The sequence below is a fragment of the Pseudoalteromonas phenolica genome (genome assembly GCF_005876835.1).
Taxonomy (GTDB): Bacteria; Pseudomonadota; Gammaproteobacteria; order Enterobacterales; family Alteromonadaceae; genus Pseudoalteromonas; species Pseudoalteromonas phenolica_B.
The window spans coordinates 115,344-156,502 of sequence record NZ_PPSW01000027.1; the positions used below are offsets into that span (position 1 = coordinate 115,344).

Genomic DNA, 41,159 nt, shown 5'->3' on the forward strand with positions numbered 1-41,159 from the left:
GAATATCATCTGCGCGCTCATGCAAAGAAGGGTTTTCGATTGGGAAAACATTTAAACGGTAAAACAAGTCTTCACGAAACTTACCGTCTTCTATCATGGTTTCTAAATTTCTGTGAGTCGCAGCAATGATTCGAACATCAGCCTGAATTGCTTTTGTACCGCCCACACGCTCATAACTGCGCTCTTGCAACACTCGAAGCAATTTTACCTGCATTTGCAATGGCATATCACCAATTTCGTCTAGAAATAAGGTACCACCTTGAGCGAGTTCAAAGCGACCTTTTCGTGCTGAAATTGCGCCAGTAAAAGCGCCTTTCTCATGACCAAATAATTCGCTCTCTAATAAGTCACCAGGAATCGCACCACAGTTAACTGGCACAAATGGCCCTGAGCTTCTTTTAGATAAAAGATGAACATTTCGTGCAACGACTTCTTTACCTGTGCCTGATTCACCTAAAATCAATACATTGGCATCAGTTTTCGCAACTTGTGAAATTAAAAAACGAACTTGTTTAACCGCTTCAGTTTCACCCACTAAACCATCGAAACTCTTACCTGCTGTGGCATCAGCTTTGTTAGGTAGCATTCGAAGGTATTGCTGAGCATCATGCAATAATTGCATGGTCACATCATGAATAAACGGCTCTGAGATTAAGCCAATAACGTTAGCGAGGTCTAAAAGTGGTTTGAGCGTTTCGCCTATTAACAAAAATGGAGTCGCAGGAGAGGCTTTAATGACTTGTTCGTGATCAAGCTCTGCAAGCGCACCAAGGACGACTATGGCATCTTTAGTCTTAGACATCTCTTTCTGAAAATCACTTTCAGAAACCATTTGCGCAGGTTGCCCTACAAAGTTAAGAGCAGCTGATAAACCATTCGCGCGATTATTATTGTTATCTAAGATTAAAACCATTTAAGGAGTCCAATGCTTCTATCAATGTGACTTAATAAAAGATTGTAAGGGAGTATGTCAGGGATGCAATACCTAAGTGGCAAGTTTTTGACTCTATCGCCAAAAAAATGCCACTGAGTATGAGGTATATCAATACTTTGTTATTACACACTTTATCAATTCAGCAATTGTTCAATGCCACTTGGTAATGCATTTGATTGCACTCTAAGTGCAACGCTAATATCTTGCTGTAATTGAGATGAGACATTTTTCGCAGTTTCTAAAGCATAGTCTGTACTTTCGATCCGCTCTTGAGTCGCAGTAGAAGCGATTTGTGTTTCTTGATTAGCATTTATTGATCTGTAAATCGAATTAGAAAAACTAGCCACTTCACTTTGTTGTTCACTTACCTGTTCTCGTAAGTTCTGCGCTAGATCTAAAGATTGTCCCGCTTTTAGCTGTGTTGATACATCAAAATTTGCTAGCTGCTCAACCACATCTGAGACATTGATATTCAGAGACTGTGGACCAGCTTGACTTGCAGAAACCTTAAATTCAACAGATTCTCCAGAAAATATAGGTTTACCTGCGAAGTTTGTTGATTCTATTGTTTGCTCTATTTCTGATTGTAATTGTAGAACTTCTGATTGAATAGCTTTTCTATCGTTGGATGATAAAGCCCCATTATTTGCTTGAATAGCAAACTCTTCTACTCGAATTAAATTGTCTGAAACACTCTGTAATGCATTCTCTGCAACTTGAGAGTATGACACGCCATCGTTGGCATTTCTTATTGCAACCACACTTCCTCCTTGTTCCGATAACACCCGAGAGAGAATTTGTATTGCCGCAGCGTTGTCTTTAGCTGAATTGATCTTTTTGCCTGAAGATAACTTTTCAAAACTGAGTTCTGACTTATTACTTTCAGCAGTGTTAGAAATATTTGCAGAATTAATTTTCATATTGGCACCAAAACAACGCTAAAAACTAATCTTGAGTATAGTTCAGCCGCTTAAACTATCATCAAACCCAGCTTAGTAACCTAAAACCTTCTATAAAATATGCGATTTAGTTTTCATATAAGCTAAAGTGTTGTTTAATTGTAAGGTTATTTAAAATCAACTGAGCACAACGACTTGTACATATCGTATTTTGTAAAGTTTTAAGTGCAATGGGTAAAAACTAATGTTCAATAATTCAACCATCTTAATCACTGGCGGTACAGGGTCATTCGGCAAAAAATATGTGAAGACCTTGCTTGAACGTTATAAACCTAAAAAGATCATCATTTTCTCCAGAGACGAATTAAAACAATTCGAGATGCAGCAAGAATACAATGAACCATGTATGCGCTATTTTATTGGTGATGTGAGAGATAAAGATAGATTACGCAGAGCCATGCAAGGCGTTGATTATGTGATCCACGCAGCAGCGTTAAAACAAGTCCCAGCCGCTGAATACAATCCTATGGAATGTATAAAAACGAATATTAATGGTGCTGAAAATGTCATTGAAGCGGCTTTAGATGCAAATGTTCAAAAAGTAATAGCATTGTCAACGGACAAAGCAGCCAATCCAATTAATTTGTATGGTGCTACCAAGCTGGCCTCCGATAAACTATTTGTCGCAGCCAATAATATTGCCGGCGGACATAAAACAACATTTTCAGTTGTGAGGTACGGTAACGTTGTTTGCTCTAGAGGCTCTGTTGTGCCTATTTTCCAAAAGTTTATCAATGAGAAAAAAGATCATATTCCTATTACTCATGCTGAAATGACGCGTTTTTGGATAACACTCCAACAAGGGGTTGATTTTGTTTTAAAAAACTTTGAGCGTATGCTTGGCGGTGAAATCTTTGTTCCCAAAATACCTTCTATCCGGATTACTGATTTAGCCAAGGCTATGGCCCCAAACATTCCTCAGAAAATAATCGGTATTCGTCCAGGAGAGAAGCTCCATGAAGTCATGTGCCCTGCAGACCTTTGCTTTGATACATTTGAGTTCAGTGATCACTTTGTAATTGCACCAGGTATTAAATTTAGCAGTAGGACAAACGATTTCGATACCAATGCCTTAAGTGAGAAAGGCATTAAAGTAGATCCTGGCTACGAATACAACTCTTTACACAACCCCCATTATTTGACTATTGAAGAAATCAAAGATTTTAATCAGAAGGCGCTTCAATGATACCTTATGGCAAACAGCATATTGACCAAGCAGATCTCGATGCTGTTTTAGAAGTATTAAACTCTGATTTCCTCACCCAGGGACCTAAAGTTCCTGAATTTGAGAAAAGGTTGGCCGATTACTGTAATGTCGATTTCGCTGTTGCGGTTAATAGTGCTACTTCTGCACTCCATATAGCTTGCTTATCTCTAGGTCTTGGCAGTGGCGATATTGTCTGGACGTCACCGAACTCCTTTGTTGCATCTTCAAACTGCGCACTCTATTGTGATGCTCAAATTGACTTCGTAGACATTAACCCTTTCACCGGCAACATGTGTGTCGAAGCATTAGAAAAAAAACTCGCTACAGCAGAGACTAACCATCGCCTTCCAAAAGTTATTATTCCTGTCCATTTTTCTGGTCAATCGTGCGATATGAAAGCTATTTCAGCCCTCGCCAAACGATATAATATAAAAATAATTGAGGATGCTTCTCACGCTGTAGGTGCTGAATATCAAAACGATAAAGTTGGTAGTTGCAAATACTCAGACATTAGCATTTTTAGCTTTCATCCAGTAAAAATTATTACATCAGCAGAAGGTGGTGCTGCTCTAACTAAATGCTCTAAACTTGCGAAAACAATGCAAATGTTTAGAAGTCATGGCGTCACGGGAGCAACTCAAGAGTTTTCTGAGCAAAGTCATGGACCTTGGTATTATGAACAACAATTACTTGGGTTTAATTATAGAATGACAGACTTGCATGCAGCACTTGGTATTACCCAACTTAATAAACTTGATTATTTTGTTAATAAACGAAATTTACAAGCTAAGCGCTACATTGACAAACTTAGTGCTCTGCCTGTTACTCCTCTCGATGTAAAGAACGATAACTTATCTTCATATCATCTTTTTGTCGTTCTTCTTAATGAGAAAAGTGCGCGCTCAAAAAGGTTTATAGTCGAGAAGTTACGTGAAGAAGGGGTTTTCGCACATGTGCATTATATTCCTATATACAAACAACCCTATTATCAGCGTTTAGGTTTTAGTCAATTTTATTGCGAGCAAGCAGAAGAATATTATAAACGCGCTATTACTTTGCCACTTTTTCCACTCATGACCGAAGAACAACAGGATAAGGTTATTGCCTCCTTAAAGAAAGTACTACTCATGGCCGATAGTATTGAGTGAAAAACAGCTACAAATATTATTCGTATCGAGGCACAAAATCCAATGAAGGTAAATGCATTTGTCCAAGCAAGAATGAGCTCACGGAGGTTACCCGGAAAAGTTTTGAAACCGATCCTTAATCGCCCTATGCTCAGCTTTTTAATTGAAAGACTTCGAAAGTGCGAACTCATCAACAATATTATTGTTGTTACTAGTGATGAACCTAGTGACCAAGACATAGTTAATTTTTGTCATCAACAAAATATAGCTGTTTTTAGAGGTAGCCTGAACAATGTGCTTAACCGGTTTACATCTGCATTAACAAACTACCCATGTGATCATATCGTTCGTATAACTGCTGATTGTCCCCTTATTGACCCTGAAGTTATTGATCAAGTTATTCAATTACACATTAATGGAAACTATGATTATACAAATAATTGCGACACCCCTTCTTTTCCTCACGGTTTAGACACTGAAGTCATTCGGGCTGATTTATTGAAATCACTCGAGCATCATGAGTTAAAACCCTCTGATAGAGAACATGTCACTTTATATGTGAGAAACCGCAGAGAGCAATTTAAACTAGGGATACTAAAAAACAGCTCTGACCTTTCTGATTACAGACTAACTGTAGACGAAATCGAAGACTTGACCGTCATCACCACTATTTTAGAGTCTCTTTACATCAGCAAGCCTGACTTCAGTTACTTAGATGTCGTGCAATTCTTAGAAGAAAATAAAGAACTTAAATTCTTAAATGCTAAATATAAACGCAATGAGGGTTTGATGTTCTCGCTCGAGCAAGAAAAACAATCTTAACATCAGATTCTGAACAGAGTTGCTATGAAAGTTTTATTTAGATTGGATGCAAATCAACAAATTGGTGCTGGTCACTTTGAAAGGTGTTTCTCTATAGCAAAAGGAATTTTAAGCACCGAGCAGGAAACACACTTAACCATTACTTTTGCTTGTATTTCGCTTCCTAGCAAATATCAGCAGCGGCTTGCAAATGCAGGCTTTCACTACATAAATTTACCAGCACTCATAAATCAAAGTATTGATGCTGAAAATTTAATTAGTCAGGTAAGTCACCAGATAGATATTCTCTTTGTTGATCATTACAAGTTAGCAAAAGAATGGGAAACTATCATGCGGCCTAAATGTAAGAGAATGGTTGCTATTGACGACTTAGCCAACAGAGAGCATGGCGAAGTAGACTTTTTACTAGATCAAACTTTTAATAGACTTGAAGACGATTACAAAGAATACGTATCGGCGAAAACAACTGTCTTATCAGGCTCTCACTACGCCTTATTACGCGATGAGTTTTACTCCAAAAGAAAAACACAGGCAGTACTACCAGGTAACTTCCCACAACAGATTGTTTTAGCCTTAGGCGCTATGAATAATGAAGGCTGTACTAATTTACTTGTAAAATTATTATTACAAGTTAGGAAGCTCCATAGTTTATCATTTTCTTTAACCATCTTACTTAGCTCTCAGGCCTACCAATTAGATGAATTAAAAAGAGACATTGCCCAATATCCATTTATAAACTTATTGGAAGATTGTGACAATGTCGGTTTGATTTACTCAACATCAGACTTAGCTATTGGCGCATGCGGTACATCAACTTGGGAGAGGTGTACGCTAGGTATACCTTCACTAGCAATCACTTTAGCCGAAAATCAAATAGAAATAGCCGAACAACTAGATAGATATGGGGCGCATAAATATTTGGGTGATATAAAAAACATAGACTTATTTAAGCTTGAACGTACTTTTATGAGCTTTGTGGAAAATAAACATTTAGTCGATGAAATGGCAAATAGAGCATTACAAGTGTGCGATGGGCTAGGTGTAGCAAGACTTCTTAGAAAGCTTGGCCTCGCTAAGGTTCACTTAAAAAAAGCAACTGAGCAAGACATTAGAACTCTATATAAATGGCAATCTAATCCTGAAATTAGGAAATTTTCCAGAAATCCTAAACCTGTTTCATGGCTTGAGCACTTAAACTGGATGAAAAAAGCGCTCTGTGATCCAAGCAGACACCTATTTATTATTAAAAGCAATACGCATCTTAATAGTCTTCCAGTAGGGATGTTGAGACTTGATGAATTTTTAGATGGGCATGAAATTTCTATCCTAGTTGATACCGAATTTCAAAATCAAGGCATTGCTTTAAAAGCAATAAGTAATATTCCGGATCATTTTTTGCTAGAAAATATATATGCATCGGTCTCAACTGTAAACAAAGCCTCACAAAAGCTCTTTAGCAATGCCGGATTCAAAAAAGTTGAGGATGAATTATTCGTATTGACGAACAAAAAAGAACTTATCCATGAAGAATAAAGTAATTATTGACAATAAAATAATTAGCGACTCTACTGAGCCTTACATTATTGCTGAAGTTTCAGCAAATCATAATGGTTCACTACAAACAGCCCTTGATACTTTACTTGCTGCAAAACAAGCCGGTGCGAGTGCTGTCAAAATCCAGTCGTATACACCTGACACCATGACCATTGATTGCGACAAAAAAGATTTTATGATTGAAGGCGGTTTATGGGATGGGGAAAACTTATATAGCTTATACGAAAAAGCACATACACCTTTTGCATGGCATCAAACGCTTTTTAATTACGCTAAAGAAATAGATATCACCTTATTTAGTACCCCATTTGATAATACTGCTGTCGATTTGCTCGAATCACTTGGCTGCCCCGCTTATAAAATAGCGTCATTCGAGATTACAGATATTCCCCTCATTAAGCGCATTGCCCAAACTGGTAAACCTATTATTATATCGACCGGTTTAGCTAATTTAGATGAAGTCGAAGAAGCTGTAGAGGCTATCAAGGAGCAAAATAACCACCAAATCATCATACTACATTGTATAAGTGCATACCCCACTCCTGTCGAAAAAATGAACTTAAAGTCGATCATCACTTTACAAAATCATTTCAACCTTTTAACTGGTTTATCTGATCACTCAATTGGCTCAGCCGCAGCAAATACTGCGGTAGCATTAGGTGCGCGAGTTATTGAAAAACACTTTATTTTAGATCGCAATCAAGGTGGACCAGATAGTACTTTTTCGATTGAACCGAGTGAGTTAACAGAGTTAATTAACACTTGTAATCAAACTTGGTTATCACTTGGCTCGGGTAATATAACAACATCGAACGAAGAGTCTCCGAATAAAAAGTTTAGGCGTTCAATTTATGCGATAAATAATATTCCAAAAGGGCACATAATTTCTGAAGAAGACGTTAGAGTAATTCGTCCTGGGTTTGGGCTTGCTCCGAAATACATAGATAAGATTATTGGAAGTAAGGCCACCATAGCGATTGAAAAAGGTACCCCAATTTCACTTAACTTTTTAAACAATTCTGCATTAAAGGATAATTAAAATGGATTTAAATAATATCGGGAAAGTGATGTACGAAAGGGCTACTGAGTTATTTCCAATAAATAGAAGCCTCTCTGGTCCTGGAGTGAGACAAACTTTAACTTATCTAAAGGACATTATCCCCGAATTGAACATTCACAGCGTCAGCTCTGGTACTCAAGCTTTTGATTGGACCGTCCCTAAAGAATGGCATATAGACGATGCTTATATCATTGCACCAAATGGCGAAAAGATATGCAACTTCAAAGAGTGCAACTTGCATTTAATGGGGTATTCAATTCCACAGAATCGAACCCTATCGCTAGAAGCGCTTCAAAAACATTTATACAGTATTCCATCAATGCCTGACGCCATACCGTATGTAACGTCTTATTACAAAGAAAATTGGGGCTTTTGCTTAACCCATAACCAAAGAACTAAGTTACGGGAAGGTGATTACAAGGTCGTCATTAAATCTAAGTTGTTTGATGGAGAGCTAAATTATGGTGAAATTGTTTTGCCAGGCAAGAGTGCTAAAGAAATTCTGCTCTCTACTTATGTATGCCACCCTTCAATGGCAAACAACGAATTATCAGGTCCAGTTGTAACTATCGCATTAGCCGAAGCGATAAAAAAAATGAAAGATAGAGAATACACATATCGCATTCTATTCTTGCCTGAGACAATTGGATCAATCGTCTATATATCAAAACACCTTGACCACCTAAAACAAAACTTAAAGGCAGGGTTTATTGTTACTTGTGTCGGTGATGAACGCGATTATTCCTACTTAAACTCTCGACAAGAAAATAGCCTTGCTGACAAAGTTGCTATACATACATTGAAGCATCATACAGAAAAGTATACCCATTATAGCTTCTTAGAAAGAGGTAGTGATGAAAGGCAGTTTTGCTCACCGGGTGTCGATTTACCAGTTTGCTCTATTATGCGCTCTAAATACGGTACTTTTCCTGAATACCACACATCGCTAGATGATTTATCATTCATTACTGAAAAAGGCTTATCAGGGTCATATAGGGCCTTGCTGTCTGCAATTCAAATTCTAGAACACAATTGGATATATAAAGTTACAACCCCATGCGAACCTCAATTAGGTAAACGAGGGCTCTACCCTAATACAAGTGATATGCAACAAGACTATTCACAAGTAAGAAGAATGACTAACTTACTTGCTTATGCAGATGGAACGAAAGATTTAATTGATTTGGCAGATAAAATTAATGAAAGTGCTTTGAGCTTGATACCACTAATTCGCACATTAGCGCATTCAGGTTTATTAACAAAACAAGAGTAACTAACAATCTCAGAGCTCTCGTTAAATAAAAACTAGAGCTCAAAGAATTTAACATTTTTTCCCTACCAGTACATACCAGTCATATGAAAGTCCAAACCAATTCATGGTAATTTCAGCACAAGAGATTTCAGAGCAAAATTGTGCAAAATATCCAGTAAAGTCTTCTTTATTTTCAAATTGCTTCATAATTTGCCCATTTCTCACATTAAAGTAGTCATTTCTAATTTCTACATAACCATCTTCAAGAGTTTTACATGAATCATATATGAAAGATGAAGGCATTGGGACTGAAGCAATAATATAGCCACCACTTTTAACTACCCTCATAAGTTCCGTAATATGATTTAGGTAACTATAGTTTTTTGGTTTCATGTAATAACTACTATTCCATGTTACTAAGTAATCAAACTCTCCGTTGTTGTAAGGTAAACTGTCACATGAGCCCACCTTTAAATCTAAGTTTAAATTTGAGAAAGCAGGTTGATTAAGTGTGTTTGAAACGATGTCTTTAGTAATTTCTACACCATGACAAAGCAAGCCCAAACGATCAAATAAAGGGAAGTTTCTACCATCTCCGTAACCAACATCTAGTACCTTTTTCCCTTTAAAATTCTTATCAAGAAAACTTAGCTCTGGAAATGTACCTAACAAAATTCTAATCAAAGCCTCTGGTGGGTAAGCTATTTGCGAGTTAGAGGCGTATACCTCGTTCCAAGAACTTTCTTTGCTATAAGCCATCTTTTTTACCTAATAAAAAACACGGTTTTAAATTAACACTCTAACCTCTTATATTTCAACACATAAACGTCTGTTCAACATTTATGCGTTCACAACCTACACCTTCTAAATTATTTAACTCAGCTTTGGTTTTGACTTACACTGGTACAGAATATGCTTTAAAGTTAACTGTGTAGAAATATAAATATTAGGCTTTCTGATGCAAAAACCAACAATACTAGAGTGCACTTTAAGAGATGGAAGTTACGAAATCGATTTCCAGTTTACTAAAAAAGATACACAAGTAATTTCTAATGCTCTAGATAACTCAGGGTTTGAACTTATAGAAGTTGGTCATGGTGTTGGCCTGGGTGCAACAGACAAAAAGATTGGTATTGCAGCAGAAAGTGATGAAGTTTATATGCAAGCTGCGTCTAAGGCAGTTAACACCGGAAAGTGGGGAATGTTTGCCATACCAGGCATTGCTGAACTACAACATCTGGATCTTGCTAAAAATTACGATATGGACTTTGTTAGGATTGGTTGCACGATTGAAGGTCTATCAAACTGTAAATCTTTTATAGAAAAGGCTTTAGAGTATGGAATAACACCTTACGTTAACTTTATGAAATCATATGCAGTACACCCTGAAGCATTAGCAAAATCAGCAAGTGTGGCGTTTGATATGGGTGCTGAAGCAGTTTATGTTGTTGACTCTGCAGGAGGTATGCTCCCCAAAGAGGTGCAAGAGTATATTCAAGCTATAATTTCAGAAAACAGTCAGGCAAAGGTCGGGTTTCATGGCCATAATAATCTAGGCTTAGGAATAGGAAATGCACTAGCAGCTATGGAAGCTGGCGCAATGATCATTGATACTTCTCTACAAGGTTTTGGTAGAAGCGCAGGAAATACTTCTACTGAGCAATTCCTAGGTTGCTTAGCGCGTATGGGGCTAGAAGGCAATATTGATCCTCTAAAAGTCATGGATGTTGGCGAAGATTTAATCAAACCTCTAATTGAAAAACAGGGGATCACTTCCATTGATACGATATCCGGTATGTCCCTATTTCACTCTAGTTATATGCCCCTAATATATGAAGCCGCAAAGAGATATAATGTAGACCCTAGGCTACTCATCGTCTCTGTTTGTTCAGAAGACTTAATAAACGCAAGTGCAGAGATGGTTCAAAAACACGCTCAGAAACTAACAAGCAGCAAAGAAGGGAAACCTTGGAAGCCTGTTTATAAGAATTATTTCATAAATGAGCAGGCTAACTTATGATCCTAAATTACTTTTCACAACCTGATAAAACAGCCATTTACACAGATGGACAAACTATTTCGTATAGTGAGCTAAATCATAAAATCCTTGACTATACAAACACCCTCAGATTTTACCAACTAGATGAAGGAAGTGTAGTTGCCATTCAACTGAGTTCTCCTTTAGAGTTTTATTTCTACTTGCTTGCCTGCTTAGAGCTAGGCCTAACATCTTGTCCAATTCAAGCTGATTCTAATAAAGACTACTTAGATACATTACTAAATATTACTCAACCTGAACTTTTAATTACTGACAGTGAAATTATCAATAATAAAACCTCGTCACAAAATAATCACTTCAGAAACTCAGCGGCACTAATAACTTTTACTTCAGGAACAACAGGTGAGCCAAAAGCAGTATGCCACTCGCTAAACAACTTAGTAAATTGCAGTAAATCCTTTATTAAGCATCACAATTTAAATTCAGATATCAATATGTTAAGTGTAATGCCTCACCATTACATGGCTGGTATTTTAAATACTTTCTTGTGTCCACTAATAGCAGGAGGAAGTGTTACAATAAAAGATAGTTTTTCTGCCAAGAATGCAACCGATGTATTTAACTCCTTAATCAGCACTAAAGCCAATTGTCTATGGCTTAGCCCTTCTATGCTTATTCTTGCAACTAAGCTATTAAGAAATAAAGAAACTATAAATGCCTTGGAAGAAAAACAGCCAATTATTTTTATTGGTACAGCCCCACTTCCTGAGGCAGCCAAAGATGCTTTTCTAAAAAAGTGTAAAACATATGTTTTAGAAAGCTATGGTACAAGCGAACAACTATTCATAAGTAGTCAAACAATTGAAGAATGTGAGGGCAATAACGTAGGGTCATTACTCCCTGAAGTTACAGTTGAATTTTCTAATGACAAAGAGATTCTCGCCAATGTTCCTTGGGAGGCTATTGGATATCTAAATACACAATTTCTCAGTAAATCGACTGGTGACCTAGGTGTTTTTAATTCAGATAAACTCAATATTATTGGAAGAAAGAAAGATATCATTATCAAGGGAGGGGTGAATATAAGCCCTAGATTTCTTGAAGAAGCAGTCATGAAACAAAATAAAGTAATTGATTGCGCTGTAATTAAGTCTAAGCACGATTTTTGGGGCGAAGTACCTGTCGTATTTATGATTACTGAAGAAGGTTTTTGTCTCGATAAATTGATAAGTAATATTGAAAAAACAATTCCTAAAGAAATAGCACCTGAAAAATTTATATTAACGGAAAACTTTCCTCGAACGATTACTGGCAAGGTAATTAAAGGTGAGCTGGAGAAGTTGTTAGCATGATTTTTGGCTTTTCACATTTAACTGTAAACTCAAATAACATTCAATCTGATTTGATGGAGTATTTAAAACTAGGTTATGAATTAGAGTTTTCGGCTTTAAAAATACACAACTCTGAACATAAAAAGCCCTTACTTAAAACCCATAGCCCTACCCACAATATTTACTATCTTAAGCATAAGCAGCTAAGTCCTATTGAGCTAATAAATCACTTTAGTGATAATGAAGATCAAGCTGATAAAATTAACTTGGAAGAGGGACATATAAATATCAGCATTCCAAGTAACTTATTTAGTGACGAACAGAACTTTTGGAAAAGACTGGGCTTTAATCAGAATAACGATGAATTAATTTTAAAAAGATTATGTAAAACTTGGTCTGTTACTTTAAAAATTCAAGAGTCAAATGTACATAAATCAGACTTGTATCTAGATTCAATAGGAGCAACTTCCCTTGCCTTTATTGTGAAAAAACTAAGTCACTATATAGATAACCCTGAACTTACTGACTACATTGAAACTGAAGCCTTTGAGCTCTTAATTAATGAAAAGTTACTAAATATTATTTTTTTAAAAAGCCCTGCTGGTATACCTGTAGAATTAATAGAGATAAAAAAATGAAGATTATAGATTTATCGATGCTTTTAGAAGAAGGGATGCAAACATTTGCTGCTCATTGGCATCCTTTTTATGAGTCAACTCAACTAGGCCGTCACGGTATTGAGAATAGGGAAACTAGAAAAATAATACTTGGTACCCATACCGGAACTCATATTGACGCACCAAGGCACTTTATAAAGGGAGGCTCTACTGTAGAACAAATCTCTTTGGAGCAGTTAAATGGTAAAGCGACTCTTTTAAATCTAACCCATCTACCCAAAAAACATGAAATTACTCGAAACGAATTAGTTCAAGCATTGAATAACCAATGCCCTGAAAGGCTCGTCTGCAGGTTTGACTGGGATTTACAGTTAAACACAAATGAATATTATACCGACCATGCTTTTTTTTCAGAGTCAGCTTGTCAATGGCTTGTAGATAATGGTTGTAAATTAATCGCTCTTGATACCCCCCAACCTGATAATCCATTGAATGGCAGAGGAGCAGAAAAGGATGCTCCAAATCACAAGATATTACTTGGTGCTGGAGTTGTCATAGTGGAATATCTTGTTAACCTTAGCGCAATTAAAACGAATGAATTTACGCTAATCGTCGCCCCCTTAAAGCTTAAAGACGGTGACGGTGCGCCTGCTCGCTGTTTTGCTATCGAGGAGGTTTAATTTTGGAAATACAAAATCAAATTGCAAACTGGATCTCTCAAAACAAGAATATAGAAAAGGTTGAGCATTCAGTTAATTTTTTTGACAGTGGGTACCTAGACTCTTTTGATATGATTTTATTAATTGAGTTTTGTGAAGAGCGCTTCTCTATATCTTTCCAAGAGTTTCATTTTGAAGATAGAAGGTTCCCGTCTGTTGATGGTTTAACAACGATCATTCTAGAAATCCAAGCTGAGAATTCATGAAGTACCACTATACAAAGCAAGAGTTAAAAAAGGCTTTATTAGACTTAGGTGTCAATAGTGGAGATACCCTCTTTTGCCACAGTAATATAGGATTTCTGGGAGTGCCTAAAGGCGCTGCTTCTAAAAATGACATAATGCAATTGATTGTAGAAACAATCATGGAAATTTTAGGTCCAGAAGGAACGTTTGTTGTACCTACTTTTACTTACTCATTCGGTAGTAACGAGTATTTTGATTTACATTCTACTCGTTCTAATTGTGGCGCTTTGTCAGAGTATATTCGTGAACTAGAAGAGTCTCAAAGAAGTAATGACCCTTCAGTATCTATTGCTGCGATAGGTAAATATAAAAATGCTTTGACACAGAACTTACCAGAAAACGCTTATTCAGAAGAAAGTGCTTTTGCAAAACTGATAAAACTTGAGTCTAAAGTCTTAAATATAAATTTCGATGCTGGTAGCACGCTTCTACACTATATTGAAAAACAATTTGATGTACCTTATCGTTATGAAAAAACATTTCATGGTAAAAAGCGAGTTGCTGGAGAATACATATCGTCTAAGTCTATTTTATATGTTAGAGACCTTGATATTAAGGGCAGTGAAGCCTGCTTCGACATATTCAATGAATATACAACACAGCATAACCTCTATAAGAGAGCGCCTGTAGGAAGAGGCTCTGTTGGGCTTATAACAACAAGTGATATGCATTCTGCATTCGCTTTTCTTTATGAAAAAAACAAGTTTTTCCTTACCAAAAAGGGAAAATAAAGTTCTAACTTATTAAAATTACATATAACTCAATTTAAATCATCGCTTTTTTGGAGAGCAGAATGTCATATAAGACTGAACAAGAATCTTTTTGGGCTGGTGAGTTCGGTAAAGAATATATCAATAGAAATAATGCAGAAGAAGCGATAGCAACAAACATTGCTTTATTTTCAAATATCTTTAAATCAACAAACTCGATCTCATCCGTAATAGAGTTTGGTGCAAATATAGGAATTAATTTACAAGCAATAAAACAATTATTGCCAAGTGTTGATGTATCTGCAGTTGAGATAAACCCAGAAGCGGTTAAGCTTCTTAAAAGCAAGATCTCTCCTAAAAAAATAAGTCACTGCTCAATTCTAGATTATAACGCTGATAAACTTTTTGATTTGGTACTAATCAAAGGTGTACTTATCCACTTAGAGCCGGAAGAATTACCTAATGTTTACAGCAAACTTTATGAGTCAGCTGACAGGTATATATGCATTGCTGAGTATTACAATCCAACACCTATCGAAGTCCCTTATCGAGGTTTCTCAAAAAAGTTATTTAAGCGAGATTTTGCGGGTGAAATATTAGATATGTATCCAGACCTAGAACTTGTTGACTATGGCTTTGTTTATCATAGAGATAATAATTTTAAGCAAGATGACTTAACTTGGTTCTTACTTGAGAAGAAACAGTCTAGTTAGATTTAGCCTGTTTTTTCTCAAGTAAAGTTGCCAGGGAGTTACTTATTCAGTAAATATTTTTGTATACCTTTCTGGCCCTTCCTAAGATTTGATACTTCTGAAGCAACTTCTTTACGAGCATCTAGACTGAAGAGCTTTAACTTTTCGATGGTAGCACTCCAGTATTGAATTTTTTCTTTGTCTTCAGCAGTAAGCTTTGCAGGTAAAGAAAACAAAGTATCCAACTCATTTCGGAGTTGCTCATTTAATTGAACCATTAAATCAAAATCTTCAGGAGAGACATTTTCTTTGCCTGAAATTAGTAACATGTGCTCGAGTAAATCGTCAACTTTCTGACTTTCTGGCATGTCTAACTTCTTTGTTCTGGAGGAATACTTTCCCAACCTGACTTAATTTCTGTCATTATCGAAAGAACTTCATCAATTTTTTGAATATCATTATGCAAATTGGCATCTAATAGCAATTTCTGACAATAATCATAAAGAGAGTCTAAGTTCGTAGAAATTTCTTTGCCTTGTTCAAAATCTAAAATTTGCTGCAATGCACCTAAGAGTGTAATGCAGTCAGAAATCAACAAGCCCTTATTCTCAAAATCTCTTCTTTCTATTAATAATTTAGCGGCTGATAATTTACCTGTAATGTTACTGAATACTAACTTAACTTGCTCATAAGGTGTCATTTCAGAAACACTACTTACCTTTACTTGTTTAAACTTTTTGATAGATGAATGTTGCATACTATTACTCTCAATACTTTACTAAGTTTATGCATAAAAAGTGCCAGAAAATTATTATAAGTGTGATGGCTTATTATAGAACTCCATATACTCTAAATAGACATCATTAACATGCTGATGGAATGCGCTAATACATGCGTTTATAAACTCAGCCCGCTTCTCAATGCAATCATAATAGTAGCTATTAGTCATTATATACGCCTGGAAATATCTAAAAGTTCCTTGCACTGTCCAATAAATTAACTCTCCAGCCTTAGATTCTTTTAGTTGATGCAATAGGCGATTTTGTATTGTAAATGCGTCAGCAAGCTGCTCTCTGGTACTAAATTCACATGCTGTAAAAGACAAAATTTCTTCTAAGATTTGTTTTAAAGAGTTGTTTATTACGCCTAGATTGGTATTCAATCTATTAGGTTCTAATTGCTTATTACTTGTTGAAAGGCGTAACTGCTTTTCAAGTATCTTATCTTTGTCCTCAATTTTATTTTTAATTTTAATACTTTCAATAGAGCAAGGAGTTGCACTCTTGATAAACGCACCATCAGCAGTGTTTTTTGCGTTCACAAAAAGCTCTTGCGATAAAAGTAATTCAATATTACCTTTTGATGAGTCAAAAATGCTGGTTGAAAAAACGGTATCTCTAAAGTTACCCTTTACCTCAATATCACTTCGCATAATTTTCTTTACAAGTTCTTTGTGCTTGAAGTCATCATCATAATAGATACTATGCTTAGAATGATGGTGGGCTTCATCTATATAACCAAAATCCATCCCAACTAAGTAAACATCTTCAAACCCTAGCTCAACAGTAACAGATAAAGCCGTGTTGGAAGCTGTTGGATTACTGAATTCAGGGTATGCATATAGCCCCTTTTCATCAAACAAGCGAATTAAACGACCACCAGCATCATTATTCTTAGCTAAAAGATAAGCCGACTTAAACTCAGATAAAACACCATTGAAGACAGTATTTAGAGCAAATATGCGTAAATCTTTTAGACCATATTTCAACTCTTCCGTTCGTGTAACAACACTAACCCAGTCTAATACATTTGCAGCCCTTTCCATTTCAACATGAATATCAGGCTTAATATCATTAGCAAGCAGAGCCTTTAGGGCTGTACCGGCAGAAACAATGAAAATATTGCTTTGGTTTTCTTTTAAGAATTCTATTGCTGAATCTAATGATGGCCCATTAGCACAAACAAATACAGGAAAGTCTTTTAAGTCACTTTTGAAGTGCTTTCTTGATTTTAAAACTGGAAAGCCTTGATCAATATTTGTTAAGGTATGGGTCATCCCTATGATTTCATCTTCCATGAATCCCCAACCTGCACTCAGCCTATGCCCAATATCCTTTACTCTTTGGATGGTCTCATTAATTGTCTTACTCTCATAATGAGTGAAAAATAACATTCGGCTTAAGTTAAAATGACCCTGCTGAAATAAGAAGTGAGATATATTATTAAGTGCAGCATCTGAGCTACCCCCAACGAATATTGAAAAGCGTCCGCCTTGTTTAGAACAATGATCAAAAAGAGGCTTTAACTCAACACAATGCAGCAACGCGAAAAAAGTGTCTTTACAAGGTTCAAATAGAAAAAAGTTTAAAACTGGCTTTGCCTCAAATAAGGTTTTAATTTGATAGCCTAGGCCTCCTCCCAGCATACAAACAAAATCTAATCTAGGCTCGTTTGCAGGATTAAGCAGCTCGTTTTTTGTCTCTTCTTTACGAACATTATAAATAGATTTGAGTAATGCAGCATGTTTAAAAACGATATTTTTATCATCCTGATGACCAATATGATATCGAAAAACATCTGGCTTATTTAAGAACTGTGCAACTTGCTCATCTGCAAATTTTTCAGGAGAGAATGGGTAGACACTTTTTTGATTGTTATACAGATTTATATTGCCATCATTATCAACAATAACCCCTGTTTCACTGGGAGTATAACTTTTGAATTCATTATAAATATCAGGCATTACACCTTGTAATAGTTTTAAATTCTCAAGTAAGGTAGCTTGTAAAGATAACTTTTTAAGCTGTATCAATTCTGAATTCAAAAGAATAGCCTCTTAATTTTTTATTTTGATTGTTTAACTACACCTGGTAAGTTAGAAAGCTGCTGTTGTAAATATGCACCTGTGGAATTTAGCCCTGATACTAAAAGATCCATTGAGTTGTATTGCTCTAAAAGCCTTGCTTCATAAGAACTCATTTTTAAGTTAAAGCTTTCTACTTCTTTTTCAAGACGATCTAATTGTGATTCACGGCCATCAATACGTGTTTGCATGATCCCATCACTTTCAGTGTAAACTTCTGTTACGCTGGTTAAGTTTGCCACAAAACCATCGTCTCCATTTTCCCCAAGAAAAAAGGTTTGCACTGCGTTTGGATCAGCATCTATGGCTTCTTGCAGTTGGTCTTTATCTAAACTTAACTTACCATCTCTTTCTGTTCTAACACCTAAATTGGCAAGAAACTCTGTATTACCATTACCTGTGCTAAACTCTCTAGTAACTAGATTTCTAAGTTGGCTTACTGTGCCTCTTAAAAGTGAGTCACCAGCCATTGCACCAGCGCCATCTTCACCTGAACGACCTAACTGGGCTGCCAAATCAATATAAGCATTAAACTTTTCGATAAATGAGCTGATCCCCGCTTCTACATTTTTATTATTTTCTGTAACCTTGAGCTCACTTAAGTCGTCATTGGTATCATGCTTTTTCTTCACGTTGATAGTGATTCCATCGATTACATCTTTAAACTCATTGGTACTGCTACTCACTACAACTGTACCATCAATGGTAATTGATGCATCTGTAGCAGCAGTCGTTTCAGTCATGTTAGTTGCAAAAGTCGATGAAGCTGCATCAGAATCAAATGCTAATTTTGACAAACCATTTGTATCAGTATCAGTACCGTCGATGTCATCTACAACAACCTTTATCTCATTATCTGCACCTGAGGATTTACTTGAAAGCACTAAACGCTGACCAGCATCATCAGTTACTATGGTTGCATTGATTGAAGTGTTATCTTCGGAATCATTGATGGCATCTCTCACTTCTTCAAGAGTGGCTGTATCTGACACATTTATTTCAAATGAATTAGTACCTGAAGATAAGGTCAGCGTACCCTCGCCTACAGGCGTATCAGCAACGAAGCCATCGGAGAGAATTTTGTGATTTTGAGCAAGTTCATTAACTTTAACAGAATAGGTATTTAACTGAGCTGTTTTCTCAGAAGAGACTGACACAAAGTCATCAGAACCACTGATACTTCTTTTTTGATATTCATCAATATCACCTAACCCCTCAAGAGATTTAGCAATATCTTCTAGGGCACCTTTCATTGCACCCACCGCTGAAATGTCCGTTGTATATTGCGCTTGCTGTCTTGTCACTCGAGCTTGATAAGGAGCTTTCTCAGCATTGACTAACGCAGTTACGATCTCATTTACCTGAAGACCTGAACCTATACCAGTAAAAGAAATTGACATATCAAACTCCTGACAAATTAATTTAGGTTATACTTTATAATCGACTAAAGTGCCAGTAGCTTTAGCAAGCTTTGAAACTATATCCAACACCTCTTCAGAAGGGTATTGTTTAACTAGATCTCCGCTATCTTTATCTATGACTTTAATCACATTTCGACCTGAGTCTTCATGAACACTGAACTCCAGGCTTTTATTCATGCCACTTACAAAGTCCTGCAACTGCTGTGCCACTTTCGTTAGCTCATCCATAGAAAGAAGTTCTTTATTAGAATCAATTGCTTCTAAATTAGCTGCTTTATCTCGTTCTTGTAAGCTTTCACCCTTTGTACCTTTCTCAACACTTTCTACTCCTGCTGGGTTAGATACATTTTTGCTGTCGAGTGAGGTCGTTTTTCCACTTATGTCATAAGAACTTTGTGGTATTACTTGAGATTCCATTTCACACCTCTTAATAATTATTACCAAAAAAGCTGACTTCTACAAACGCAAAAGGAAGGGTCACCCCTTCCTTATAAAAACATCCTAGTTTGTTGTTAAGCCTTATCCTAGAAGACTTAATGCAGCCTGTGGTAACTGGTTAGACTGTGCAAGGATAGAAGTACCAGCCTGTTGCATAATCTGACTCTTAGTTAACTTAGCTGTTTCAGAAGCGTAATCAGTATCTTGAATACGGCTTCTTGCAGCTGATACATTCTCTTCTACGTTTGAAAGGTTACTGATAGTGTTACCAAAACGGTTTTGAACCGCACCTAAATCAGCACGTTGCGCATCAATTTGAGCCAATGCTGCATCGATGGTTTTGAGCGCATCCTGTGCACCAGCTGAAGTAGCACCTGAAATGTCAATTGACTCAACAGTCGTTAGTGCACTTGTACCACCCGTTGATGCAATTGCTGCAGAGCCTGTACCTAAGATTTCATCAACATTTGTGCCTGAGATACCAATTTTATCTGCAGAAGAGAGATTAAGCTCTGATGAGATACTTAATGAGCCTGCAGTTGAAGCCACAGCTTGACCACCGATTGTAAACGCACTCGTATCACCAGCACCTGTAACATCTATACCATCAACATCAGTTGCTTTGAAAGCAATAGAGTTTGAAGAACTGTCATAAACAGCATCATAGCCATCTTCTTGCATATCTTTAGCAAGACGCTCCATATCTCCACCATAAGTTGACAGGTCATAACTATCTACAGCTGCACCACCTTTGCTCACTGCTAGTGTTGATGTACTAGCTGCAGTGATACCAGCAATCGTTGTATCTAATTTAGCTTCAGCAACTACACCATTACCTGTCGCATTAATTGTATCTGCAATTGATGCTGCACCCGCACCAGCTGCTACCGACACTGAAGTACCGTTTAGACTAAGAGTTTGGTTAGTAGTATTCATATTGTTAGCTAGCGATACTGTTTCAACATCACCTAACGCTGAAACTGTTGAAGTAGCTGGACCTGAAATTTCGTTTGCGCCAATCGCATCTGCCGACATATCACGAAGACTTACGTTAATTGTTTCATTTGCGTTTGAACCGACTTGGAACTGCTTAGTACCAAACTCACCATCTAATAAACTTGTACCACCAAATTTAGTTGTCTCTGCGATACGAGTTAACTCTTGTTGCAATGCACTCACTTCTTTTTGAAGTGCAGCTCTATCATCAGAACTGTTCGAACCATTTGCTGATTGAAGTGATAAGTCACGCATACGTTGAAGAATATTTGCAGATTCTTGCATTGCACCTTCAGCGGTTTGCGCCATTGAGATACCGTCGTTCGCATTTCGTTGTGCTACATTTAGACCGTTAATTTGAGAAGTTAAACGGTTAGAAATTTGTAGACCAGCCGCGTCATCTTTAGCACTGTTGATACGCATACCTGAAGATAAACGTTGCATAGATGTTTGAAGGTTATCGCTTGAACCTGAAAGGTTTCTTTGTGCGTTCAAAGAAGTTGTATTCGTGTTTACTGTTAAAGCCATGATAATACTCCTGATTACATTTCGTAATGGAAAGTTAGTTACTTAACCAGGAGCTAAAGCGCTGTTGCTGTGCAATTTTGCTTAATTAAGCTCCTTACTGATTAACTTAACGGCAGGGTTTAAAACTTCTTTAGGAAAAAAATCAATTTTTTTGTTTTTTTCTATAAACGTCTAATTATTCTTGTTTTTTCCTTAAGTTCTATAAGCTTTATCGGCTCAAAAAAACAAATAATTATCTTATTTAGCTATTTTAAGAAATTTATTTAATCACTCAAGATGGTTTCAAATAGTAATAATGACTTACTAAAATTGGACGTTTGGAATTTAAAAATAAAAAAGCCACCGAGATGGTGGCTTAATGGAGATGATAAAACTTGATTAACCACCCAATAGACTAATTGCCGCTTGAGGAAGCTGGTTTGCCTGCGATAAGATCGATGTACCTGCTTGCTGCATAATCTGATTACGTGTTAGCTGCGCTGTTTCTAACGCATAATCGGTATCTTGAATACGACTACGCGACGCTGATACATTTTCAGCAACATTCGCTAAGTTAGAAATCGTATGACCAAATCGATTTTGTACAGCACCTAAATCTGCACGCTGTTCATCAATTTGTGCCAACGCCGCATCAATGGCTTTAATCGCATCTTGCGCACCATCTGATGTTGCACCTGAAATATCTATTGATTCAACACTCGTTAGTGCACTAGTACCACCTGTTGAAGCGATTGCTGCAGTACCTGTACCAAATAATTCATCTGCAGTATTTCCAGAAATACCTATTTTATCGGCCGATGATAAATTAAGTTCTGCAGACATACTAAAAGCACTTGCAGCTGTAGTAATAGCTGTTCCACCAATTGTAAAACCGCTGGTATCTGTTCCTGTTACATCAATACCATCAATATCTTCTGCCTCAAAACTAATACCCGTTGTCGCATCATATACGGCATTATAGCCATCTTGCTGCATATCTTTTGCAAGACGTTCCATATCTCCACCGTAAGTACTTAAGTCATAAGAATCAACTGCGGTACCGCCTTTCTTAATCTCAATCACACCAGTACTTGCTGATGTAATACCTGCAATCGTTGTATCAATCTTCGCTTCAGCAGTTACACCATTACCAGCTGCATTAATAGAGTCTGCAATAGTTGCAGCCCCAGAACCACCAGCAACAGTGATACTTGAACCGTTTATATTTAATGTATCAGCTGTTGTATTATGGTTGTTTGCTAAACTAACCGTTTGCACGTCACCTAAGCTAGAAACAGTTGACGTTGCTGGTCCTTTGATTTCATGTGCACCAATAGCATCAGCAGCCATGTTACCAAGACTTACATTAATCGTTTCATTCGCATTTGCACCCACTTGGAATTGCTTAGTACCAAACGTACCATCAAGTAAGCTTGTTCCACCAAATTTGGTTGTTTCAGCGATACGAGTTAACTCTTGTTGTAGCGCGCTGACTTCTTTTTGCAGAGCCGCTCGGTCATCAGAGCTGTTAGAGCCGTTTGCAGCCTGTAAAGATAAATCACGCATACGCTGTAAGATATTCGCCGATTCTTGCATCGCACCTTCAGCTGTTTGCGCCATCGAAATACCATCGTTTGCATTTCGTTGTGCTACATTTAAACCGTTAATTTGTGATGTAAGTCTGTTGGCAATCTGTAGACCTGCAGCATCATCTTTAGCACTATTAATGCGTAAACCTGATGACAATCTCTGCATTGACGTCTCTAGTGCCATACTAGACTTCGATAAATTACGTTGGCCGTTTAAAGAGGCAACGTTCGTATTTACACTTAAAGCCATAATACCATCTCCTAAGTATTTCGTAGGTTGTGGTTCAGGACATCACATGGCTGAAACCACTGAATTTTTATTTACACGTTCTGTAAAAAGCAAATACCGTTCCAATAGTAAAAAGCTCGACAAATAAATTTTAAATAACTGATTAAAAAGAGATTTTTAATTTTAAAATGCTAGAACACAAATCTGTTTGAGGTAAAAGAAATTGGATGACAAAAAATTGCCGCATCGATTTGCCGCATATTTCGATGACTAGTCAAAAACATTATTGCCTAATAAACAGACTTTAAGATTGATACATAGTTGAACAAAATACACATGGATAAACTACAAGTGAAAATCGACAGTATGGATGATGAGTTAGTATTAAAGAAAAATGAAAATGGAGTATTTAAAATGCGCTTCAATGAGTACTGAAGCGCAGAAGTTATTTTTGTTAAATATAATCTAACAAAGTCAGATTGGCCAAGCGGCCAAAAGTTGCATGCGAGGCCTGTAAAGCCGTTTCATGTTTGGTCAAATCACTGATCGCTTCTGCGATATCAACCTCCACTAGATCCGACTTACTCGCTTTATTATTAATATCCAGCGCTTCATTTGAATCCGTAACCCTTTCAAGTGCATTAAGACGGCCACCTAACCTTGATTGAGTAAATGAAATTTGTTCACTCGAGTTTTTCACTTGCACCAAAGCATCTGCCAAATATTGACGATATTGATCATTGTCTAATGTCTCATCTTCCAAGCCAATGATCAGCTGTTCTATGGTATTTAAAATATTTTCTTTACCTGGCGCTTCAAGCTCAAAATCAAATTGACCTGTTTGATTTGAGGGGATATCTATTTTTAATCCATTAAACTGAATCGTTTCTCCATCTAAATCACCTGTAACAGCGGGTACTAATGGCACACCATTGTGCATAATTTCATAGGTACTTGAAGCGATATTCGACACGGGTGGCGTGATCACGACGTTATATGTATTTGCTCCGACAGGCGCAGATGGACTGCGATCAAAATTAGCTTTGTGAAAAAGGTCAAATTCATCCTGGTTTTCAACATATACCGTACCTGTTGCTGTACTGGAGGCTGCGCCGGTATAAGAAATAACATCGAGTCTTGCATCCACATTCTCAAATACTTCAAAGCCATTATCACTCGAACCAATAGTGACGTTTTCAGCAAGCGGCATTGAATGTGAGCCTTGATCGCCTTGATATTCATACTTTTCAGTATTTGGATTGTATAAATATGTTTGCGTACTATCTTGATAGCCTGAAAAAATATAGCGGCCATCTTCAGACTGTGCATTCATAAGGTTTAGCATAGACTTTTGAATTTCTTTCAGTTCTGACGCAATACTTTGCCTATCAATTTCGTTATGTGCACCATTACCAGCTTGGATCGTCAACATTTCGACTCTGAACAAAGTATCATTAATATTATTTAAAACACTTTCTTCGGTTGTCAGGCGCGCATTCAGTAAAACAGCATTTTTTTGGTGCTGCTCATTCATTTGAATACGATCTGTTAATAGTTGTGCCGTTGTAAAAGCTGAAGGATCTTCAGAAGCCCCTAAAAATTTCTTTTGCGTATTTACACGCTGCTGCGCATCCATCACCATCTGCTGTTTTTCAAGCACATTACCGATGTTTTGTTGATAGATTAAATTATTTGATAATCTCATATTGTTTACCTCGCAGCATTAAGTAGGGTATCAAACACATTTTTTGCAGCTGAAATCACTTGAGCAGAAGCAGCATAAGATTGCTGGAATCTCAATAGATTTGACGCTTCTTCATCAAGGTTTACCCCAGAAAGAGACTCATACCAAGTTTCTGACTGTTGCGATAACGCTTCAAAAGCAACAAAATTAGTCCTTGCTTGATTGGTTTTTACACCCACATCTGTCACTAATTCAGTATATGCTGCATTGACCGTTTTGTGGTTTTCATCAAGTGCTGACGCCACGACATTCTCGCGGACAATACCTTTATTTTTAATATCAAGTAGTGCCATACCATTTCTATTATCATCAAAACCACCAGTATTAAACTCAACAGAGAAGCTATCACCGGTTTGAGGCACGCCTTCAATATTAAAATCAAATCCGTAAGTTGCGAACACAGGATCAACCAATGCAGCTTGGGCGAGAATATTTTCTCTAGGTGCTGGTGCTGTAAAAGTTACAGCTGTGCCTGTACGCGTATCGGTTATTTCATATTCATCTGGGTTAGCCGTTTTGACTAATGAAATTGGACCATTAGCCAGACTCGGAGGCGGGCCTGCATTAAACCCAGCCGCTGAGGTATCTGTTACCACGCCCTCACTGAGTGCTGCCGTACTTTGGTTGCCTATAGCTCGCTCCATGCGGATTGGAGAAGCCAATGCTAAATCTTCAGAGCGACCCGTCGTCAAGGTAATGGTCGTTGCCGCTTCAGAATTAAACTTTATTTCGAATTGATCTGCGTTAGCTGGAACGCCGGTTACATCTATTTGTAAACCAAATGCTTCACCCGAGGTAATACTTGAAGAGTCAATTCGTCCTGCCACAACATTCGCAGTTGATGGCGTGCCCACTACTTGCCCATAGTTGTCAATTGCTTCAATTTGCACAGTCGTTGCACTGGTAAACGTCACTCTAAAATCAGTGGCAGTTAAAGACATACCTTGACCCGGTTCGAGTGTCGCCGATAGTGCTGCAGAGCCGGTATTTGCCTGATAGCCCATAGCATCTACACTCGGAATGGTAAATAAATCGCCACCTAAATTACCGTTCAAGTCCATACCCAACCTATTTTGTTGGTTCATTGCATCTGCCATCGCAACGGTCATTTGTCCGAGTTGAGTTTGTGCTGGGATCAAAATTTCATCTCTAAATGCCAATAACCCGCCAATTTTGCCCTTCAGAGTTCTTGAGTCTAACTCCATAGGTGCTGCATTGCCGTTTTTTATATCTAATTGAAGATTTTTATGCTGAAGATCTGGATCACCATTCGTCACGAATACGCTAAATGCGCCATTTTCCATCACCAACGCTTCGCCGGTTCCTGCAAATACCAGCTTCTCACCATTTTTGCCATCTAAAACTTGCACATCCATAAGTTCGGCTAGATCTTTAATGGCTTTATCTCGCTCATTAAAAATTGCATTGGCCGCAGACTGATCATCGATTGCACTGATAGAAGCGATTTCTTTATTTAAGGAAGATATTTTTTCTATGTACTTGTTAGCATCTTCAGCAAAAATATCTAGTTGTTCATTTACAATATTTTTTTGGTCTAACACGATATCTGATAAACGAGATGCTTGATCTAAATAACTTTGTGCATCAGTGAAAAACAATGACCGTGTAACAGATGAAGAAGGTTGATTAATACTTTCTTGCAGGTTGTTATACAGCGAGTTAATACTATTCGCCAAACTGTTTGACTCTTCAGCAAATAGTAAATCTACGCGCTCAGCTTCATTGACAAACTGCTCATAAAAAGTGGTATTTGAAATGTCTCGATTTAATTGTCTTTGTGCAAACTCATTAAGTAGCCGAACTGTTTCACCACGCCCTACTTGCCCATTACTCAAGGTGACATGCTCAGTACGCTCTCTGACATAACCTTCTGTATTTAAGTTTGCAATATTTTTACTGGTCGTCTGTAAAAGCTCAGTGCTTGATCGGATACCTGACGTACCAATATTCATTAAATTAAAAGACATCTTAGTTAACTCCTTGACGTACTAGCGACGTTAACATCTGTTTAAATTCTCCCCGCTGTAAGACATTTTTTATTTTTTCTGCGTAGTTTGGATCTGTGGCGTAACCGGCTTGTTGAAGTTCGTCTAAGTACTGTTCAGGCTTATCTGTATTATTCAATGCCTGGCTGTAACGTGGATTACTTTGAAGAAAATCGACATAATCATTAATACTGTCTTTTATAGATTCATAAGCTCTAAAATTAGCTTGTTTTTGCACAGGCAAACCTTTCTCAAACTCTAATGTCATTTTTTTGGCATGTTCACCCTGCCAAGACCTATCTGCCTTAATGTTGAATAAGTTAAAGCTACTGCCACCATCTTGTTTAGCGATAACATGCTTACCCCAGCCTGTTTCAAGTGCAGCTTGCGCAATCATGACTGCTGGGTTCAAACCTATTTTCTGTGCTGCTGTTTTTGCGTGTTCCCACATTTCACTGATGAATGACTCTGGAGAGTCAAAACGAGGTTGTTCATCGGCGTTTTCTGCTTTAGCAACCTCTGGTGCTATTTCAGGCTGACGACGAATAAACTCTGGGAGCTGCTCAGATGTTGGCTTTTGCATAGGTAACTGTGCATCATTACGAAGTACGGATGACGGTTTATAACCATCAACATTAGGTGAAAGCTGTTTAACAATGAGATCGGCTAAACCAAGGCTACCTTTTTTTGATAACTCTAAAGAAAGCTGTTGATCATGCATCTCTTGAAAGAACTTCACCCCACTGGAATTAAATGGGCTGTTTTTATCTTCCATTGCTTCATTGGCTTTACGCATACTTTTCATCAGCATTTGCGTAAAAATAGATTCAAACTGCTCTGCTGCTTTTTTTAGTGCTTCATTCGATGCTTGTTGATCGCCACCGCTTTTCAACGCATCTTGTCTAAGTGCATTTAGATCACCTAAATCAAAGAAGTTTTGTTTTTCTAACGGATTGGTATTCATACTCATCAATTACACTAAATTAGTCATACACTAACAAAGCAATAATCGAGCCAAAAAAAAGCCCCACAATTGCGGGGCTAACTAGTTGATTATAAATAAAACACTAAATGACGACTAATTGACCATTAATCGCGCCAGCCTCTTTTAACGCTTCAAGGATCGCCATTAAATCACCCGGCGCAGCGCCAACTTCATTTATCGCTCTGACCAAATCATCAAGGCTGACACCCGGATTAAATACAAATGCTCTTGAGTCGTCTTGATTCACATCGACGATGCTTTGACGGGTAACAACCGTTTCGCCATTTGCTAAAGGTTGTGGCTGAGACACCATTTGATCTTCAGAAATCGTCACTGTTAGACCTCCGTGGGTAATAGCAGCGGGCTGTAGTTTGACATTTTTGCCAATCACAATAGTGCCTGTACGCGAATTAACAATAATTTTGGCTGAGGTGTCTGCCGGTTTAAACTCTAAATTCTCAAGTGTTGATAAATAAGCAACGCGCTGTGAAGGGTCTCGTGGTGCTATTACACGAACAGACGCAGCATCCATTGGTTTTGCACTATTAGGTCCGACCAAATCATTAATGGTGTCAGCCAAACGTTTTGCTGTTGTAAAATCAGGACGGTTAAGATTAAAAGTAATAAAATCACCTTGTGTAAAAGGGCTTGCAACGGCTCGTTCAACCGTCGCGCCGTTTGGAACTCGGCCAACTGTAGGCGTATTGATAACGACTCTACTTCCGTCTAACCCTTCTGCGCCTAAACCACCCACGATTAAACTGCCTTGTGCAATGGCATACACATTACCATCAACACCTTTTAGGAATGTTTGCAGTAACGTGCCCCCTCTTAGGCTACCCGCGCTGCCTATTGAAGATACTGTAATATCAATATTCTGACCGGGTTTTACAAATGGAGGCAACTCTGCATGCACCGCCACTGCCGCCACATTTTTAATTTTTGGCTTTAAGTTAGCTGGTAATGTAATGCCAAAGCCACTCAACATGGCCTTAAAGCTTTGCTCTGTAAAACGAGATTGTTCACCTGTGCCAGGTAAACCCACTACTAGGCCGTAACCCACTAACTGGTTAGAACGAACACCTTCGACCATGCTGACATCTTTGATCCGTTCTGCTTGTGCTACTTGGCTCATAATTAAAAGCAAAGCCGCAGTCATTATTTTGAACATTTTCATCATGGTTCCTTAGAATGGCATTAAGGTACTTAAGAAAAACTTAGCTAACCAACCCGCACTTTGCGCTTCTTGACCATCACCTTTACCTGAGTATTGAATGCGCGCATTGGCAATACGATTCGACTCTACCGTATTGTCTGACTTAACATCCGCAGCACGGATGATGCCCTCTATTCGCATAAACTCTTCACCGGTGTTAAGTGTTAGCCACTTTTCACCACGAACAACCAGGTTACCATTCGGTAGCACACGCATCACATTCACCGAGATATTACCAAATAGGCTATTTGATTGGTTTGCTTGGCTGTCGCCAGAAAAAGAGTTACTAGAGTTCATACCAAACTGCAGGCTTTGACTACCAATATTAATATTATCACCGCCAAGCCCTACCACAGGATCAAGCGATGCGGAGGTCGCTTTACCGGTTGTGGTATTTGCCGCTTTTGTCGCAGACGTTGTCTCACGAAGTACCACTGTCAAAATATCGCCAACACGGAGTGCTTTCTTATCACCATATAAATCATTTGATAAATTTGGATTAAAGAGTGAGCCTGTCGCGACAATTTGCTCAGCTTGTTGCTCTGGATAAATAGGCGCATAGTAAGGATCGTCTTTAACGACGTTTTTATTTTGTGTAGACACACACCCAGTTAAAAACAATGAGCCTAAAATGATAAAACTTACAATACGCATAGTAGCCTCCAGAACTATAATTGCTGGTTAATGTAACTCAGCATCTCATCAACTTTCGAGATAACTTTTGAGTTCATTTCATAAACACGCTGAGTTTCAATGAGGTTCACCAACTCTTCGGTCACGTTAACGTTCGATGTTTCAAGCGCACCCTGTACAATAGAACCTAAACCATCAACACTTGGGTTGCCCTGAACAGGCGCACCACTCACCGCGGTTTCTGTATAAAGGTTTTGACCTATCGGCTCTAAACCAGATGGGTTGATAAAGTCACTGATCACTAGCTGCCCGATAACTACATTTTCTGCTTGTCCTGCAATCGTTACTGACACTTCACCGTCTTGTGAGATACTAATTGACTTTGCATCGTCTGGCACATTCATTTCTGGCTGAACAGGAAAACCCGCGCCTGAAGTCACAACACGACCATTCTCGTCTGTAGTGAATTGGCCATTTCGAGAATAAGCAACCGTGCCGTCTGGCATTTGAATCTCAAAGAAGCCGGGGCCCTGGATCATCCAATCTAATGAATTTTCGGTGCTTTGCATATTACCTTGCGAGAAGTTCTTTTGGTTCGCAACAACCTTTGAACCTGCACCTAACATCAAACCTGACGGTAGCTCGGTATCTTGTGAAGAGCGGCCACCTGGCTGATTGATGTTTTGATAAAGCAGATCTTCGAAAATCGCGCGGCTTTTTTTGTAGCCAACGGTACTGGCGTTGGCGAGGTTATTCGAGATAACCGAAATATCAGTTTGCTGGGCGTCTAAGCCTGTTTTACTGATCCATAATGCTGGGTTCATAACTTATACCTCACTCATCATACTATACGAAGAAGAGTGACATGCTTTTCATCCATCTCTTCTGCTTTTTTCATTAACTTCATTTGCATTTCAAATTGACGTTGATGGTTAATCATGTCTGTCATTTCATGCACTGGATTGACATTAGACATCTCTAACATGCCACTCATAACTCGAGCTGTTGGCGATATGTCACAAAAACCACAAAAGCCATCTTCTAAGGCATCTTCTCTTGGACGAAATAGGCCATCATTGCCCTTTTGCAATTTACTGTTATCAGCTTCAATGATTTTCAGCCTATCAACTACTTCTAAAAAGTTAGCCGGTGCTCCTTGAGGACGAACTTGAATTGAGCCATCGTCACTAAACACCACCTTATCAACAGGCACAGGTAAAATAATTGGACCACCTTCGCCAATAACTTGACGGCCGTGACTCGTTCTTAACGCCCCATCAGTGGAGATGTTTAAGGTACCGACTTTTGTGTACGCTTCTTCTCCTGAAGCATCTAACACACTGATCCAAGATTTTTGGTCTACAGCGATGTCTAAATCTCTACCTGTTTCAACAACTGCACCCATGGTCATATTGGTGCCTGGGCGCTCTTGCATCGCAAACACCCGTGTTGGTAAACCTTCACCAAACGCTTGCATTGAACGCGCTTGAGCAAAGTCAGCTTTAAAGCCTGTGGTATTGGCATTGGCTAGGTTATTCGCTTTTAATGCCACACCACGCAAACTTTGTTTGGCGCCCGACATTGCGATATACAGCATTTTATCCATTACATTGGCCTAAAAATTAATCTTAAACCTATTAAAGCAATAAAAGTGCCAACCTAATTTTGACGTTTAAAAAAGAAAAAAAGGCCGCTGTTGCGGCCTTGATGAAAGAGGGTTTAAGTGATTATCGGATCTGTAGAATGTTCTGTTGTAGTGTCGAGTTAACTTCTAAGGCACGAGAGTTAGCCTGGAAGTTACGTTGAGCACTAATCAAATCTACGAGCTCGTTTGTAAGGTTAACGTTCGATTGCTCTAAAGCAGAAGAGTTAATTGTACCTAATGTACCTGAACCTGGTTCACCTGCGATTGGCTCACCTGAGGTTAAACTTTTCTTCCAAGCTGTACCACCTACCTGGGACAAACCTTGTGAGTTTGAGAAACGAACCATGGCAACCTGACCAAGGAAAGCAGTATCACCATTTGAATAAGACGCAACAACTTTACCGTCAGCACCAATATCAATACCTGCTAAACGACCAACTGTTGCACCATCTTGCTCAAGCGCCTTTACTTCAAAACGGCTTGCATACTGTGTAGGTAATTTATTTGCGGTATTACCTTCATCACTCCAATTTACTGTGATGTTATTTGGAAACTGTGCACCATTCGTTAATCGTTGCGACAGTCCAGTAGTACCTGTCGATAAAATATTGATATCAGGAAAAGTTGTTTCTGGTGCTGTTACATCTGGCAGACCTGCAGCAGTGAATTGCAAGGTATCAATTGGTGTATGTGCACCCGCTGCAGTTTCATTACCATTGATATCGATGGGGAGCTCATCCATTGTTGCGAATACTTGCCAAGAGTTATTCGCAACAGCTGGATCTTGTTTCACAAAGAAAAACTGTACAACATGTGGCTCACCTAACGAATCATAAATGGTCGTTGATGTTGATGAGTTATAACTTGTACTATCGCCTGGATCGAACGTTGTAGTTGATGGTGCGCCAGCACGTGAATCTAAGTTCATTGAACTATAAATGTTTGACGTGTGACGAGGCGAACCAGATGCGTCAGGAATTTGAATTGGAGAAGCGGTACTCAGGCTCAGTGATGTTGTATTACCTGTGCCTGGGTCTACCGGAAAGCCTTGTAGGTAATTACCTGCGGCATCTGTTACGAAGTTATCTTTATTAAGTTTAAACGCACCTGCACGCGAATAGGTATAATCTTGTGAAGCGATATCTTCACTCATTGCAAAGTAGCCTTCACCCGTAATCGCTAAGTCTAACGAGTTTTGGGTAAATTTAAGCGAGCCTTGGTGAAACTGCTGAGCAACCATGGTCGTTTGCGCACCGTCACCATTTTTAGTTTTGCCTGAACTAAATACAGATGATGCGTATACATCAGCAAATTCTGCTCGAGACTCTTTAAAACCTGTCGTGTTAACGTTAGCAATGTTGTTTGCTGTGACATCTAAGTCTTTTTGTGCCGCAGCCAATCCTGTTAATGCAATATTGAAACTCATGTTTTCACCTCTTTCACTTAAATTTACTTAAGTACTTAAAATCTATGCTATCTCTGCGACGTCTGATAATTTCACTGCGCCAGAGCTCGTATTAACTATGATGCCGTTAGCACCGTTTACGTTAACACTGTCTATATTCTTAAATGTGGCCATGGGTAAACTGGTATATTCACCATTCAAACTACCCTCAGCCTTAATTTTGTAATTACCTGCTGGCATGGTTTCTCCGTCACCGTTTTTACCATCCCATTCAAAGCGGATTGCACCAGCTTTTTGTGCCCCCATATCCATTTGACGAACCAGCTGACCTTTATCATCAAATATACTGACCGTTAATTTCTCTACAGGATTTTGAGCTATAATGGAGCCTTTAGCTAATTGGTCATCACCAAAGTCTATTGAATCCGATTCTAATAGCGCTTTTTTGCCGACTAGCGTAGACGCCTGTAATGCCGAGTTAGAGGTCATTGAGGCTGACAACAAATCAAACTTTTCATTTAAACCGGAAATACCTTCGGCCATCGTAAAATTCGTCATCTGCGAAATCATTTGGTCATTGTCAGCAGGTTTACTCGGATCTTGATAAGACAATTGTTGAGTAAGCAGCGAAAAGAAATCTTCTTGCGTCAATGCGTCGTTTTTCTTATCGCTCTGCGTTGTTTTATTTTGCTCAGACCAACGTAACGAATCCATATATGAAGATGCGGCATTAATATCGTTACTCATCGGCTATACTCCCACTAGCGCTGACCAAGTAATAAAGTTTTGCTGAGCATTTGCTTGGCTGCATCAGCAACTTGGACATTGGTTTGGTACGAACGTGAAGCAGAGATCATGTTTGCCATTTCTTCTACTACATTCACATTTGGTTTATAGATGTACCCGTCTTTGTCAGCACTAGGGTGATTAGGGTTGTACTCAACCTGTAATGGTTTATCACTCTCTACGATGCCTAGCACTTTCACTCCAACCGACGCATTTAGCTGACTTGGATCATGTGCCTCAGACGCTTTGGTCAGTTCTGCTGCAAATACAGGGTGTCGCGCTCGATAAACTTTATCTTGGCTAGAACTGATACTATTGGCATTTGAAATATTACTCGCAGTGGTATTCAATCGAATATTTTGAGCACTCATTCCAGAGCCTGCTATATCGAAAACATTATATAAGCTCATGGTTATGCTCCTTGACTACCTAGGGCTTTCTTTAGCCCTTTAAACTTGCCAGTTAAAAATTGCAAACTTGCCTGATACTCTAATGCGTTTTGTACATACAAGTTTCGTTCCACTTGTATATCAACTGAGTTACCATCACCTGTATCTGCTTGATTTGGATTGCGAAATAACTCAACACTGCTATTTAATTGACTGCCACCATGTAGATGTTTACTGTCTGTTCTTTGCATCATGTTGCCACGTTGCTGAGAAGACTTTGCCGCTTTAAATGCCTGTGCAAAATCTATATCTTTTGCTTTGTATCCTGGTGTGTCTGCGTTCGCAATATTACTTGCTAACATCTCTGCACGTTGTGAACGTATCAACATCGTATGTTGGTGAACGCCTAGTGCTTTATCAAAACTAATTGCCATGACACGACTCCAAAAAATTGACTCTACCAAGTAAAAGCAATAAACGGGCCAAAATAAAAGATATAAATTTCAATGAGATAAGAAAAAGGATACAGCTAGAAAGATTTGAGGTGACACTCTTAAGATATAAAAAAAGCGGCAAGTAGGTTGCCGCTTAGTATTTATTATGTTTTTTTACGGTAAATAATCCCCGGATTACAACGTATCATTTCAAACTCATCACTGAGCCCCGCCATCGATTCAGATGCCCCTAAAAACAAATACCCTCTAGGATTCAGAGCCTGCGCAAACTGAGAAATAATCTTAGCTTTCACTTCTGGCGAGAAGTAAATCAGTACATTTCTGCAAAAGATAACGTCAAACTTCCCCATTAAAGAATATGAATCTAGCAAATTAAGGTGCCTAAAATTAACCATTCTCTTTATTGGGTCAACAACTCGTGCCATGCCGTTGCCACTGTCTTGAAAAAACTTTTGACGACGTTCAACGGACAACCCTCGTGCTAAGGCCAATGAGTCATACTCTGCATTTTTACACATATCAAGCATGGTATTTGAAATGTCAGTACCAACAATTTGTACACCCATTTTCAGTGCGCCTGGGTTTTGAGACTGATACTCCTGTGTCGCCATCGCAATAGAGTATGGCTCCTGGCCTGAAGAGCTTGCCGCTGACCAGATTTTTAAGCCCCTTCGAGTGTCTTTCAATTCTGGGTATATTTTACTTTTTAACAACTCAAAAGGATAAGTATCTCTAAACCAGAGAGTTTCGTTTGTGGTCATGGCATCAACAACAGCAGCTCTTAGCTGACGTTCATGAGGGCTCAGTGTCTTAGCGACAAGCGCTGAAAGAGAGTCCACCCCAAAGCGAGCCATCAACGGAGCTAAACGGCTTTTTACCAAATAAAGTTTATTATCTCCAAGAACAATCCCGCATTGCTGCTCTAGGAAGGTTCTGAACTGGTCATATTCGCCTTGTTGAAGGTTTTTATTTTCCAAGATACTACCGCCGTTATCTAATCACAATGAACCCATTTTTTAACCGCTGTTGCTAATTCATCAGGGTTAAACTTTGCAATAAAATCATCAGCGCCAACTTTTTCAATCATAGCCTGATTAAACACCCCACTTAGTGAAGTGTGTAAGATTACATGCAAAGGGGCTAATTTTGGATCTGCTTTAATTTCAGCAGTTAACGTATAGCCATCCATTTCAGGCATTTCTACATCTGAAATAAGCAGGCCTACACGCTCAGTGATGTCATTTTGACAATCAACTTCTGCAATCTCTTTTAGCCTAATTAAAGCTTCTTTACCATTTTTTGCTAATTCTGTTTGAACACCTAATGGCTCCAAAGCACGCTTGACTTGATTTCTTGCAACTGCAGAGTCATCTGCGATAAATACAATTCGCTCACCAAGGTCTTTTTGCATTTCACCATCAGACACTATTTCTTCGCTGACTTCAGTATTAACAGGGCATATTTCGTTGAGAATCTTTTCTACGTCTAGTATCTCGACTAGTTCGTTTTCAATTTCTGTCACTGCCGTTAAATAGGAGTACCTACCCGCACCATCTGGTGGCGGCATAATTTTTTCCCAATTCATATTAACGATTCTTTCAACCGCACCGACCAAAAAGCCCTGCACTGAACGGTTGTATTCAGCAATGATAATAAAACAGTCTTTAATGTTTTCGATGGGTGGACCACCCACAGCTAAAGACATGTCGATAACTGAAATAGTTTGACCACGAATATGGGCAACGCCGCGAATGTAAGAGTTTGATTTCGGCATACTGGTGAGGGGCGGACACTGAAGCACTTCTCTAACTTTAAATACATTGATGCCAAATCTTTGACGACCTCTCAGTCGAAAAAGTAGCAACTCTAGGCGGTTTTGCCCAACCAACTGAGTACGCTGGTTTACAGAGTCTAAAACACCTGCCATTTCAATCTCCTACATAACGGTCATCTTGGTAATATCATACGCTTTAAAGGATACTAATCATAGAAGTACCTTGAAGGAATATGGTATTTCACGCAAAATCTTTATACCTTGTTTCTCCAGATAAGCATAGTCGAAACATCATGAGTTTGTTAAAAAAAACCAAATCATATGAGATTTTTTGTGTAATGGCTTGTTTTCTAGCCAGCTACATGAGTCAAGCACAAATTTATACGAACACCAACTTAGAAATGGGGGCTGAAAGGTTTATTACTCAGCAAATTGAGCTAAATACCAATATCAAAACAACCATTAAAGCATTACCATTAGATGCTCGATTGTCAGAACGCGCTTGTGAGAGTCCTTTGTCATTCTCTACCAATGCAACACCACCTTTTAACAGACAAGTTACAGTAAAAGTAAAATGTGAAGACACATCAAGCTGGACTCAGTTTGTGCATGTGAGAATTGAAGAGCTTCACCCTGTGATAGTTACAACTCAGGCTATTAACAAAGGAGAGTTAATTACCAGCGAATCTATCAGCATTGAATTCAAACCTAAACACTTTGTCAGGGCCAGTAATTTAGATACCGAGCAATACCTGATTGGTAGCAGAAGTAAAAGAGTACTTAGAGCTGGTACAGCCATCGGGCTTCATCATATATGTATGGTTTGCAAAGGCGACAATGTGACAATTTATGCTAAAACTCGCACCTTAACAATAAAAACAACTGGCGTAGCACTTCAAGATGGAAATGTTGGCGAACAAATAAGAGTTAAAAATCAAAAGTCTGGAAAAACTATCTCCGCAAGAGTAAAAGATGTAGAATCTGTTGAGGTTAATATTTAACTTTTTTACTAAAGTTATAAGCAAACAGGTCGATAGATAGGCATGAGTAATTTTTGGGTCAATTATCATGGTTAATAATATAAAAGGGCAATCTCAGCCAAACAGTGTGCTTGATAATATCAAGCAACAAAAAACTGATATGCAAAAGTCTGACGCGAACGTGACAGCTGAAATAGCTAAAGCCCCTCAAAAGGCTGCAACTGACTCTGTGAGTTTAACACCACAAGCACAACAACTAAAAAGTTTGCAAGAAAAAGCGCAACAAGCGCCTTCTTTTGACAGCAAAAAAGTTGAGGAGCTAAAGAAAGCAATTAGTGAAGGTAAATATCAGGTTGATGCTGAAAAATTAGCTAAGAATATTGCGGCATTTGAGTTTGACGTGTATGGATGATCAAATAAACCTTTGTCATCATAAGTTAGAAAACCAATTACAGCACCTTAACGCTTTGACCCAGCTTTTAGATGCAGAGCTAGCATGCCTTGCCAGCAAAAAAGGCGATGGCTTAAAAGACATCGCACGTGAAAAACTTTCTCTTCTTAATACCATTCAAAAGTTAGATAAAGAACTTTCGGGTTTTAACCAAGATATTTTTAAAACTGAACAAATAAAACCTTTAACAGAATCTGTAAATTCTTTACTACTCAAATGTAAGAAGCAAAATGAGGTTAATGCTCAGGCTGCACATCAGGCCCAGCTTGCAGTTAGAGAGCTTAAAAATATATTAATCGGTGCCCCCACTTCTGTTACTTATGGACAAGATGGTGGTGTTATAAGTGAGAACTCTGAGTTTGTTAAAAACTTAAAAGCCTAATACTTGAAAAATTACTAATCACATTTTTTGGTTAGTAATAGATCACTCGCTTTACTTTTCTTGGTTTTATAGCACTAATATACAGCTCGTGTACTTTTTTCATATCTAGCTCTAATTCTGTCGCGTAAGTATCACCGACAGAGTATGTCTTCACTATTTTCGCGCCTTTAATTAAACCGCCGACTTTACTCGATAAGCCATCCGTTTGAGCGATTGCCCCTTTTACAGTCATTGTTGATGTGAGCTTTTGCCCATGTACTTGCTCGGCAAGCTCCCTGTATGCTTCTAGTTTAGACACTTTAATTGCCATCAACATCTTTTGCGCATCCGTTTCACCTGGTTGACTGCTCAAAGGCGCATACCCCACAGCTCGTAAAACAGGGTAATAATCCGGCTCTTCGTAGGCATACTCTATATGCTTATCAAATACTGAGCTACAGCCTGAAAGTAGAATAGAACATGTTACCAATGATGAATAAAAAACGTTTTTCGCTTTCATAATAAACACACCAAGTTAAAGTCTGTCCATTCGATGCATTTTTCACGCCAACAAAGCTGGTACGTCTATTGCTTTTGGTATATTAAGCGAATCAGTTTGGAATCGAAATGATGAAACATATTCTAATAATTGCACTACTTGCATTCTGCGCTCATGCAAAAGCAGAATGGTTTGAGGTAGTCGGTTATGGCGGCATAGTTGATGGTGACACGTCTTCAGCAAGACAAATGGCTGTCAAAGATGCCATAACCCAAGCTTTGATATTCTCTGGTGCTACGGTGTCTAGCGTTCAGACAGTTGCCGACGGTGTTCTCGAGCAAGACGAGTTAAAGATTAAAACCCATGGTCAGATACAGCATGTAAATTTGATCAATGAACAGCAACAAGGCGAGCAATACTCTGTAACGCTACATCTAGATATTATTCCCCAGCAAGCACAGTGTCTTGAGTCAAAATTTAATAAACAGATTACTGTCACACAAAGCCAATTAACACACCCAGATCAAGCTAGGCTAGGTCAAATTTTTGACATACCCAAAGCCAGTTCACAGCGTTTATTTAATACTTTAAACGAGCGAAATTTAGGCGTAAAAATGATTCCTTACATTGATCGAAAGCTTGATATCCGGGCTTTCTTTGCACAGCAGTTTGAGTACAACGCTAACTTAATTGATACGTTAAGTCGCAGTAGTAATAGTCAGTACGTATTGCTGAGTCAAATCACTGATATTTCTCAAGGCAGAAGGATGAACAACGATTACGCATTTTGGGAAAGTGAGGCCTATATGCGCAACTTTAAAATTGACTTTGCACTATTTGATTCTCAGACAAACGATCAAGTCTGGTCTCAACATTACAGTGTTCAAGGTATTTGGCCACATAAAAAAACCCAGATCGTGAATGTAAATAGTGAGGAGTTTTGGCGAACCGATTATGGTCAAAAAATTCAAACTATTTACAATAAGGTCAGTCAAGACCTAAATACCGCGGTAAGTTGTCTGAAAACAACTGGCAAAATATTAATGATCGACTCTGATAGAGTGGTGATTAACTTAGGGCAAAGCCATGGACTTGAAGCGGGACAAGTACTTTCAATCCTTCACAGAAGCAATTTGACTGCGGCAAATGGCATGCAGTTTTCACATCATATTCAAACCATTGAACAAGTTGTAGTTGAACAAGTGAATGCGCAAAGTGCCATCGCTAGAAACTTAAGTGACAGGCCTTTGAGTAATATTCAGCTTAATGACGTCATTAAGGTGGTTGTTAAAGAGCCTGAATCATTCTCGTTAAAATAACTTCATATACTCACAATTCAAGCAATAAAATAAGGGTAATCTAGTTTTTAGATTGCCCTTATTTGTTTTACTTACTTTAATCTAAATGTGCATTATAGATAATAAAGGCATTCAACTATGAGGAAATTAATATGCTAGAAAATCGTGAAGGACAAGCTATACCCTCTGTATCATTTCCTGTGAGAGTCGATAATGACTGGCAGAATCTCACTACAGAGCAACTTTTTAAAGGCAAAACAGTGGTAGTATTCTCCTTGCCAGGCGCTTTTACTCCAACCTGTTCATCAACACACTTACCACGTTATAACGAGCTGGCAAATGCATTCAAACAAAATGGCGTTGATGACATAATTTGTTTATCAGTAAACGATACCTTTGTTATGAATGCCTGGGCGAAAGATCAAGAAGCTGACAACATCACCCTACTCCCTGATGGTAATGGAGAGTTCACGGACGGGATGGGCATGCTTGTCGATAAGGCTGACTTAGGCTTTGGTAAAAGAAGCTGGCGTTACTCCATGCTGGTTAAAGATGGTGTTATTGAAAAAATGTTCATTGAGCCTGATGTACCTGGTGATCCTTTCGAAGTTTCGGATGCCGATACCATGCTTGATTACATCAACCCAGAGTGTGAAAAGCCTCAGCCTGTGAGCTTGTTTACCAAACCTGGATGTGGCTATTGTGAGAAAGCTAAAGCACACCTGATCAGTAAAGGCATCCAATTCGAAGAGATTGTATTAGGCCGTGACGCTAGCCTAACAAGTTTAAAAGCGATTTCAGGCCAAGAAACAGTGCCGCAAGCATTTATCTCTGGAAAGTATATTGGTGACTCAGAAGCGATACTGTCGCATTTCTGATGACTGGTTCAAGCTGTTGATAATACTCTATTGAGCAAATTAAATTAAGCTAAAGATAACAAGGAAGTTATTTTACTGTGATTAAAATATAGAAGTTTAGGGTAGTAGTGATATGAGTAATCAAAATGAGTGGCGGAGTGGACGGGACTCGAACCCGCGACCCCCGGCGTGACAGGCCGGTATTCTAACCAACTGAACTACCACTCCGCAGTGGTGGGTATTTATAGAGCCAGTTCTGGAGTGACTCTTAGATATCTAATGGCGGAGTGGACGGGACTCGAACCCGCGACCCCCGGCGTGACAGGCCGGTATTCTAACCAACTGAACTACCACTCCGCAGAGATATCTTATTTTTTATTTGCATTGGCGGAGTGGACGGGACT

At 38.5% G+C, this 41,159-nt stretch carries 42 protein-coding genes and 2 tRNA genes (1 of these 44 only partly in view); 18 read left to right on the forward strand and 26 right to left on the reverse strand.

The window, feature by feature from the left end:
- Nucleotides 1–913, reverse strand: the 5' portion of a protein-coding gene (locus C1E24_RS16635) for a sigma-54 dependent transcriptional regulator (protein WP_138483390.1). It extends 530 nt beyond the left edge of the window; 913 of the gene's 1,443 nt are visible here — the first part of the coding sequence; the start codon lies at nucleotides 911–913; its stop codon lies off the left edge, out of view.
- A gap of 155 nt (nucleotides 914–1,068) precedes the next feature.
- Complete coding sequence (locus tag C1E24_RS16640) at nucleotides 1,069–1,854, reverse strand: flagellin (RefSeq protein WP_138483392.1); 786 nt, start codon at nucleotides 1,852–1,854, stop codon at nucleotides 1,069–1,071.
- A gap of 223 nt (nucleotides 1,855–2,077) precedes the next feature.
- Between C1E24_RS16640 and pseB the strand changes: the two genes are divergently transcribed.
- From pseB to C1E24_RS16670, 6 genes are read left to right on the forward strand one after another with little or no spacing between them, the layout of a single operon-like run.
- Nucleotides 2,078–3,079: a UDP-N-acetylglucosamine 4,6-dehydratase (inverting) gene (pseB, locus tag C1E24_RS16645; protein ID WP_138483394.1), complete on the forward strand. Its 1,002-nt coding sequence runs from the start codon at nucleotides 2,078–2,080 to the stop codon at nucleotides 3,077–3,079.
- Nucleotides 3,076–4,248, forward strand: coding sequence for a UDP-4-amino-4,6-dideoxy-N-acetyl-beta-L-altrosamine transaminase (gene pseC / locus C1E24_RS16650; protein WP_138483396.1), 1,173 nt, complete (start codon nucleotides 3,076–3,078; stop codon nucleotides 4,246–4,248). Before pseB ends, pseC begins: the two co-directional genes overlap by 4 nt.
- Before the next feature lie 42 nt (nucleotides 4,249–4,290).
- A complete protein-coding gene (locus C1E24_RS16655; protein ID WP_138483397.1) occupies nucleotides 4,291–5,049 on the forward strand; it encodes a cytidylyltransferase domain-containing protein in 759 nt (252 codons plus the stop codon).
- A gap of 24 nt (nucleotides 5,050–5,073) precedes the next feature.
- Nucleotides 5,074–6,582 (forward strand): UDP-2,4-diacetamido-2,4,6-trideoxy-beta-L-altropyranose hydrolase, encoded by a 1,509-nt coding sequence (pseG, locus tag C1E24_RS16660; protein WP_138483399.1) that lies wholly within the window; start codon nucleotides 5,074–5,076, stop codon nucleotides 6,580–6,582.
- A complete protein-coding gene (gene pseI, locus C1E24_RS16665) occupies nucleotides 6,572–7,642 on the forward strand; it encodes a pseudaminic acid synthase (RefSeq protein ID WP_138483401.1) in 1,071 nt (356 codons plus the stop codon). The genes pseG and pseI overlap by 11 nt, the downstream gene beginning before the upstream one ends.
- Before the next feature lies 1 nt (nucleotide 7,643).
- Nucleotides 7,644–8,936 (forward strand): DUF4910 domain-containing protein, encoded by a 1,293-nt coding sequence (locus C1E24_RS16670; protein ID WP_138483403.1) that lies wholly within the window; start codon nucleotides 7,644–7,646, stop codon nucleotides 8,934–8,936.
- A 48-nt stretch (nucleotides 8,937–8,984) separates the two neighbouring features.
- On the opposite strand, the gene C1E24_RS16675 is transcribed toward C1E24_RS16670, so the two are convergent.
- The gene (locus C1E24_RS16675) at nucleotides 8,985–9,674 is read right to left on the reverse strand and encodes a class I SAM-dependent methyltransferase (protein WP_138483405.1); all 690 of its coding nucleotides are present in this window, start codon (nucleotides 9,672–9,674) and stop codon (nucleotides 8,985–8,987) included.
- A gap of 199 nt (nucleotides 9,675–9,873) precedes the next feature.
- Here C1E24_RS16675 and C1E24_RS16680 point away from each other — a divergent pair, with 199 nt between their 5' ends.
- From C1E24_RS16680 to C1E24_RS16710, 7 genes are all read left to right on the forward strand, one after another.
- Entirely contained in the window at nucleotides 9,874–10,935 is a 1,062-nt protein-coding gene (locus C1E24_RS16680) for a 4-hydroxy-2-oxovalerate aldolase (protein ID WP_138483407.1), read from the forward strand.
- Entirely contained in the window at nucleotides 10,932–12,266 is a 1,335-nt protein-coding gene (locus C1E24_RS16685) for a class I adenylate-forming enzyme family protein (protein ID WP_138483410.1), read from the forward strand. The genes C1E24_RS16680 and C1E24_RS16685 overlap by 4 nt, the downstream gene beginning before the upstream one ends.
- Complete coding sequence (locus C1E24_RS16690; protein WP_138483412.1) at nucleotides 12,263–12,883, forward strand: hypothetical protein; 621 nt, start codon at nucleotides 12,263–12,265, stop codon at nucleotides 12,881–12,883. The genes C1E24_RS16685 and C1E24_RS16690 overlap by 4 nt, the downstream gene beginning before the upstream one ends.
- Nucleotides 12,880–13,542, forward strand: a complete 663-nt coding sequence (locus tag C1E24_RS16695; RefSeq protein ID WP_138483414.1) for a cyclase family protein — start codon at nucleotides 12,880–12,882, stop codon at nucleotides 13,540–13,542. Before C1E24_RS16690 ends, C1E24_RS16695 begins: the two co-directional genes overlap by 4 nt.
- A 2-nt stretch (nucleotides 13,543–13,544) precedes the next feature.
- Nucleotides 13,545–13,787 (forward strand): acyl carrier protein, encoded by a 243-nt coding sequence (locus tag C1E24_RS16700; RefSeq protein ID WP_138483416.1) that lies wholly within the window; start codon nucleotides 13,545–13,547, stop codon nucleotides 13,785–13,787.
- On the forward strand, nucleotides 13,784–14,557 hold the full coding sequence (locus tag C1E24_RS16705) for an AAC(3) family N-acetyltransferase (RefSeq protein ID WP_138483418.1): 774 nt from the start codon (nucleotides 13,784–13,786) through the stop codon (nucleotides 14,555–14,557). Before C1E24_RS16700 ends, C1E24_RS16705 begins: the two co-directional genes overlap by 4 nt.
- 62 nt (nucleotides 14,558–14,619) lie before the next feature.
- Complete coding sequence (locus C1E24_RS16710; protein ID WP_138483420.1) at nucleotides 14,620–15,249, forward strand: pseudaminic acid biosynthesis-associated methylase; 630 nt, start codon at nucleotides 14,620–14,622, stop codon at nucleotides 15,247–15,249.
- 38 nt (nucleotides 15,250–15,287) lie between these two features.
- Here the strand turns inward: C1E24_RS16710 and C1E24_RS16715 are convergent, their stop codons facing one another.
- The 20 genes from C1E24_RS16715 to C1E24_RS16810 all read right to left on the reverse strand — a co-directional run bounded on the left by C1E24_RS16715 (nucleotide 15,288) and on the right by C1E24_RS16810 (nucleotide 36,462).
- Nucleotides 15,288–15,596 carry a hypothetical protein gene (locus C1E24_RS16715; RefSeq protein WP_138483422.1) on the reverse strand — a complete coding sequence of 103 codons (309 nt, stop codon included), beginning with the start codon at nucleotides 15,594–15,596 and terminating at the stop codon, nucleotides 15,288–15,290.
- A 2-nt stretch (nucleotides 15,597–15,598) separates the two neighbouring features.
- On the reverse strand, nucleotides 15,599–15,985 hold the full coding sequence (gene fliS, locus C1E24_RS16720) for a flagellar export chaperone FliS (RefSeq protein ID WP_138483424.1): 387 nt from the start codon (nucleotides 15,983–15,985) through the stop codon (nucleotides 15,599–15,601).
- Between the two features lie 54 nt (nucleotides 15,986–16,039).
- Complete coding sequence (locus C1E24_RS16725) at nucleotides 16,040–18,052, reverse strand: motility associated factor glycosyltransferase family protein (RefSeq protein ID WP_138483426.1); 2,013 nt, start codon at nucleotides 18,050–18,052, stop codon at nucleotides 16,040–16,042.
- A gap of 20 nt (nucleotides 18,053–18,072) precedes the next feature.
- The gene (gene fliD / locus C1E24_RS16730) at nucleotides 18,073–19,491 is read right to left on the reverse strand and encodes a flagellar filament capping protein FliD (protein ID WP_138483428.1); all 1,419 of its coding nucleotides are present in this window, start codon (nucleotides 19,489–19,491) and stop codon (nucleotides 18,073–18,075) included.
- A gap of 27 nt (nucleotides 19,492–19,518) precedes the next feature.
- Complete coding sequence (locus C1E24_RS16735) at nucleotides 19,519–19,929, reverse strand: flagellar protein FlaG (RefSeq protein WP_138483430.1); 411 nt, start codon at nucleotides 19,927–19,929, stop codon at nucleotides 19,519–19,521.
- A 102-nt stretch (nucleotides 19,930–20,031) separates the two neighbouring features.
- On the reverse strand, nucleotides 20,032–21,474 hold the full coding sequence (locus C1E24_RS16740) for a flagellin (RefSeq protein ID WP_138483432.1): 1,443 nt from the start codon (nucleotides 21,472–21,474) through the stop codon (nucleotides 20,032–20,034).
- Nucleotides 21,475–21,852: 378 nt separating this feature from the next.
- Complete coding sequence (locus tag C1E24_RS16745; protein WP_138483434.1) at nucleotides 21,853–23,292, reverse strand: flagellin; 1,440 nt, start codon at nucleotides 23,290–23,292, stop codon at nucleotides 21,853–21,855.
- Nucleotides 23,293–23,725: 433 nt separating this feature from the next.
- The gene (gene flgL / locus C1E24_RS16750; protein WP_138483436.1) at nucleotides 23,726–24,976 is read right to left on the reverse strand and encodes a flagellar hook-associated protein FlgL; all 1,251 of its coding nucleotides are present in this window, start codon (nucleotides 24,974–24,976) and stop codon (nucleotides 23,726–23,728) included.
- Nucleotides 24,977–24,981: 5 nt separating this feature from the next.
- Nucleotides 24,982–27,003: a FlgK family flagellar hook-associated protein gene (locus C1E24_RS16755; RefSeq protein WP_138483438.1), complete on the reverse strand. Its 2,022-nt coding sequence runs from the start codon at nucleotides 27,001–27,003 to the stop codon at nucleotides 24,982–24,984.
- A 1-nt stretch (nucleotide 27,004) separates the two neighbouring features.
- Nucleotides 27,005–27,985, reverse strand: coding sequence for a flagellar assembly peptidoglycan hydrolase FlgJ (flgJ, locus tag C1E24_RS16760; RefSeq protein WP_138483476.1), 981 nt, complete (start codon nucleotides 27,983–27,985; stop codon nucleotides 27,005–27,007).
- A 103-nt stretch (nucleotides 27,986–28,088) separates the two neighbouring features.
- On the reverse strand, nucleotides 28,089–29,183 hold the full coding sequence (locus C1E24_RS16765; RefSeq protein WP_138483478.1) for a flagellar basal body P-ring protein FlgI: 1,095 nt from the start codon (nucleotides 29,181–29,183) through the stop codon (nucleotides 28,089–28,091).
- Between the two features lie 9 nt (nucleotides 29,184–29,192).
- A complete protein-coding gene (gene flgH / locus C1E24_RS16770) occupies nucleotides 29,193–29,876 on the reverse strand; it encodes a flagellar basal body L-ring protein FlgH (RefSeq protein WP_138483440.1) in 684 nt (227 codons plus the stop codon).
- Nucleotides 29,877–29,890: 14 nt separating this feature from the next.
- Nucleotides 29,891–30,679, reverse strand: a complete 789-nt coding sequence (gene flgG / locus C1E24_RS16775; RefSeq protein WP_138483442.1) for a flagellar basal-body rod protein FlgG — start codon at nucleotides 30,677–30,679, stop codon at nucleotides 29,891–29,893.
- A 17-nt stretch (nucleotides 30,680–30,696) separates the two neighbouring features.
- On the reverse strand, nucleotides 30,697–31,461 hold the full coding sequence (locus C1E24_RS16780; protein WP_138483444.1) for a flagellar basal body rod protein FlgF: 765 nt from the start codon (nucleotides 31,459–31,461) through the stop codon (nucleotides 30,697–30,699).
- Between the two features lie 121 nt (nucleotides 31,462–31,582).
- Entirely contained in the window at nucleotides 31,583–32,926 is a 1,344-nt protein-coding gene (flgE, locus tag C1E24_RS16785) for a flagellar hook protein FlgE (protein ID WP_138483446.1), read from the reverse strand.
- Nucleotides 32,927–32,968: 42 nt separating this feature from the next.
- Nucleotides 32,969–33,652, reverse strand: coding sequence for a flagellar hook assembly protein FlgD (locus C1E24_RS16790; RefSeq protein WP_138483448.1), 684 nt, complete (start codon nucleotides 33,650–33,652; stop codon nucleotides 32,969–32,971).
- Nucleotides 33,653–33,666: 14 nt separating this feature from the next.
- On the reverse strand, nucleotides 33,667–34,101 hold the full coding sequence (flgC, locus tag C1E24_RS16795) for a flagellar basal body rod protein FlgC (protein ID WP_058029153.1): 435 nt from the start codon (nucleotides 34,099–34,101) through the stop codon (nucleotides 33,667–33,669).
- 2 nt (nucleotides 34,102–34,103) lie between these two features.
- Nucleotides 34,104–34,514: a flagellar basal body rod protein FlgB gene (flgB, locus tag C1E24_RS16800; RefSeq protein WP_138483450.1), complete on the reverse strand. Its 411-nt coding sequence runs from the start codon at nucleotides 34,512–34,514 to the stop codon at nucleotides 34,104–34,106.
- A gap of 164 nt (nucleotides 34,515–34,678) precedes the next feature.
- Nucleotides 34,679–35,512 (reverse strand): CheR family methyltransferase, encoded by an 834-nt coding sequence (locus tag C1E24_RS16805; protein ID WP_138483452.1) that lies wholly within the window; start codon nucleotides 35,510–35,512, stop codon nucleotides 34,679–34,681.
- Nucleotides 35,513–35,529: 17 nt separating this feature from the next.
- Nucleotides 35,530–36,462: a chemotaxis protein CheV gene (locus tag C1E24_RS16810; RefSeq protein ID WP_138483454.1), complete on the reverse strand. Its 933-nt coding sequence runs from the start codon at nucleotides 36,460–36,462 to the stop codon at nucleotides 35,530–35,532.
- A 209-nt stretch (nucleotides 36,463–36,671) separates the two neighbouring features.
- On the opposite strand from C1E24_RS16810, the gene flgA reads away from it, so the two are divergent.
- From flgA to flgN, 3 genes are all read left to right on the forward strand, one after another.
- Nucleotides 36,672–37,310: a flagellar basal body P-ring formation chaperone FlgA gene (flgA, locus tag C1E24_RS16815; protein ID WP_240722041.1), complete on the forward strand. Its 639-nt coding sequence runs from the start codon at nucleotides 36,672–36,674 to the stop codon at nucleotides 37,308–37,310.
- Between the two features lie 67 nt (nucleotides 37,311–37,377).
- On the forward strand, nucleotides 37,378–37,701 hold the full coding sequence (flgM, locus tag C1E24_RS16820; RefSeq protein WP_138483458.1) for a flagellar biosynthesis anti-sigma factor FlgM: 324 nt from the start codon (nucleotides 37,378–37,380) through the stop codon (nucleotides 37,699–37,701).
- Nucleotides 37,694–38,122 (forward strand): flagellar export chaperone FlgN, encoded by a 429-nt coding sequence (gene flgN, locus C1E24_RS16825; RefSeq protein WP_138483460.1) that lies wholly within the window; start codon nucleotides 37,694–37,696, stop codon nucleotides 38,120–38,122. The genes flgM and flgN overlap by 8 nt, the downstream gene beginning before the upstream one ends.
- 31 nt (nucleotides 38,123–38,153) lie before the next feature.
- Here the strand turns inward: flgN and C1E24_RS16830 are convergent, their stop codons facing one another.
- Nucleotides 38,154–38,621 (reverse strand): LPP20 family lipoprotein, encoded by a 468-nt coding sequence (locus C1E24_RS16830; RefSeq protein ID WP_138483462.1) that lies wholly within the window; start codon nucleotides 38,619–38,621, stop codon nucleotides 38,154–38,156.
- 107 nt (nucleotides 38,622–38,728) lie between these two features.
- On the opposite strand from C1E24_RS16830, the gene C1E24_RS16835 reads away from it, so the two are divergent.
- On the forward strand, nucleotides 38,729–39,919 hold the full coding sequence (locus C1E24_RS16835) for a flagellar assembly protein T N-terminal domain-containing protein (RefSeq protein ID WP_138483463.1): 1,191 nt from the start codon (nucleotides 38,729–38,731) through the stop codon (nucleotides 39,917–39,919).
- A 131-nt stretch (nucleotides 39,920–40,050) separates the two neighbouring features.
- The gene (locus tag C1E24_RS16840) at nucleotides 40,051–40,776 is read left to right on the forward strand and encodes a glutathione peroxidase (protein WP_138483465.1); all 726 of its coding nucleotides are present in this window, start codon (nucleotides 40,051–40,053) and stop codon (nucleotides 40,774–40,776) included.
- A 130-nt stretch (nucleotides 40,777–40,906) separates the two neighbouring features.
- Here C1E24_RS16840 and C1E24_RS16845 read toward each other — a convergent pair.
- Together C1E24_RS16845 and C1E24_RS16850 are read right to left on the reverse strand one after the other, a co-directional pair.
- Nucleotides 40,907–40,983, reverse strand: a tRNA-Asp gene (locus C1E24_RS16845).
- Nucleotides 40,984–41,035: 52 nt separating this feature from the next.
- Nucleotides 41,036–41,112: transfer RNA gene (locus C1E24_RS16850), tRNA-Asp, on the reverse strand.
- Nucleotides 41,113–41,159 lie beyond the last annotated feature (47 nt).

Bases quoted from the DNA above. Each gene is read 5' to 3' on its own strand.
- C1E24_RS16780 (WP_138483444.1), bottom strand. From the start codon at position 31,461: ATGGATAAAATGCTGTATATCGCAATGTCGGGCGCCAAACAAAGTTTG.
- C1E24_RS16810 (WP_138483454.1), bottom strand. From the start codon at position 36,462: ATGGCAGGTGTTTTAGACTCTGTAAACCAGCGTACTCAGTTGGTTGGG.
- flgJ (WP_138483476.1), bottom strand. From the start codon at position 27,985: ATGAATACCAATCCGTTAGAAAAACAAAACTTCTTTGATTTAGGTGAT.
- fliD (WP_138483428.1), bottom strand. From the start codon at position 19,491: ATGTCAATTTCTTTTACTGGTATAGGTTCAGGTCTTCAGGTAAATGAG.
- C1E24_RS16830 (WP_138483462.1), bottom strand. From the start codon at position 38,621: ATGAAAGCGAAAAACGTTTTTTATTCATCATTGGTAACATGTTCTATT.
- C1E24_RS16670 (WP_138483403.1), top strand. From the start codon at position 7,644: ATGGATTTAAATAATATCGGGAAAGTGATGTACGAAAGGGCTACTGAG.
- C1E24_RS16705 (WP_138483418.1), top strand. From the start codon at position 13,784: ATGAAGTACCACTATACAAAGCAAGAGTTAAAAAAGGCTTTATTAGAC.
- pseC (WP_138483396.1), top strand. From the start codon at position 3,076: ATGATACCTTATGGCAAACAGCATATTGACCAAGCAGATCTCGATGCT.
- flgM (WP_138483458.1), top strand. From the start codon at position 37,378: ATGGTTAATAATATAAAAGGGCAATCTCAGCCAAACAGTGTGCTTGAT.
- C1E24_RS16640 (WP_138483392.1), bottom strand. From the start codon at position 1,854: ATGAAAATTAATTCTGCAAATATTTCTAACACTGCTGAAAGTAATAAG.
- C1E24_RS16735 (WP_138483430.1), bottom strand. From the start codon at position 19,929: ATGGAATCTCAAGTAATACCACAAAGTTCTTATGACATAAGTGGAAAA.
- C1E24_RS16685 (WP_138483410.1), top strand. From the start codon at position 10,932: ATGATCCTAAATTACTTTTCACAACCTGATAAAACAGCCATTTACACA.
- C1E24_RS16655 (WP_138483397.1), top strand. From the start codon at position 4,291: ATGAAGGTAAATGCATTTGTCCAAGCAAGAATGAGCTCACGGAGGTTA.
- C1E24_RS16690 (WP_138483412.1), top strand. From the start codon at position 12,263: ATGATTTTTGGCTTTTCACATTTAACTGTAAACTCAAATAACATTCAA.
- flgA (WP_240722041.1), top strand. From the start codon at position 36,672: ATGAGTCAAGCACAAATTTATACGAACACCAACTTAGAAATGGGGGCT.
- flgL (WP_138483436.1), bottom strand. From the start codon at position 24,976: ATGAGATTATCAAATAATTTAATCTATCAACAAAACATCGGTAATGTG.
- C1E24_RS16715 (WP_138483422.1), bottom strand. From the start codon at position 15,596: ATGCCAGAAAGTCAGAAAGTTGACGATTTACTCGAGCACATGTTACTA.
- C1E24_RS16695 (WP_138483414.1), top strand. From the start codon at position 12,880: ATGAAGATTATAGATTTATCGATGCTTTTAGAAGAAGGGATGCAAACA.
- fliS (WP_138483424.1), bottom strand. From the start codon at position 15,985: ATGCAACATTCATCTATCAAAAAGTTTAAACAAGTAAAGGTAAGTAGT.
- C1E24_RS16710 (WP_138483420.1), top strand. From the start codon at position 14,620: ATGTCATATAAGACTGAACAAGAATCTTTTTGGGCTGGTGAGTTCGGT.
- C1E24_RS16835 (WP_138483463.1), top strand. From the start codon at position 38,729: ATGATGAAACATATTCTAATAATTGCACTACTTGCATTCTGCGCTCAT.
- C1E24_RS16790 (WP_138483448.1), bottom strand. From the start codon at position 33,652: ATGAGTAACGATATTAATGCCGCATCTTCATATATGGATTCGTTACGT.
- C1E24_RS16765 (WP_138483478.1), bottom strand. From the start codon at position 29,183: ATGAAAATGTTCAAAATAATGACTGCGGCTTTGCTTTTAATTATGAGC.
- C1E24_RS16680 (WP_138483407.1), top strand. From the start codon at position 9,874: ATGCAAAAACCAACAATACTAGAGTGCACTTTAAGAGATGGAAGTTAC.
- flgC (WP_058029153.1), bottom strand. From the start codon at position 34,101: ATGAGCTTATATAATGTTTTCGATATAGCAGGCTCTGGAATGAGTGCT.
- C1E24_RS16675 (WP_138483405.1), bottom strand. From the start codon at position 9,674: ATGGCTTATAGCAAAGAAAGTTCTTGGAACGAGGTATACGCCTCTAAC.
- C1E24_RS16755 (WP_138483438.1), bottom strand. From the start codon at position 27,003: ATGTCTTTTAATTTAATGAATATTGGTACGTCAGGTATCCGATCAAGC.
- flgB (WP_138483450.1), bottom strand. From the start codon at position 34,514: ATGGCAATTAGTTTTGATAAAGCACTAGGCGTTCACCAACATACGATG.
- pseG (WP_138483399.1), top strand. From the start codon at position 5,074: ATGAAAGTTTTATTTAGATTGGATGCAAATCAACAAATTGGTGCTGGT.
- flgE (WP_138483446.1), bottom strand. From the start codon at position 32,926: ATGAGTTTCAATATTGCATTAACAGGATTGGCTGCGGCACAAAAAGAC.
- C1E24_RS16740 (WP_138483432.1), bottom strand. From the start codon at position 21,474: ATGGCTTTAACAGTAAACACGAATACAACTTCTTTGAACGCACAAAGA.
- flgN (WP_138483460.1), top strand. From the start codon at position 37,694: ATGGATGATCAAATAAACCTTTGTCATCATAAGTTAGAAAACCAATTA.
- flgG (WP_138483442.1), bottom strand. From the start codon at position 30,679: ATGAACCCAGCATTATGGATCAGTAAAACAGGCTTAGACGCCCAGCAA.
- pseB (WP_138483394.1), top strand. From the start codon at position 2,078: ATGTTCAATAATTCAACCATCTTAATCACTGGCGGTACAGGGTCATTC.
- C1E24_RS16840 (WP_138483465.1), top strand. From the start codon at position 40,051: ATGCTAGAAAATCGTGAAGGACAAGCTATACCCTCTGTATCATTTCCT.
- flgH (WP_138483440.1), bottom strand. From the start codon at position 29,876: ATGCGTATTGTAAGTTTTATCATTTTAGGCTCATTGTTTTTAACTGGG.
- C1E24_RS16745 (WP_138483434.1), bottom strand. From the start codon at position 23,292: ATGGCTTTAAGTGTAAATACGAACGTTGCCTCTTTAAACGGCCAACGT.
- pseI (WP_138483401.1), top strand. From the start codon at position 6,572: ATGAAGAATAAAGTAATTATTGACAATAAAATAATTAGCGACTCTACT.